Origin of the sequence: Mesorhizobium carmichaelinearum, assembly GCF_900199455.1 — a bacterium.
GTDB classification, from domain to species: domain Bacteria; phylum Pseudomonadota; class Alphaproteobacteria; order Rhizobiales; family Rhizobiaceae; genus Mesorhizobium; species Mesorhizobium carmichaelinearum.
In genome coordinates this window covers 56,584-114,254 of sequence record NZ_FZQR01000003.1, presented here as the reverse complement: position 1 = coordinate 114,254, position 57,671 = coordinate 56,584, and the positions used below count along the sequence as shown (strand labels likewise).

The 57,671-nt window shown below is 61.1% G+C and carries 43 protein-coding genes (2 of these 43 only partly in view); 29 read left to right on the top strand and 14 right to left on the bottom strand.

What is annotated here, in order from left to right:
- From CKW40_RS07240 to CKW40_RS44330, 4 genes are all read left to right on the top strand, one after another.
- Positions 1-40, top strand: the end of a protein-coding gene (locus CKW40_RS07240) for a hypothetical protein (RefSeq protein ID WP_095199281.1). 629 nt of this gene lie to the left of the window's left edge; 40 of the gene's 669 nt are visible here — the last part of the coding sequence; its start codon lies off the left edge, out of view; the stop codon is at positions 38-40.
- A 37-nt stretch (positions 41-77) separates the two neighbouring features.
- Complete coding sequence (locus CKW40_RS07235; protein WP_095199280.1) at positions 78-539, top strand: DUF4189 domain-containing protein; 462 nt, start codon at positions 78-80, stop codon at positions 537-539.
- The gene (locus tag CKW40_RS07230; protein ID WP_095199279.1) at positions 524-1,072 is read left to right on the top strand and encodes an invasion associated locus B family protein; all 549 of its coding nucleotides are present in this window, start codon (positions 524-526) and stop codon (positions 1,070-1,072) included. The genes CKW40_RS07235 and CKW40_RS07230 overlap by 16 nt, the downstream gene beginning before the upstream one ends.
- A 102-nt stretch (positions 1,073-1,174) precedes the next feature.
- Positions 1,175-1,273 carry a putative RiPP precursor gene (locus CKW40_RS44330; RefSeq protein ID WP_198421140.1) on the top strand — a complete coding sequence of 33 codons (99 nt, stop codon included), beginning with the start codon at positions 1,175-1,177 and terminating at the stop codon, positions 1,271-1,273.
- A 22-nt stretch (positions 1,274-1,295) separates the two neighbouring features.
- Here CKW40_RS44330 and CKW40_RS07225 read toward each other — a convergent pair whose 3' ends face one another.
- The 7 genes from CKW40_RS07225 to CKW40_RS07195 form a co-directional block, all read right to left on the bottom strand.
- Positions 1,296-2,627 carry an HlyD family type I secretion periplasmic adaptor subunit gene (locus tag CKW40_RS07225; protein ID WP_095199278.1) on the bottom strand — a complete coding sequence of 444 codons (1,332 nt, stop codon included), beginning with the start codon at positions 2,625-2,627 and terminating at the stop codon, positions 1,296-1,298.
- 13 nt (positions 2,628-2,640) lie between these two features.
- Complete coding sequence (locus CKW40_RS07220; RefSeq protein WP_244571143.1) at positions 2,641-4,470, bottom strand: type I secretion system permease/ATPase; 1,830 nt, start codon at positions 4,468-4,470, stop codon at positions 2,641-2,643.
- A gap of 78 nt (positions 4,471-4,548) precedes the next feature.
- Positions 4,549-8,544 (bottom strand): DUF5801 repeats-in-toxin domain-containing protein, encoded by a 3,996-nt coding sequence (locus CKW40_RS07215; RefSeq protein ID WP_095199277.1) that lies wholly within the window; start codon positions 8,542-8,544, stop codon positions 4,549-4,551.
- A 306-nt stretch (positions 8,545-8,850) separates the two neighbouring features.
- Positions 8,851-9,492 (bottom strand): response regulator transcription factor, encoded by a 642-nt coding sequence (locus CKW40_RS07210; protein ID WP_095199276.1) that lies wholly within the window; start codon positions 9,490-9,492, stop codon positions 8,851-8,853.
- 400 nt (positions 9,493-9,892) lie between these two features.
- A complete protein-coding gene (locus tag CKW40_RS07205; protein ID WP_095199275.1) occupies positions 9,893-10,105 on the bottom strand; it encodes a DUF768 domain-containing protein in 213 nt (70 codons plus the stop codon).
- A 95-nt stretch (positions 10,106-10,200) separates the two neighbouring features.
- Positions 10,201-11,718, bottom strand: a complete 1,518-nt coding sequence (locus tag CKW40_RS07200) for a calcium-binding protein (protein ID WP_095199274.1) — start codon at positions 11,716-11,718, stop codon at positions 10,201-10,203.
- A gap of 418 nt (positions 11,719-12,136) precedes the next feature.
- Positions 12,137-14,905, bottom strand: a complete 2,769-nt coding sequence (locus tag CKW40_RS07195; RefSeq protein WP_244571120.1) for an AMP-binding protein — start codon at positions 14,903-14,905, stop codon at positions 12,137-12,139.
- 293 nt (positions 14,906-15,198) lie between these two features.
- Between CKW40_RS07195 and CKW40_RS07190 the strand changes: the two genes are divergently transcribed.
- From CKW40_RS07190 to CKW40_RS07165, 6 genes are all read left to right on the top strand, one after another.
- Complete coding sequence (locus tag CKW40_RS07190; RefSeq protein ID WP_095199272.1) at positions 15,199-16,422, top strand: glycosyltransferase; 1,224 nt, start codon at positions 15,199-15,201, stop codon at positions 16,420-16,422.
- Positions 16,419-17,678, top strand: a complete 1,260-nt coding sequence (locus CKW40_RS07185) for an O-antigen ligase family protein (protein ID WP_095199271.1) — start codon at positions 16,419-16,421, stop codon at positions 17,676-17,678. The genes CKW40_RS07190 and CKW40_RS07185 overlap by 4 nt, the downstream gene beginning before the upstream one ends.
- Position 17,679: 1 nt before the next feature.
- Complete coding sequence (gene asnB / locus CKW40_RS07180; RefSeq protein ID WP_095199270.1) at positions 17,680-19,677, top strand: asparagine synthase (glutamine-hydrolyzing); 1,998 nt, start codon at positions 17,680-17,682, stop codon at positions 19,675-19,677.
- A gap of 1 nt (position 19,678) precedes the next feature.
- The gene (locus CKW40_RS07175; protein ID WP_095199269.1) at positions 19,679-21,880 is read left to right on the top strand and encodes a GumC family protein; all 2,202 of its coding nucleotides are present in this window, start codon (positions 19,679-19,681) and stop codon (positions 21,878-21,880) included.
- A gap of 75 nt (positions 21,881-21,955) precedes the next feature.
- Positions 21,956-24,124 (top strand): oligosaccharide flippase family protein, encoded by a 2,169-nt coding sequence (locus CKW40_RS07170; RefSeq protein ID WP_095199268.1) that lies wholly within the window; start codon positions 21,956-21,958, stop codon positions 24,122-24,124.
- A gap of 277 nt (positions 24,125-24,401) precedes the next feature.
- On the top strand, positions 24,402-25,604 hold the full coding sequence (locus tag CKW40_RS07165) for an acyltransferase family protein (protein WP_179297868.1): 1,203 nt from the start codon (positions 24,402-24,404) through the stop codon (positions 25,602-25,604).
- A 63-nt stretch (positions 25,605-25,667) separates the two neighbouring features.
- On the opposite strand, the gene CKW40_RS07160 is transcribed toward CKW40_RS07165, so the two are convergent.
- Together CKW40_RS07160 and CKW40_RS07155 are read right to left on the bottom strand one after the other, a co-directional pair.
- Positions 25,668-26,729 (bottom strand): NAD-dependent epimerase/dehydratase family protein, encoded by a 1,062-nt coding sequence (locus tag CKW40_RS07160; RefSeq protein ID WP_095199704.1) that lies wholly within the window; start codon positions 26,727-26,729, stop codon positions 25,668-25,670.
- Positions 26,730-26,976: 247 nt separating this feature from the next.
- The gene (locus CKW40_RS07155) at positions 26,977-27,654 is read right to left on the bottom strand and encodes a helix-turn-helix transcriptional regulator (RefSeq protein WP_095199266.1); all 678 of its coding nucleotides are present in this window, start codon (positions 27,652-27,654) and stop codon (positions 26,977-26,979) included.
- 288 nt (positions 27,655-27,942) lie between these two features.
- On the opposite strand from CKW40_RS07155, the gene CKW40_RS07150 reads away from it, so the two are divergent.
- Positions 27,943-29,685: a sensor histidine kinase gene (locus CKW40_RS07150; RefSeq protein WP_095199265.1), complete on the top strand. Its 1,743-nt coding sequence runs from the start codon at positions 27,943-27,945 to the stop codon at positions 29,683-29,685.
- 128 nt (positions 29,686-29,813) lie between these two features.
- On the opposite strand, the gene CKW40_RS07145 is transcribed toward CKW40_RS07150, so the two are convergent.
- Positions 29,814-30,491 (bottom strand): LuxR C-terminal-related transcriptional regulator, encoded by a 678-nt coding sequence (locus CKW40_RS07145; protein ID WP_095199264.1) that lies wholly within the window; start codon positions 30,489-30,491, stop codon positions 29,814-29,816.
- 606 nt (positions 30,492-31,097) lie between these two features.
- On the opposite strand from CKW40_RS07145, the gene CKW40_RS07140 reads away from it, so the two are divergent.
- The 9 genes from CKW40_RS07140 to CKW40_RS07100 all read left to right on the top strand — a co-directional run bounded on the left by CKW40_RS07140 (position 31,098) and on the right by CKW40_RS07100 (position 41,708).
- Positions 31,098-31,820, top strand: coding sequence for a nucleotidyltransferase family protein (locus CKW40_RS07140; RefSeq protein WP_095199263.1), 723 nt, complete (start codon positions 31,098-31,100; stop codon positions 31,818-31,820).
- A gap of 31 nt (positions 31,821-31,851) precedes the next feature.
- Positions 31,852-32,988, top strand: a complete 1,137-nt coding sequence (locus tag CKW40_RS07135) for a DegT/DnrJ/EryC1/StrS family aminotransferase (RefSeq protein ID WP_095199262.1) — start codon at positions 31,852-31,854, stop codon at positions 32,986-32,988.
- Positions 32,985-33,659, top strand: a complete 675-nt coding sequence (locus tag CKW40_RS07130; RefSeq protein WP_095199261.1) for a sugar transferase — start codon at positions 32,985-32,987, stop codon at positions 33,657-33,659. The genes CKW40_RS07135 and CKW40_RS07130 overlap by 4 nt, the downstream gene beginning before the upstream one ends.
- Before the next feature lie 45 nt (positions 33,660-33,704).
- Positions 33,705-34,709 (top strand): NAD-dependent epimerase/dehydratase family protein, encoded by a 1,005-nt coding sequence (locus CKW40_RS07125; protein ID WP_095199260.1) that lies wholly within the window; start codon positions 33,705-33,707, stop codon positions 34,707-34,709.
- Positions 34,706-35,983 carry a hypothetical protein gene (locus tag CKW40_RS07120; RefSeq protein WP_095199259.1) on the top strand — a complete coding sequence of 426 codons (1,278 nt, stop codon included), beginning with the start codon at positions 34,706-34,708 and terminating at the stop codon, positions 35,981-35,983. Before CKW40_RS07125 ends, CKW40_RS07120 begins: the two co-directional genes overlap by 4 nt.
- The gene (locus CKW40_RS07115) at positions 35,970-37,229 is read left to right on the top strand and encodes a polysaccharide biosynthesis/export family protein (RefSeq protein WP_095199258.1); all 1,260 of its coding nucleotides are present in this window, start codon (positions 35,970-35,972) and stop codon (positions 37,227-37,229) included. The genes CKW40_RS07120 and CKW40_RS07115 overlap by 14 nt, the downstream gene beginning before the upstream one ends.
- Before the next feature lie 86 nt (positions 37,230-37,315).
- Entirely contained in the window at positions 37,316-38,233 is a 918-nt protein-coding gene (locus CKW40_RS07110) for a class I SAM-dependent methyltransferase (protein ID WP_244571117.1), read from the top strand.
- A gap of 350 nt (positions 38,234-38,583) precedes the next feature.
- Positions 38,584-40,338, top strand: a complete 1,755-nt coding sequence (locus tag CKW40_RS07105) for a type I secretion system permease/ATPase (protein ID WP_095199257.1) — start codon at positions 38,584-38,586, stop codon at positions 40,336-40,338.
- A gap of 26 nt (positions 40,339-40,364) precedes the next feature.
- Positions 40,365-41,708: an HlyD family type I secretion periplasmic adaptor subunit gene (locus CKW40_RS07100; RefSeq protein ID WP_095199256.1), complete on the top strand. Its 1,344-nt coding sequence runs from the start codon at positions 40,365-40,367 to the stop codon at positions 41,706-41,708.
- A gap of 42 nt (positions 41,709-41,750) precedes the next feature.
- Here the strand turns inward: CKW40_RS07100 and CKW40_RS07095 are convergent, their stop codons facing one another.
- Both CKW40_RS07095 and CKW40_RS07090 read right to left on the bottom strand, forming a co-directional pair.
- The gene (locus CKW40_RS07095) at positions 41,751-43,133 is read right to left on the bottom strand and encodes a coiled-coil domain-containing protein (protein WP_244571115.1); all 1,383 of its coding nucleotides are present in this window, start codon (positions 43,131-43,133) and stop codon (positions 41,751-41,753) included.
- A gap of 802 nt (positions 43,134-43,935) precedes the next feature.
- On the bottom strand, positions 43,936-44,685 hold the full coding sequence (locus CKW40_RS07090; RefSeq protein ID WP_095199702.1) for an AAA family ATPase: 750 nt from the start codon (positions 44,683-44,685) through the stop codon (positions 43,936-43,938).
- Positions 44,686-45,002: 317 nt separating this feature from the next.
- Here CKW40_RS07090 and CKW40_RS07085 point away from each other — a divergent pair, with 317 nt between their 5' ends.
- From CKW40_RS07085 to CKW40_RS07065, 5 genes are read left to right on the top strand one after another with little or no spacing between them, the layout of a single operon-like run.
- Complete coding sequence (locus CKW40_RS07085) at positions 45,003-47,753, top strand: non-ribosomal peptide synthetase (RefSeq protein WP_095199254.1); 2,751 nt, start codon at positions 45,003-45,005, stop codon at positions 47,751-47,753.
- Positions 47,750-48,733: an NAD(+) synthase gene (gene nadE / locus CKW40_RS07080; RefSeq protein ID WP_095199253.1), complete on the top strand. Its 984-nt coding sequence runs from the start codon at positions 47,750-47,752 to the stop codon at positions 48,731-48,733. The genes CKW40_RS07085 and nadE overlap by 4 nt, the downstream gene beginning before the upstream one ends.
- 6 nt (positions 48,734-48,739) lie before the next feature.
- Positions 48,740-50,767 carry an asparagine synthase (glutamine-hydrolyzing) gene (asnB, locus tag CKW40_RS07075; RefSeq protein ID WP_095199252.1) on the top strand — a complete coding sequence of 676 codons (2,028 nt, stop codon included), beginning with the start codon at positions 48,740-48,742 and terminating at the stop codon, positions 50,765-50,767.
- A complete protein-coding gene (locus tag CKW40_RS07070; RefSeq protein ID WP_179297866.1) occupies positions 50,757-52,313 on the top strand; it encodes a class I adenylate-forming enzyme family protein in 1,557 nt (518 codons plus the stop codon). Before asnB (CKW40_RS07075) ends, CKW40_RS07070 begins: the two co-directional genes overlap by 11 nt.
- Positions 52,314-52,356: 43 nt before the next feature.
- Complete coding sequence (locus CKW40_RS07065) at positions 52,357-52,617, top strand: acyl carrier protein (RefSeq protein WP_095199251.1); 261 nt, start codon at positions 52,357-52,359, stop codon at positions 52,615-52,617.
- A 58-nt stretch (positions 52,618-52,675) separates the two neighbouring features.
- On the opposite strand, the gene CKW40_RS07060 is transcribed toward CKW40_RS07065, so the two are convergent.
- Positions 52,676-53,368 carry a N5-glutamine methyltransferase family protein gene (locus tag CKW40_RS07060; RefSeq protein ID WP_095199250.1) on the bottom strand — a complete coding sequence of 231 codons (693 nt, stop codon included), beginning with the start codon at positions 53,366-53,368 and terminating at the stop codon, positions 52,676-52,678.
- Between the two features lie 375 nt (positions 53,369-53,743).
- Here CKW40_RS07060 and CKW40_RS07055 point away from each other — a divergent pair, with 375 nt between their 5' ends.
- On the top strand, positions 53,744-54,781 hold the full coding sequence (locus tag CKW40_RS07055; RefSeq protein ID WP_095199249.1) for an MBL fold metallo-hydrolase: 1,038 nt from the start codon (positions 53,744-53,746) through the stop codon (positions 54,779-54,781).
- Positions 54,782-54,803: 22 nt separating this feature from the next.
- Here the strand turns inward: CKW40_RS07055 and CKW40_RS07050 are convergent, their stop codons facing one another.
- Complete coding sequence (locus CKW40_RS07050; protein WP_244571113.1) at positions 54,804-55,817, bottom strand: LysR family transcriptional regulator; 1,014 nt, start codon at positions 55,815-55,817, stop codon at positions 54,804-54,806.
- A gap of 92 nt (positions 55,818-55,909) precedes the next feature.
- Between CKW40_RS07050 and CKW40_RS07045 the strand changes: the two genes are divergently transcribed.
- The 3 genes in view from CKW40_RS07045 to CKW40_RS07035 are tightly spaced (at most 16 nt apart) and all read left to right on the top strand, a layout consistent with a single transcriptional unit that may run on beyond the window.
- Positions 55,910-56,656, top strand: coding sequence for an RraA family protein (locus CKW40_RS07045; RefSeq protein ID WP_095199248.1), 747 nt, complete (start codon positions 55,910-55,912; stop codon positions 56,654-56,656).
- A 16-nt stretch (positions 56,657-56,672) separates the two neighbouring features.
- A complete protein-coding gene (locus CKW40_RS07040; RefSeq protein ID WP_342202925.1) occupies positions 56,673-57,659 on the top strand; it encodes a D-2-hydroxyacid dehydrogenase family protein in 987 nt (328 codons plus the stop codon).
- Between the two features lies 1 nt (position 57,660).
- Positions 57,661-57,671 carry the beginning of an SDR family NAD(P)-dependent oxidoreductase gene (locus tag CKW40_RS07035; RefSeq protein ID WP_095199246.1) on the top strand. It continues 778 nt past the right edge of the window, so 11 of the gene's 789 nt are visible here — the first part of the coding sequence; the start codon lies at positions 57,661-57,663; its stop codon lies beyond the right edge, outside the window.

Here is a 57,671-nt window from a genome sequence, read left to right as displayed (position 1 = left end):
AAGCTGCGTGGTGATCTCCGTCGCTTCGGCGGCAAAGTGAGGCGAAGCGAGTGGGATCAAGGAAAGGGGTGCCGACCATGAGATTGCGGGCTTTGGCAGTTTTGGGCTTGACCTTGTTGTGGAGCGGACAAGTCGTCTCGGCCGACCTGGTAGCACCGTCGGAGCCGCAGCAGGAGGAAAAAGGCATCTGGGCGGCCATCGCCTATTCGCAAGCCGATAGCAAATACGGCTTCTTCTGGGGCGCGGACAAGCGGCAGGAGGCGAAGGACATCGCGCAGAAATACTGCGAGAACGCCGGCGGAAAGACCTGCAACGTCGTCACCGTCTTCCGCAACCATCGCCATTGGAATGATGACGACGAAACCGGCTTTCCCTACAAGCACTGCGGCGCGCTCGCCATGGCCGACAAGGTCGAGAACCGTTTCACGCCCTGGGGCGTGAACTCGGCCGAGACCCGCCGGGAAGCCGAAGACCTTGCTTTGCAGGCCTGCGAGGCGGCAGGGGCCAAATGCAAGATCCGTGAATGGGTCTGCACATGAAGCGTGGCCTCAAGGCCGTCTGCGCATGCGGGGCAATCGCATTTTCATTGATGTCGCCCGCATCGGCACAGCAACAGGTGGCGGCTGTTCCAGATGGGCCGTCATCGCTGCGCGAAGTCTATCAGGACTGGAGCGTGGCTTGCTCTGTCCAGGAGAATGCGAGGGTCTGCTCGCTTTCGCAGGACCAGGTCCAGAAGAACGGCCAAAGGCTCCTCGCCGTGGAGATACAGAGACGCGCGGACGGGTCGACGATGGCTACCTTGCTTCTGCCCTTCGGCATCTTGCTTGATTCCGGCGTGACGCTGCAGATCGACGATCAGCCGCCCTTGTCCCCGCAGCGCTTCAGGACCTGCCTGCCAACGGGTTGCATCGCGGTGTTTTCCATTGACCGTTCGGTGCTTGGAAAGCTGAGGGGAGGCGAGGTGCTGAAGCTCAATGTCACGACCGACGCCGAGACGCCACTGACGTTCCCGGTGTCGCTGCACGGACTGACCGCGGCGCTCGACCGCATGGTGGCGTTGAGCGCACGGTGAAGGGAAGGGCGGCTGCCTTCGAAACCAGCCGCCGCTGGTCCCATGGAACGTTGGCGTGCCGAGGTCGTTTAGTCCCGGTGCCACCGCCAGCGGATCGTGATGATGAAGAAGACCTACGTCAAACCCACGCTTGTGAAACGCGGAAAACTGACCGAGCGCACGGCACAGATCGTGGCATCCGGGGTCATATTGGGCGAGTAGTCGTATCTCCTGGCGCCTCCGACTATTTCTCCCGCATCGCCCGGCGGAAGTTCTGCGTGATCGGCTCGGCGAGGTAGGACAGCACGGTGCGGGCACCTGTCCGGATCATCGCCTCGCTCGACATGCCGGGCAAGAGCTTGCGGCCCTCCAGCTTGGCGAGTTCGTTTCTGTCGATCAACACGGTCGCGGCGAAATAGGGTGCGCCGCTGCGCTCCTCCACCATGCGGTCGGCCGACACGATCTCCACGACGCCGTCGAGCGGCGGCAGATTGTAGCGGGCGAAGGCCGGGAAACTGACGCGCACGGGCTGTCCGGGGGCGATCGTCTCGACATCCTCCGGCTTGACCATGGCCTCGACCACGAGTTGTTGTTCGAGCGGCACGACTGTCATCAACGTCTCACCGGGTTTCACGACACCGCCCGCCGTGTGGACCTTCAGGTCCATGACGATGCCGTCAACCGGTGCGGCGACATTGGTCCGGGCGAGCACGTCCTTTGCGGCACGCTCCTGCTGTCCAAGGTCGAACAATTCCGCCTCGACCTTGCTCAGATCCTCGACGGCTTCGTTCAGCCGCACTGTGTCGAGGTTCAGGATTTGCATGTCGATCTCGGCCATGGCGCTTCTGGCACGGGCGATCGCCGCGGTGTTGGTAGCGCGCTCCCCTTCGATCTCCTGCTGTTGTCGTCTGAGCAACAGGTTCCGCTCGCGGGTGGTCAGCCCCTTCTTGAGCAGACTATCGAGGTCCTTGGTTTCAGCCTCGATCGCCTTGATCTGCGTGTCCTTGGTGACGATAAGCTGCTCCAGTCCCGTTATCTCTTCCTGGGTCTGCTGACGGCGCTGGCTGAGGATTTCCCGTTCGTCTTTCAGATTGTGGTGCTTGGCCGCAAACACGTCACGCTGTGCGGCAACGGCGTCCTTCGCGGCGGTGGCGGGATTTGCGAGCAACGCCGGATCAAACGCGATCTCGGCCTTGCCGTCACGCTCGGCCCTGAGGCGCGCGGCCAGCGCCTCACGCGTGGCTATCCGGTTCTGGATCAGGTCGAGCTGCGCCTTTGCCTGCGTGTCGTCGAGCCGGACGAGGATCTTCCCTGCCTTGACGATATCACCGTTGGCGGCGTTCAGCTCCGCGATGATACCGCCCTCAAGGTGCTGGATGAGCTTGCGGTCGCCGGCGACCTTGACGACGCCCGGTGCCACCGCGGCGCTGTCCAGCGGTGCCAGGGCGGCCCAGCCCCCGGCCACGCCGAAGAACAGGAACAGGATCGCGAAACCGGTGCTCGTCACGCCCAGGAGGCGCAGGGGTACTGGTTCCAGCAGGGAGGGCGGCGGGACGGGTAACGGCACGATGTTCATATCTGTTCCCACCTCATGCCTGGTTCGCCACGACAGTCGTGCTCAATGCGCTTTGACGCGACGTGCGCTTTGAAGAGGGACGTGGCCCGTTGCCGGTGCCGATCACGGCGGTGGAGATTTCCGGCATCGGACTCGCTGGTATCTGGGTTACCGGGCGGATGCGCGCGGCGAGTTCGTTGAAGACATGGTCACGTGAGCCGAAGAGGTCTTGTTGACCCCGGTTGAGGACCAAGATCTTGTCGACCTTGTCCATGATGTTCGGGCGGTGGGCGATCAGGATAATGGTCGTGCCAGCCGCCTTGACCGCGCCGAGGGCCGCGATCAGGGCGTCCTCCCCCTCGCGGTCGAGATTGGAATTGGGCTCGTCCAGGATGATGAGTGCCGGATCGCCATAGAGTGCCCGCGCCAGCCCGATGCGCTGGCGCTGGCCACCCGACAGCACCGCGCCGGATTCGCCGATCTCGGTGGCATAACCCTTCGGCAGCCCCTTGATCAGTTCGTGGACTCCCGCCAGTTGCGCGGCCTTGACCACCTTGTTGAAGACCGCCGGGTTGACATTCGCGAAGCGGCAGATGTTTTCGGAGACGGTTCCGGCGAAGAGCTCGATGTCCTGCGGCAGGTAACCGACATAATGGCCACGGTCTTCCGCCGCCCATTGGGCAACGTCCATGCCGTCCAGCAACGCACGCCCTGCGGATGGGCGCCAGGCGCCGGCCAATATCCGTGCCAGGCTTGTCTTGCCGGCCCCGCTCGGGCCGATCAACGCCATGGCTTCACCCGGATTGAGCCGGAAGCTGATGCCCTTCAGGATGTGCTCGCCACCCTGTCGGGCCAGCATGAGGTTCTCGGCCTCGAACCTGCCTTTGGGACGGGGTAGTGGCAGAACCGGCGTGGCTTCCCGATGCTCTCCGGCGACCGCGGTGAGACGCCGGTAAGCGGCACGCGCTCCGACCGTCGCCTTCCATGTGCCGATCGCTTGCTCGACCGGGGACAGTGCGCGCCCCATCAGGATCGAGGCGGAAATCATGATGCCGGGCGACGCCTCGTTGCGAAGCACCAGATAAGCGCCAAGACCCAGTATGGCCATTTGCAGGGCCAGCCGGTGGCAACGCGCGATCGCCGCGATGACGCCGCCACGGTTGGCGGCGAGAACCTGCCCCTTGTTGGCCTCGTCCTGCTGGGCCTTCCATCCCTCCAGCAGTGGCTTCAGCATGCCCATCGCCTGCACGACCTCGGCGTTGCGGATCGCCGCCTCGGCCTGCACATAGGCTCGCGACTGTGCGTTCGCCGCCTCGGTCAACGGCTTGCGCGTGAGGTATTCGTTGAGCACCGCCAGGGCAAACAGGACGATCCCGCCGCACAGCGCCAACCAGCCCAGCCAAGGGTGCATGACGAATATGGCGGCAAAGAACAGCGGCGCCCAGGGCGCGTCAAGGATCGGGAAGATGCCTGGGCTGGTGAAGAAATTCCGCACTTGATCAAGGTCGCGCAAGGGGCGGGCGTTGGCATGGCCGGGCGCCGAGGCGGCATATTCCACCGATGCGGTCAGAAGAACCGGTGCCAATCGCGCGTTCATCCACGATCCGACGGTAGCCAGCAGACGCCCGCGCACCACCTCCAGCCCCGCCATCGCCGCCAGCGCCGCCGCCGCCATCAGCGACAGCATCACCAGTGTCTCCAGGCTGTGGCTGGACAACACGCGGTGGTAGACCTGCAGCATATAGAGCGCCCCGGTCAGCATCAGCACGTTGATGCCGCCGCTGAACCAGATAAGCGGCCGGATGGCGCGTCTGGCCTCCTTCATCACCACCCGCAAGGCAGGGGGCTGTTGTCTGTCTTTCATCATCGCGATGACATCTCCGTGCAACGGATCGCGGGAGGCAGTGCGGGGGCAGCCATGGCTGCCCCCGTTGGTCTCGTGTCAGGCGACATCGACAAGAATGTGCTGCGGCACCGTCTGGTCCAGGTCCGCGTCCGCCACCTTGAAGGCGAAGTCGAGATGGGCGTCGACTGTCCCACTGCTCTGCTGCACAAAGCCGATGTCGACGATCTTCAGGACATCGTTGTCGGTCGGGTCCCAGGCCGTCAGGTTGGTGGTGGCGCTGCTGCCGCCATTGACGCCGATGGCCCCGTTCAGGTTGATGGCGTTGCCCGTCAACTCATTGGCGCTCTGCATGATCTGAATGCCCTGTATCTGGTAGGTCTCGCCAGCGACCGTGTAGTCGTTCTGTTCGAGGATGAGCAGGGCATCGTTGTTATCGAGCGTGAACTCGGTGCTGTAAGGGGAGGGGACATTGGCGTTCCCTTTGATCAGGTCCGAGTTCTGTACGTTGACCGCTCTCGTTATCTCGGTCCCGTTGGCATCCTTCAGGTCGAGGATCAGGATCAGGTCTTCACTGTTGCCGATGCCGTCGAACTTGATGACGACACCGCTGGCCTTCGCGGTCGGGTCAAGCCGCTCCGTGCCACCGTCGGGGGCCTGCGGGTTCACATCCGGCAGGATGTTCTCCGTGAAGAACCGCAAGGTCAGGGCTTCACCCTTCTGGATGGTATCGCCGGCGACCCCGTTCGTCGCCTGGGTTGCGGAAACCCAGTCTTCGTGGAGGTTGGTGATCATGTCGTGGGCACCCTGCGTGAACGCGGTGTCCGGGGTGTTTCCGCCAGTAACCGCTCCGTCGCCGGTCGAGTTGAAGCCGAACCCGATGGAGTTGGTTGTCGAGTTCGCGGTGAACTGCACGAAGAACGGATCCGGATCGGCGTTCGGCGTCAGCTGCTCCGCGACGATCAGCGGGTGTCCGGTATTGCCGGTGGGCGCCTTGGCCAGCAACTCGTTGGTGTGCAGCACGTCGAAGCTGAAGCCTTCGAGCGGGTCGGTCAGCTGGATGGTATAAGTGTCGGCAACCTTGTCGAAGACGAGGGTGCCGGCCGCGGTGCCCGTCTGGACGTTAGGCGCCGGATCCTTGTCGTAGGTGAAGCTGAAGTTGAACGTCGCGGAGAGCGCACTCTCCGACGCAAGCGTCACGACCGGGTTGAGGATATTACCACCACCGCCGCCGGAGATCGTTCCGGTCAGGTCGATCTGGATACCTGCGAGGTTAGCGTTGGCATCGACAAAGTCAGAGTGCGTGGCGTTGTAGAACGAAGCCGGGTGGCTGTCCGCGCCGATGTCGTAGCCGAAGGCTCCGGTGGCCGACGCGTTAAGCGTGTTGGCCAGGGTCTCATGGGTTCCGGGAGCGCCGCTCTGGTCACCGTCGAACGGCACCGTGATCGTCGGACCATCGTCCTTGAAGACGAGGTTCGTGCCAATGTCGAGGGTGGCCGATTGGTGATCACCGTCCTTGTCGGTTATGGTCGCGGTGAGCTGGACCAAATTGTCAGCGTTCAGGGTCTTGCTGTCGTCGGGGTCGCTGGCATTGGCGTGGACCACCGCCCGGAGCTGATCGAGGGTGGCGCTGCCTGTGGCATCGACGGAGACGGTGAAGACGAGGTCGTTGCTGCCACTGGTGCGGCCTTCCAGGACGAGGCCATTGAGCGAGAGGACGACCGCCTCACCGGTCAGCGTATCGACGATGCCGGTTGCGCCGGCATTGAAGCCCAGCGCGTAGGTCAGCGTGCCGGCGCCGTCGGCGCCGAAGGCCGAACTGAAGTTGGCGGCGAAGCTTTGCGTGGCGTCAGGCCCTAGCGTGGTCTCGTCGACGGTCAGTGTCGGCTCGGTGCCGGTGGTCGAGATGCTCGGCCCGTCATCCTTGAAGATGAGGTTCTGGCCGATGTTGAGAGTGGCCGCCTGGTGGTCGCCGTCCTTGTCGGTGATGGTGGCGGTGAGCTTGACCAGATTGTCGGCGGTCAGGGTCTTGCTCTCGTCGGGGTCGGCGGTCGGATGCACCACCGCCCGGATCTGATCGAGGGTGACGCTGCCGGCGGCGCTGACGGAGACGGTGAAGACGAGGAGGTTGGTGGTGGCGGTGCGGCCTTCGACGACACCGCTGCCATTGACCGACAGGTTGACCGCCTCATTGGTGGCGGTGTCGACCAGACCGGAAGGGCCGGCCACGACGCTCAGCGCATAGGTGAGCGTGCCGGCGCCATCGGCGCCGAAGGCCGGACTGAAGTTGGCGGCGAAGCTCTGCGTGTCGTTGGTGGCAAGCGCGCTCTCGTCGACGGTCAGCGTAGGCTCCGTGCCCGTCGTCGAGATGCTCGGCCCGTCATCCTTGAAGATGAGGTTCTGGCCGATGTTGAGGGTGGCCGCCTGGTGGTCGCCGTCCTTGTCGGTGACGGTGGCGGTGAGCTGGACCAGATTGTCGGCGGTCAGGGTCTTGCTCTCGTCGGGGTCGGCGGTCGGATGCACCACCGCCCGGATCTGATCGAGGGTGACGCTGCCGGCGGCGCTGACGGAGACGGTGAAGACGAGGAGGTTGGTGGTGGCGGTGCGGCCTTCGACGACACCGCTGCCATTGACCGACAGGTTGACCGCTTCATTGGTGGCGGTGTCGACCAGACCGGAAGGGCCTGCCACGACGCTCAGCGCATAGGTGAGCGTGCCGGCGCCATCGGCGCCGAAGGCCGGACTGAAGTTGGCGGCGAAGCTCTGCGTGTCGTTGGTGGCCAGCGCGCTCTCGTCGACGGTCAGCGTCGGCTCGGTGCCAGTGGTCGAGATGCTCGGACCATCATCGTCGAAGTTGATGAAGGAGCCGACCTCTTCGCTGTAGGCGTTGGTGCTCGTCGAGGAGAAATGGAACTCGCTGATGTCGCAGCCTTCGTTTGCATCGACCCCCTTGACCTGCAACCGATCCATCGGGCTGCTGGTGGTGACATCGACGATGGTGACGTTGTCGAGCCCGGTTATGGTGACGGCGTTCCCGGTTCCGCTAAGGCCGGTGACTGTGATGTTGCCGCTCCCCGTGGCATAGGTGCCATCGACGGTGATGATGGATGCAAACCCCGATGTACCCGTCAACTTGATGCCGGTGATGTCCACGGGGCTGGTCGCGGTGCCGTCAAAGAAGTCCGAGCTTTGCTCGTTGCCGGTATTGTTGAAGGCGCTGATGCTGACGTCCACACGCGCAGTCGGAGTGGAAGGCGTGATCTGGTTGATCGTGAACCCGGCCTGGGTGATGGTCTCGATATGGGCGCCATACTGGATTTGCGCGGCGGTGCCGGCGTTCAGATTGCCGCCGGTCACAAAATCGACCTGCAGCGTTTCGTTCGGATTGATGCTCTGGTTGTTGACGCCGAAGCCCTGCGTGCTCACGTTGGCGGTGCCACCGTTCAAACCGATCACCAGGAGCTGCTTGGAAGCGTCATTGGCCGAATTGATCAGGTAGAAATCATGATTGCCGGGCGCGGCGGCCGAGCCCAGGAAATTGTTCACGGTGGTGCCGGTGACCGATGCGAACACCTTGTCGGTCAGATCGATGCGGTCGTCCGGATTGCTCGTGACCGGATGGAGCAACGGCACATACTCGACCGTGTACAGATCCGCATTGGTGGCGCTGGTGTTGATCAGCCCAAGCGAGAAGGCGAGCGGCCCGGTCTCGGCGGGCTCGGCGAGCGGGTCGGAGGTGCCGATGACGCCGATCACGACGTTCGCATGCGTTGCATCCTGGAACAGCCAGACATAATTGCCGTCGACCGTTTGAATTCCGCTGTTCACGCCGACGGTGGTGGAAAACGGGGTCCCGGACACGCTCTGCGTGAGAACGACCGAGGTGATGGTTTCCCCAGCGCTCGCCGAGGCCACCACGAAGTTGCTTTGGAACGCGACCTCCGGTGAGGGGAGCCCGCCCGCGGCGTCGAGACCCAGGAGGTATGTCAGCGTGGTGTTGGTGCTGTGCGGCGGGACGGACGGGTTGACATCGTCGTCCTGAAGGCCGGCGGTTTCGTCGATGATGATGTCTTGAGTTGTGATGTCGAGTGCCATGGCGGTTCTCCCCGGTTCAAAACGCATCAAGAAAAAGGGGTTTCCCCCGATGCGGATGCCCCACCAAGCGCATCCGCTGGCGCAGAAAATTGCGGCCTTTAATCCCTCAATGTGCCGCCGGCGCGGAGGGCGCGTCCATTCCCGGTTGGATAGTGTTATGGTGAATGGCCGTACCTGATCGAACGATATATATCCTTCGATAGATCAGCTCGGCGCGGGCGGTTGCGGTGGTATCACGGCCGATGCCATCAGGCGGCGTTCCGGCCCGTTGCCGACATCATGTCGATGCAAGCGTGAAAGCGATGGTCAGAGCAGGCCGGTTCGGCCCAGACGGTCGGCATCCTTGCCATGCGCTACCCAGGCCAGTTCCGCCCGGCCGCCGAGGTGCAGCTTCTCGTAGACGTGATGCAGGTGCATCTTCACCGTGCCCTCGGATACATGCAGCCGCTGCGCGATGGTCTTGTTGCGCAAGCCGCGCGAGACGAGGTCGGCGATCTCGGTCTCCCGCCCGGTCAGCCTGGACACCGGCTGAGGCTGCGGCCGGGGCATCAGCAGTTGCTGGACGATCTTGTTGTCGATCCACTTCTTGCCTGCCGCAACCGCATTCACGCATTCGATGAGATAGCGGTGACTGATGCCGTCGAGCAGCAGACCGTCGCCGTCGAGCGCCTGTATTTCCTTGATGTCGAGCCTGCCGTGTGGCTGCACGATGAAGATGACGCCGAGAGCGCTGTTGCAGGCCTTCAATCGGGAGGAAAGACCGGCGGTCTGTGGGTCCGTGATGTCCAGGCCGACGATGACGATATCGGGTCGATGGCGCTCCACATGAGGGACAACGTCGACAGGGCGGCGGCACTGGGCGACAACATCGTGTCCAGCCTTATGCAGAACCGATTCCAGACCGGCGAGATACACCGCCCGCGGGTCCGCCACAACCAAGGTCGACATGCGAACACCGTCCGTAAAAACGGAACGAACTTGTCTAAAAACCCGTAAAATCAGGTAACCAGAGCTTAAGCAGTTTGTCAAGTAACAGCTAATATATATTTGGCTATGATAGCAAGCCTGAGCTGTCCAGCCGATTGGCGCGGACACCTCGCACGGCAGCAGGTTCGGCTGACGCCAATGGTGGCAGACCTCATTTGGCCGCGAAAGCAATCCATCGTCGCAGGTTCACCTGCCCATGTCGCTACTGGTGTCGGTGACCTAGCTCAGCCCATCACGTAGGAAGGGTGCCTGAAGCATCAAGGAGGCTTGGTGACCTCCCATCAGTTGAGGGCCGCAACAGGTAGAAAATACATCCGGGCAGACGTCAGGCCTCGCGTTGTCGACGCGGCCGGATGCGCAATCATTCAGTGTCGCGATGATCGAGCAATTCAAGCATGGTGGACAGCATGCTTCCAACTTCTTCCGAGATTTCCTCCGGGCGAATTCCCGCCTTGATGGCGTCCGCCGTCACCCGGTCAGCGAGTTTCGCTGCAAGGAACGGATCGGACTTCGAAATGGGTGGAACATTAACCTCCACCCATTTCTGCAGGAATTCGATGCCCCGAGCGCTCATGACGGACTAATGCGCGCTGGAGCGATTTCGTTCCGCCGAAGTATGTTCAAGAAAACGTCAGACCCTTGTGATCAGGGCCTGACGTTCCCCAAGGCTCACATTACGAGGAACGAAGACGCCGTCAACGACAGATGCGGAGCAAGGGTGGCAAACTGGATCTGATGCGCGCCGCCCGAGCCATCGGCGTCGAAAGAGAGGGCGCCGGTCGAACTGTTGTAGATAATGTGGTCGCTGCTGTCATGCGCACCCCTGCCGACGTGGAATGCCGAGGTGGGAAGGGTGCTGCCTTGAAGGCCGGTAAACACAGTGTGGTCGAGCAGGATCTTGTCCTGGGCCACATTGAAGTCGGTGATCTTGTCGACATTGCTGGTGTTGAGAGCGGATTTGAAGACAAAGACATCCGCGCCCCCATTTCCCGTGAGAACGTCTTTCCCGCCACCGCCGTTGATGTAGTTGTTGCCGGCATTGCCATCTACGGTTTGGGAGAACTCGTTTCCTTTGAGATTGATGGGGGAGGTGTCGGACTTGCTCGTGGTGGCGAGATGTTCGATCTCCGAGCCGGCCGACAATACATAACTCACCGATGCCAGCACGGTATCGTTGCCGCCGCCCTTCAGTTCCACCACCTTGTCGCCGGCGTTGTTGACATAATAGGTGTCGTTGTAGCCACCACCGATCAACGTGTCGACGCCGGTCGTGCCCTTAAGCACATCCGCGCCGCCCGTGCCGTAGAAAGTGTGATCGCTGGTCGAAGGCACGGTGCTGACCGGGGGCACGGTGCTGACCGGGGGCACGGTGCTGGGCGGGGGCACGGTGCTGGTCGGCGGCACAGTGGTGCCAGTCGTATCGCCGGTCGAAGGTGTGCTTGTGGTGCTCTGGTTGTGCTGAAGGAAGAGGGCCTGCAGTGCCGACGAGCTGCCAAGCGCCGTATCGCCCTGTTGAGAACCCCAGGCATAGGCATAGTCGAAGGCGGGCGATGGCGCCACCTTGGCCCAGTGGTCCAACATGGTCTGTTCCTGGGTGACGGTGGGAAGGACATATTGGCCGCCCGTATCGGTTGTGAAGCTGCCGCCCCCAAACGTCTGGTAAACCGGAACGATCTGGCTGACCGGGATGCCCGAGGCGACAGCCGCGGCCACGCTCCTGTCGATCATGTTGTAGTCGACAGTGCTTATCCCGGTGCGTACCGGGTAGGGATCCACGCCGTAATAGTCGATATGCGTGTTGGCAGGATTAAAAGTGTTTGAAAAATCGGGATTTGCGGAAGACCCCATGTTCATCATGGTGATGAAGGTCTTGGCGCCGGGCAGGTTTGTGTGGATCCAGTCGGATTCCGCCTTCAGATTCGCGGCGGTGGCATAGGTTCCCCATTTGCCGGTCGGGTCCGGCTCATCGACGAGGAAGAAGCCAAACACCTTCGGATTGCCGATGAAGGGCGTGACTTTCTGGATGAAGGACGAGGTTGCGCCATTGGCTTCATTGAGCCAGACCAGACCTTTCGTGCCAGCCGGCAGGGCGTTGAGTTGGTCCACGGATGAAACGTCGACAAGATTGAATCCGGCGGTTGCGACCTCGGAGGCCGACCCACCCGAGGCGTAGTGGAGGGTTGTCATGCAAATATCCTTCGTCCGATTCGGTAGCGCCCCATGCCTGCCTATTGGAAAGGATATATTAGAGCCAAATCAAATACCTGCGCCCGTTGATAGAATCGTTGATCATGGCCAGGAGAGCCTACGTGATTGGAAGGCTGTCTTGGTCCCAGGACTTGCCGACTATCTAGTTCAGGATGACGTTTGGTTGGATCTTCATCCTGATCTATCTAACTCTTTGTCGAAGCATGATCTTTTCCGAAAACCGGTTGCCAGTTTTCGGAGTCGTGCTCTAAGATATTTTCAGCGCGACAACGCAGGACCAGACTGTCCCTGCCACGGCGGCGGCCCCACCGGATTTTGTTGTGGATCTATCGGGAAGGTGGACGAGCATCCTGTCTGATTTCAGCCTCGGAGAGTGCGCTTGGCGGTCGTCCATCCACTATGCGCCGCTCACCAGAAAGGCTCTTTCTATCAGCGGCCGGTTGTGGCTGAGATACGGTTCAACCAGCATGTCGAGGTGCCCGCCGACGATCGGGACTATGCTCAGACCGGCCAGGGAAGCACTCCAGCCGAGATCTGTCGGAACGCCCTTGCGCTTGCATCGAAACAGGGTGGCGGTAATCGGCAGCACGGTCTTTGGTTGCGCGAGCCATTGGGCAAATGCGCGCATCCGCAGGATTTCCTCGAGCTCAAGGCGCAAAATGAATCGTGTCCTGGCGAAGGTCTTCCATTTCAGCCAGTCGATGCCTCTCGCGAGCAGGGCCTCGGCACCAAATGTGGCAAATATCTTGGCGAGAGCCCGCAAAAGCATGCGATCCACCGTCACTCTATGGGTGTGGATGCGCTGGGCGGTGCGTGCGAGAGTTTCACGGTAATTGTGGTGCCCAGGGCCGATATTGGTGTCGAGGATTCCCAGGAACGTGATCGATCGACCGGCGGCAGCGAGTTTAGCGGCAACCTCGAACGCAACGCCGCCGCCAAGCGAATAACCGATCAGATTCACATTGCCATTTGGTTGGGCCTGGTTGATCTGGTCGACGACCGCATCCACCATCCGCGGTATGGTGCAATGTCCCTTCAGCAGATCGTTCAGATCCCCGTAGCGCACGGCAACCACCCTGACGACATTGCTCATCTCGGCACCGAAGGCCGCCAGGCTTGGACCGTAGCCGATCGATCCGGGCACGATGAACAAAACGGGCCTCGGGTCGGAGGCCTCGACGAGCGCGCTGGTCGTGTCCTGCCCTGGAGACGCTGCCCTGACGACATCGGCAAAGCTCATCCCGACCGTGAACGCGTCCAGGTTGAGTTCCCGCCCCAGAGCCGTCTCAAGTTCCATGACGAATTGCAGCAGCTTCAATGAATCGCCACCGGCATCGTCCCAGCTGCTGCCAGCGGCCCTTTTGCCCGGCAGAATCCTCTCCCATACGGCCGCCGCGGTGCCTTCGATATCAAGCGGGTTCGCCGCCTGCCGGACGGTAGGCGCATTCTGGGCGTCTTGCGCCTTCAGTGCGCGGTCCAGTTCCCGCAACTTGACGCTGTCGACCTTGCCGCCCTTGAGCTGCGGTATCTCGGCAATGCTGTGCAGTCGCGTTGGATGGACCGCCGGCGGCAGAGCCGTCCTGATCATCTCGCGCAATTCAGCAATGAGTTCGCTTCCGCCAGATCTCGCGGGGACGACAAAAGCCACCAGTTCGTTCGCGTCCGTGACCACCGCAACGGCATCATTCACCTGAGGCGCCCGGCGCAAGACGAGTTCCAACTCGGCTGGTTCGACCCGTCTCCCGTTTATTTTGATCTGGCGTCCCTTTCGCCCGACGATCCACATCATTCCGGTATCGTCGACCTTGATCAGATCGCCCGTTGCGAAGGTTCGAAGCCGAGGATTGCCGGAGTTCGCCTGAAGAGGGGCGTTTTCCCCATCCGTCCAATAGCCGAGCGTGGTGTAGTTGCCTCTGATCAGCAGCTCTCCTTCATCGCCCGGGGCGACCTCGCAAGCGTTCTCATCCACGACGGTGTATTCGATGCCGGGTAGGACGAAGCCAACCGGGACCGTTGCACCTCGTTCCGGGTAGCCTTTCGGCAGGAACCATTGCGTGCCCGTCGTTTCCGTTGACGAATAGCTGATCTGGACAAGACAGGACTCGGGAACGCTGTCGCGGAGCCGATCGATGTCGGACCACAGGATCTTTTCTCCGCCGACCCGCACGATCCTCAGGGAAGAGAATGCATTGAGCGCAGCGCCATTCATCAACACACGCAGCAGCGCCGGCACGAGATAGACGACCGTTACCCGCCATTTCTCGAAATTTTCGCGGACGGCGCGAATGCCGACGCTTTCGATGTCGGAGAGGTACAGTGTGGCGCCGCACAGCATCGGGGTCATCATCTCGCGGCATCCCGCGATCGTCGCCGGCCCGGTCAGCGGCATGAACACGTCGTCGGGACCGAAGTGACAGGCATCCACATATTGCTGAACACGTTGGAGGATCGCCCGCTGGCTGTTCACGACGCCCTTCGGCGCCCCGGTGCTGCCTGACGTGTAAAGAACGATTGCCGGGGCATCGATCGACACTTCGGACGGCAACACCGGCAAGCTGCCATCCGGCGTCGCGGCCATGCAACTCGCCGCATCGATCCATTCAAGTGAGCAGGCATCCGGCCAGCCGGCCGGCTTGCCCGGCCCTGGCTTGACGATCACGGCCAGCCGCGCGCTGGTGGCAATTGCAGCGAGGCGCTGAAACGGATCCCGGGGATTCAACGGCACGGCGGGTCTGCCAGCCCGCATGGCGGCCAGCATGGCCACCGGATACCAGAGGGTATTTCCGATAAGAAGCCCGACCGCCTTGCCCGGTGGCGCCGAACCAGCAATCGCACCCGCCAGGGTTTGGACTGCGTTCAGGAGTTCCGAAAAGCTGAGGGATTTGGAGCCGTCGCTGATCGCGATCTTGTCCGGGTATTTTTCGACAATCCGCTCCAGGTGAAAGAACGCCGATTTTTCGGAGAAGTCGTCGCCCATCCGTGGGAAGAGGCGGCTGGTTGGTCCGTCCATGTCTAGAGGACGGGTGGAGGCCTGTTTCCATGTGAAGCCATCTGGAAGGCTGGTGTTGCGATTTGCCACAACATCTTGATCCGTCGGTCCGCCAACGAACGGTAAGGTGCGTGCAAAATAGCTTTCTAAACGCGGGCGCCCCGACGTTTCCAACACAGCCCCCTTGCTTTGCTGACTGGTTTTGCAGTGTCGTACGCGACCATGTTGGCCCTTGCATCGTCAGAACGAATGAGTTCCGGGTCAACTCATCGATCCGACAGCAGTCGTCGTTGCATCGCCGCATCGTCCAAGCCGTTGCTTCATTCAAACAGACGAGGACAGCGCGAAGGCCTGCTCCTAGCGTGGACTTGGGTGTTGTGTGTGCAGGGGCGATGAAACCGGGCCATGGAAACAGATAGGGCCAGCGGTTTTGCGCGATTGGGATACTGCCGGCATCCAGGAGGGACGGGATGAGTCCGCATCTGGTTTGCGTTGGAGGCGAGGATCACCGGCTTAGAATCCCGTTCCTTCTGGCGCTGCGTGAGAGGGGCTTTCGGGTCACTGCCGTCTCGAGCGATGCCGGAGGCGCCTTTTCACCCCATGGCATTGCACATCGCCGGCTTGCTTTCGACCGCTTTGCCAGTGGCGGTGGAGAATGGAGCGCTGTCAGCGCAGTCCGCAACTTGATGTCCGAACTGCGTCCGGACATCGTCCAAAGTTTCGACACCAAGCCCAACCTCCTGACCCCTTTGGCCGTGCGCGGGCAGGTTCCGGTCATTCGCACCATCAATGGGCTTGGCTGGACATTCTCGTCACGGGAACCGCGGGCGCTGGCCCTGCGTCCGGTCTTTTGCGGCCTCCAGTGGCTGGCGTCACTTTGGACAGCCGTGACCGTCTTCCAGAATCGCGACGATCAGGCCTTCTTCGAGCGCTATCGGCTGGTGGGTCGCGGCAACGGGCGGCTGATCCGCAGCTCCGGCATCGACCCGAATGCGTTCTCGACAGCAAGGTATCGTGGCCCTTCCGCCACCACGATGCGCGAGGAACTTGGGCTGCAGTCGGCCGAGGTCATAATGTTTGTCGGTCGGCTGACCCGCCAGAAAGGGATCCCGACCCTCATCAAGGCGGTCCCCCGCGTCCTCTCCGAGAGGCCCAACGCGCGTTTCGTGCTTGTCGGTCCGCAAGACTCCGAAGGTCCGTTTGCGGTCAGCAGGTCCGATATCGAGCGATATGCTCCTCACGTCCTCGCCTTGGGGCCAAGGCGGGACGTTCCGGCTCTCCTTGGCATGGCGGATCTGTTCGCGTTTCCAACGCAGTATCGCGAGGGAATTCCGCGCGTCCTGCTGGAAGCGGGATTGTCCGGATTGCCAATCGTCGCTTCGAGAATGCCCGGCTGCAATGACGTGGTTGAAGATGGCTGGAATGGCTACCTCGTCGCGCCGCGCGATGCGGATGGCCTGGCATCCAGAATAATCGATGTTCTGTCCGACCGCGCCCGTGGCAAGATCATGGGCAGCCGTTCCGTCGGCCTGGTGCGGGAGCGCTTTTCGCTGTCGTGGGTCGTCGACCAGTATTGCGACCTATACAAGACCGTGCTCGACGGCAAATACCGCGGCAGCCTTGCTCGATCAGCGCCCGCGATCTTGCGGGAAGAGGGTGCGCGGAACCCCCGGCTGGGTGAGGCGCGGCAATGATCCGTGATGCGCTCCTGGCCTTCGGCGTCGCGATGTCCTATGCGGTGCAACTCAGCATCCCGGGGCTGCCGTTCGGCTATAGCGAACTGTTCCTCTCGCTCTGGATATTGCTGTCGATCACGCGGATCCTAGCTGGCGGCCGACTTGAGGCTACGCCGGCCCTGGCCAAGCTTGCACGTTTCTGGCTGATCCTGACGCTTACCCTGGGCGTGGGGTCTATCATCGGCTTTCTAACGACCACACTGTTCCTCGATCCGTTGTTGCATGACACGATGGCGTACGTGCTGTTGGCCTGCGTTACCTGTCTGGCTGCAGCGGAGCCCAACGCGGCCCTCCGTTTACGCCGTATCGCCTGGTGGATGATCGCTGTCGCGAGTGCAGGCTTTGTCGTTCAGCTAGGGCTTGGTTTCGGCTGGATCCATCAGTCTGGCGTCGATCCCTGGTACTGGGACCGTTTCTGCGGTTGGTCCGACAATCCGAACCAGCTTGCGCTCTACTGCGCGCTGCTTGGTCCCTTGGCCCTGCATCTTGCCACGACCACAAGCAATCCTTGGGGAAGATGTCTCGGGTTGTGCAGCCTGATCCTTACCTTCTATGTCGGAAGGCTGACAAAGAGCGATACCTATCTCTATACGACTGTCCTGGCTTGCCTGATCCTTCTCGGACTGCGGGTCCGGGCCTGGCTGACAAGCGACGGCGGCAAGGTCAGCCTTCCACGGCAACTTGCCCTGCTGTTCGCCGTTGGATTCCTTCCGTTGGCCATATCAATGGCGCCTTACGCCCTCAGCGAGGCCGCCAGCGCCGAAGACTTCGCCAAGAGCCTCACCAAGGACAAGGGCGGGGAAGCGACCGCGGAAACCGCGGCACTTCGCCTCTACCTCTGGGAGGAGGCATTGAACAAGGGAGCAGGATCTGGATCTCTGGGTCTCGGTCCAGGCCCGCACCTTGATACTCCCCCCGTCGTCAATCAGCAGTTTCTGCCGCGGCCTTTCGAAGCCCATAGTACAATCCTCGATCTCTACACTCAGGGCGGCCTGATTTCAGTCCTGGCGCTGCTGTGGATCCTTGGCTCGGCCGCCTTGTCAGCGTGGCGTGCGAGACTGGACGTCCTCGTGGCGCTCGTAGCCTCGATTGCTGTCTTCAGTGCTCCGCACCTGATCATCCGCCATCCGATCGTGTGGTTCTGTCTGACCCTGTGCCTTGTTGCTGGAACGCCGCAGGCGATCCCCGCGACCGTTCGCCAGAGGAGATATTAGAATGTGCGGGATCGCCGGAATTCTCTTGGCGCCCGATGCGGCCGATACGAATGCGCTCAGGGCGATCGGGCCGATGGCGATGGCCCTTCGTCATCGCGGGCCTGATGGCGAGGCGTTCTGGATGAGCCGTGAAGCCGGGATCGCCTTCGGCCACCGGCGTCTGGCCATCGTCGACCTGTCGGAGGCGGGTCGCCAGCCGATGCACTCCGCAAGCGGCCGGTATGTGATCACCTTCAATGGCGAGATATACAATTTTCGCGATCTGCGTCGCGAACTCGAAGGGGCGGGCCACCATTTCCGCGGCACCAGCGACACGGAAGTCATGCTGTGCGCGATCGAGAGCTGGGGCCTCGACGCGGCACTCCAGCGCTTCGCCGGCATGTTCGCTTTCGGCCTGTGGGATCTAAAGAACCGGATCCTCCATCTCGCCCGCGACCGAATGGGCAAGAAGCCGCTCTATGTCGCCTCGACGCGTGAAGCGCTCGTCTTCGCCTCGGAGTTGAAGGCGATCACGTGCTTCCCGGGCTTCAACCCGGAACTCGACGTCGATGCGGCGGCAACGATGCTTTCGAAAGGGTGGGTGCCGGATGACCTTTGCATCTGGCAGGGCGTGTTCAAGCTGCCGCCCGGTTCAGTCCTGTCGGTGACAGCGGCGGATTTCGCCAGTGCCCGCGGCGCAGGCTCGCTTGCGCATCGCATTCGCCGCTGGTGGTCGCTGGCCGATGTCGCCAGCAAGGCGCAGCGGGATCCGATTGCCGGCAGCGACGAGGACCTCACGACCGAGCTCGACAGGCTGCTTCGCCTTGCCGTCAACGAACGCATGATCGCCGATGTCCCGCTTGGCGCCTTTCTGTCGGGCGGGATCGACAGCTCGACGGTCGTCGCCCTGATGCAGGCACAGTCCCAGAAGCCCGTTCGCACCTTCACCATAGCGTTCGGTGAGAGCGGGTTCGATGAGGCTCCTCATGCGGCCGCGGTTGCGCGGCATCTGGGCACCGATCACACCGAACTTCACCTTTCACCGGCCGCGGCGCTGGAAGCCATTCCGGAACTGCCGCGGATCTGGGACGAGCCGTTCGCCGATGAGTCGCAGATACCGACGCTGCTGGTGTCGCGCCTCGCCAGGCAACACGTAACGGTGGCGCTATCGGGCGATGGCGGCGACGAGTGCTTCGCCGGCTATTCCCGGCACTTCCTGGCAAACCGCCTCAGAAGGCAGCATGAGTTGCCGTCGTCATTTCGTCGGATGTTGGCGGCGGGGGCCGGATTGCTGGCTCAGGCCTCCCAGAAAGACATCTTCGACAGCCTGCCGCTTTCGGCGAATATGCGGCACGGATTGCGCGGTGACCGGTTGAACCGGCTCGCCCGCCTGTTCGCGGCGGCAAATGAGGACCAACTGCTTCAGCGGCTGACGGAATCTTCGACCAACAACCTTCTTCATCACAAGCCACCGGCATCGAATGCCAGCGCGGCAAAGCTCGACGACTTGCTATCGCGTCTCCTGTTTGACGACATGACCGGCTATCTCCCCGGCGACATCTTGGTGAAGCTCGATCGCGCCACCATGGCCAACAGCCTTGAGGGACGATGCCCGATCCTAGACCATCGCGTCGTCGAATTCGCCTGGCGCCTGCCGAGCAGTGCCAAGGTCCGAAATGGGAAGGGCAAATGGATCCTTCGCCAGCTCCTTGATCGTTATGTACCGCGCTCACTGGTCGATCGGCCCAAGCAAGGTTTCGACGTTCCGGTCGGGGCCTGGCTGAAGGGACCCCTGCGCGACTGGGCAACGGATATCATCGCCACGATACGCCTGTCCGGAGACGGGCTCATCGACTGTGCGAGGGTCGACGCATGTTGGCGCGATCATCTGCGTGGAAACCAGGATCATTTCCGTGACCTGTGGCCGCTGCTGATGTTCCAGGCGTGGCGCAACGAAGCCATGCGGCCATCAGCGCCGGCAACGCGCCCTTCTTATGATATTGAACTGACAGGGGATTGAAATGGAAGGTTCTATAGCCAGCCGCGCCAGGCTTCCGCGCGCTACGCACATGGCTGTCGCCACGCTCGACGCCAATCCGCGGATGAGGCGACCGCCACGCGAGCCCATGCAACCGCCGTCTCCCTTCCATCAACTCGTCGTCACCTTGGCAACGAGAAAATGGCTCTTGCTTGCCGTCGCCCTTCTGGGCGGCATTCTGGCCGGCCTCGCGGGCTTTACTCGCCCGGTGCTGTTCGAGGCGACGACGCAGGTCATCATCGACGCCCCGAGCGGCGGCACTTCCGGCGCCACGGCATCCGCCCAAGACTCGCTGGAATCGAGCATCGATGACCATCTGACGATGCTCTCGTCGCAAGGCCACCTGCGTCGAGTTCTGGCGACGCTTCGCCAACCGCAGGCAGCCGACGTTGCCGCAAAAAGCGGCATCAGTGCCGTCCCACCCACCGCAGGCTCGTTCTTGAGCGATCTGCTGAGCCGGGTCTGGGCGCAGGACAAGCCGGCGGCAGGAAGTCCGGAAGCGGACGCGGCCGCGCTGAAGACACTGCGGAGCGGAATGAGGGTCGGACAAGAGCTGCGCTCGCGCGTCATCACCATCGGCTTTACCGATCCCAGTCCGGCGCGTGCCGCGCTGGTCGCGAACACATTCGCCCAAGTCTATATCGAAGACCTCGTACAGAAACGCCGTGCGTCGGATCAGTTCGAGCTGGAATCGCTGGTCGCCAGCCTGCCGCAAGTGCAAAAGGATCTGGTCGAAGCGACCGATCGGCTGGAGACATACCGGCTGACACACGGTGCCGTTGATCAAAGCGCGGCCAACAACGCAGCCGGTGAGACAGCGGAGCTCGGCCGACAGATTTTCTTGTCGAAAGCCAATCTTTCCGCCTCGGAAGCACGCCTTCACCATATTGAGGACCTGCGAAAGGCGGGTGCCCCTGTGTCGGCCATCGCCGAAGCGATCGGATCGCCTGTGTTGACGGACCTGGTGGCACGCCAGCAGGGCGCCGCTGCGGACGGCGATCTGGGCAACGCGATCACCCGTGAAATGGAACAGGGTATCGCGCGCATTGCGGCCGAGGCAAACGTCTACCGCGCCCAGGTGGCGGCTCTCGAGGAGCGCAAGGGGATGCTCGACGCGGCCGTGGCCGACACGGCGAGCCAGCTTTCCGGGTTGCGGGCCCTTGAGCCGCAGGTGGCCATCGTGACACAACACTACAACGAGCTCCTTGGCCGGCAGCAGGACTTGATACGGCGCATCGCCGCTCCCTCGCCAGGTGTAGCGATCCTGTCGACGGCATGGCCGCCGTCAAATTCCAAGACCCTGTCGCCGTTTTTCCTGATTCCACCCGGCATGATCGTGTTTGGTCTGATGGGGGCGGTCTTGGTTCTGGTCCGCAACATGTTCAATCAAACCTTGCGCAGCGAGGCTGAAGCCGAAGCCGAGCTTGGGATCCCGTGCATCGGACTGCTTCCCAAGGTTCCGGGACTTCATGCCAGACAGCTGCGGCATCTGGTTCTGGGCCAGCAGAACTCGCCGTTCAGTCGCGCCGCGACATCCCTTCTCGTCACTGCGGCCCCAACTCAGGGCAGGGGGCAGCCGCCGCATATCATCCTCGTAACGTCCAGCATCCAGGACGATGGCAAGACGGAGTTGGCATGGAGCCTGGCGCTGGCGGCAACGCGACTGGGAGGAAGGGTGCTTTTCCTCGACCTCGACCGCAAGGACGCACGGCTCACGAACGAGTTTCGTGGCGAATTCGGCACCATCAAGGCTCACAATTCCTTTGGAGACTATGTAAGTGAACGCTGCATTCTGAAGGACGCAATCACGAGAATGCCGGAAATCGGTATCGATCTGATGGCCGCTCCAGCACCTTCGGATGATCTGCTGACGCTTCTGTCCACTGTCGACAAATCGCAGTTTACCGATGAACTGCTCTCGGTCTACGACGTCGTCATCTTGAACGGGCCGCTGGGACTTGGAGGCCCCGAAACCAGACTTCTAAAGCGCTGGGCCGATGCGGTGCTTTTTGCCGTTCGCTGGTCCAGGACGCGGCGCGGCATTGCCCGTGGTGTTCTGGAGTCGCTGCGGGCCGGCGGACCCGTCACCGCCCCTATAGGGAGTGTGCTTACCCAGGTGAATCTCAAGAGGCATGCCGGCTATCAGCTCGGGGATAGCGCCGATCTCCTGCTGGCGAGGGTTTGATGAGGACCGTCTCAGCGCTCTCCAAAGAATGCCGCACGGGACCAGGTGCGTTCCCGCAATCGGGCTTGACCCATAATGATCATTGAATTTTTCGGACCGCCCGGATCCGGCAAAACAACGTTTGCGCATGCACTCGCCAAGCAGTTGCGCGGGAAAGGCTATAACGCCAAGGTCGCTCTCAGCTATAGGCCCAGCACCAGGGCCGGGAGCTTCGATCTTGGAATCCTGCTGTTCGTCTCAAGAATCGTGTCGGCAATATTTTCGACCGCAAGAATATTGCTTTCCTCGACAGGGCGACTGGACGAAATTTCCAATTCGTTCTCGATGGTGAGGTTGATACCGCCAAAGAAACGAATCTGGCGTGCGCGAATCTGGCGATATATCTTGCACCTTTCGCGTTGCTGGAATGCCGCGGAGCAATCACCGGAAATTGTCATATTCGATCAAGGGTACGTTCAAGCGATTGGATCGCTGGCGATGTTCAATGGGAGCACCGACCTCGGAGCGCTCGAAAAGGCGCTCAGCCTCGCGCCGCCGGCCGATCTCACCGTCAGGCTGGTGGTGCCAGCGGCGGTTGTGGAAAGTCGGCTCCGACAGCGTGTGGAGCGCGAGCCGCCGGCAGAACGAATTTTCGAGGCCGACTTGAACGTGAATATGCGCTCTATTCGTGTTTTTGAATCGATAAATGATCTTCTGACGACTTGGGGTCGGGAAATCATTTCCGTCGACAACGTTGACCGTAAATCGACCTTCAAAAGTATTTGTCAGGTTGAGAAGCAAATAATTTCCGCATTGTTACGTACGGACAGGCCGACCGCCGAAAAACAAAGGGAGTTCCCGAATCTTCCCACCGGTGTTCCTGCTTCGGCAACGCCACCAGCGCAGAACAAGGACATGGGCTCGCGACTCGCTTGGGCGAGCATCTTCGCTCTGTTGATTTATATCGGAGGCGCTGGGCTGACCAGTCTTGCGCAGTTGGCAATTGCACGCCTCATCGGGCCACGCAACTACGGCATCTATTCCTACGTTCTGGCATGGACCTCCGTGCTCGCCTATCTGGCAACGCTTGGCTTCAACGTATCATTGTTGCGTTTTGTCCCTGCCTATAGAGCCAATGGCAGGCTTGATCTGGTGCGGGGGGTGATAAGATTTGCCCTGCAAAGATCGCTGATTGCGGCGACGTTGTTCGGGATGATCGGCGCTGCCTCCGTGCTGCTTTTTTCAGACCACAAGCAAAGTGGGCTTGAGACAAGCATCATGCTCGGTATGGTGGCCGTGCCCTTGATTACCGCTTATGCTCTCGGAGCTACGCTGGTGCGTGCTTTCGGCGGTGTTGTCTCTGCCCTGTTGCCGGAGCGCATCGTACGGGACGGGCTCCTCCTGGTGCTGGTGGCGCTGCTGGCCAAGTCCGGATTGCGAACCGTGGACGCGCCATCCGTGACGCTGGCGGTGGTGATAAGTTCCGCAATCACGGTTGGGCTGGTGTTCATCACCGCCAGGAAACTTGAACCGCCTGGCCTGCGGCAGGCTAAGCCCACTTATGCATCGAGGGAATGGTGGTTTGCTGTCCCCCCGCTCATGCTCATCACCGGGCTCGATGTTTTCGTCAGTCGAGCAGGCGTGCTGGTTTTGGGTTGGACAAACCATATCCGTGAAGCCGGTATTTTCGCCTTGGCGTTGAATATTGCGATGCTTGTGGGGCTCTCCCGCATCGCCGTCGCTACCATGTTTTCGCCAACAGCTGCCGATCTGTATGCCAGAGGCGATCGCAAGGGACTACAGCAGCTATTCGCGCGGGCTACCTTGCTTTCTGCTATTGGCGCCATCGTTGTTGCCATCCCGATGATGGTGATCGCTGAGCCGTTCTTGAGCTTCTTCGGTGAGGGTTACGCCGCGGGCGCGCCGATCGCACGGGTTCTCATCTTGGGATACGTGTTTGTCGCGCTGTGTGGGCCTCAGCAGAATCTCCTGACCATGACTGGAAATGAATGGGCCGCCGCAACGACCATGATTGCCGGTGCCGTGGCCAATATCGTAGCCTGTGCAGCGGGCGTCGCGATTTACGGCCCGATTGGCGCTGCCGTCGGTGTCGCACTTGCCCTGAGCATTTGGAGCGTTGCCATGGCTGTCTATATCGGCAAGCGACTGAAAATCATGCCAGGCTTGGTTTTTGCTCTGCTGTCGATCAGGCCGAGCGCGTTCGATGCCCATCAATGGAATTGGTTCTTGAGGGCGAGCAAATGACGGCACTCCTTGCATCGGTGCCGGTGCTCATGATGGCCCGCAGTTAAACGACGGCCCGGATGCATTTTGATCGGCTTTGCGGCGAGAGGCCCAGGCATCGCCGAGATGGCTGAAGGCGTAGGTCGGAAGCGTCGACGCTCACCTGCCTCCTACTCCTGCGCCCCGCCGGCAGGGCCTCCATATATCTCCATACATATTAAGGGCTGTGTCCGTCATTTGAAGGATGCATGAGCTCCGGACGTGCCTCACGGTGTTGTGGCAAGCTGCGGGAGCATCCATGGAACAAGTACCATTGGCGACGGCCCCGACGCCTTCGATGCGCCAGCGGTCCGAAAGGTCGACGCCTGTCGAACCCAGCCAACGCGAAACCCTCACTCAGGTCCAGGTCCTGCGCGCCCTCGCGGCCACCTCGGTCGCGCTTCGCCACGCCCAGCACGATGCGGCGAGCTTGGAACTAGAAGCCGGCCGCACCTTTCAGGCGTGGAATCCGATACCCTGGAGCGCTGGCGTCGATGTCTTCTTCGTGATTTCCGGCCTGATCATGGTGCACACGTCGCGACAGTTGTTCGCCAAGACGGGTGGGGCGCGTCTCTTCCTTTCCCGCCGGCTCGCCCGGATTGTCCCGCTATATTGGGCGGTCACCACGCTCTACCTTGCCGTGGCGTTGCTCGTTCCCTCATTTCTCAACCAGGACTACATCAATTTCCGGTTTGTCATCGAATCCTACTTCTTCATCCCGGCCACTCGCCCCGACGGCGTCGTTCAGCCTGTCTACGAGCTGGGTTGGACGCTCAACTATGAGATGCTTTTCTACGTGTTGTTTACGGCGGTGATCTTGCTGCCCATGCGTTGGGCCGTCACCGTCCTGCTCACGACCTTGGTGGGGATGGTGTTTGCAGGCCGTCTCGCGGCTCCTTTGCGAGAGCCATTCGCGTTCTGGACCAATCCGATCATCCTTGAGTTCGCTTTCGGCGTGACAATCGGGATCATGTGCGCCTCGGGTCTGCGGCCCTCCGGTTTGATCAGGGCCTGCGTCGCTGCAACCGGACTGGCCGCCCTGATGCTGGCGGCGGCCTTTCCCGATATCTCGATCGGCCTTTCCCGCCCCGTTGTTTACGGCATACCGGCATCTCTCATTGTCTGGAGTGCTGCTTTGGCGCCAGGCGAACTGAGGCATGGAAGCCTGGCCGCGCGATGGGGCGCTGGCGTCGGCGACGCGTCCTATGCTCTCTACCTGCTGCATCCATTCGTGATCCGCGCCACGCGCATCTTCTTCTGGCGAACAGGCTTGATTTTGGTGCTCGGCCCGTGGGCTTTTATCGCGTCGGCGCTGGTGATCACCTTTGGTGCGGCACTCATCACCTACCGCCTGTTCGAGAAGCCGCTGACTCGCCGTGCCCGACGGCTTCTGGGAGCCGGGTCCAGCACTCGACAGCAGCTTCGCCCATTTCCGGTGCCGGCGTATCCCAAGACGGACTGATCGGGCGTTGGGTAAATGAGCCGGCGTTGTGCTCGCCGCCCGGCCCCACCCGCTGTTTCCGCCCTATGCCTGAATGAACGCTTGTCGTTCCCGGCCGACGGGCCTTGCATGGAAATCCCGATACCATTCCACGAAAGGTTGCATGCCGTCCTCGAGTGCCGTCGCCGGTGCGAAGCCGACAGCACGGCGGAGGTCGCTGACGTCGGCGCGGGTTTCCAGGACGTCACCTGGGGGCAAAGGCACGTTGACGCGAAGGGCGCGGCGGCCAAGGGCCGTCTCGATGATCGCGATCAGACGGTTGATCTCTTCGGGCCGGTCGTTGCCGATGTTGTAAATCCGATATGGCGCCGAACCGGTGGCGGGATCAGCAGCGCGGCTGTCCCAGTCCGGATCTGGCCGCGGCGGCGCGGCCAGCACGCGAACCACCCCCTCCACGATGTCGTCGATATAGGTGAAATCTCGCCATACGCGGCCGGCATTGGCAATTTCGATCGTCCGCCCCTCGGCGATGGCATGGGTGAATGTATAGACCGCCATGTCGGGCCTGCCCCAAGGCCCATAGACGGTGAAGAAACGCAATCCGGTTACGGGCAAGCCAAACAGATGGCTGTAGGAATGCGCCATGCATTCGTTTGCGCTTTTGGTCGCAGCGTAGAAGCTGACCGGATGACTGGCGCCATGGTGCTCGGAAAACGGGATGCTTCGATTGGCGCCGTAAACGGAACTTGACGAGGCATAGACGAGATGGCTGACGCCGGCGTGCCGGCAGCCCTCCAGGACATTGAGAAACGCGACAATATTCGACTGCACATAGGCATGCGGGTCAACGAGCGAATAACGCACGCCGGCTTGAGCGGCGAGGTGCACGAAGTGCGATGGCTGAAAGTCGGAAAACAGGGCTTTTACCAGCGCCTGGTCCGCCAGGTCCATCCGCATGGGCGTGAATCTGGGCTCGGCGCAGAGCTGTGCAAATCGCGCCTCCTTGAGCCTCAGGTCATAGTAGGGCGTGAAATTGTCGACACCGATAACCTCGACACCGTGTCGCAAGAGCCGCGACGCAACATGAAATCCGATGAACCCGGCGGCGCCGGTGACGACGACCGGGCCCGCGCGTGCTAGTTTCAATACAGCCCCATCCGACCGCGCTCGAGTGGCATCCGCCAGCTTGTGGACCGTCGAATTCGCTTCGACCATGGCAAGTCACCCCCGCAGCGAAATCCCGCGCTGACCGCGTTCGATAACGCGTCGAAAGCGTGGAGATGGCGCCGCCAATTTTACGATCTGCGCAAGCGCGGCCGCGCAGAGTGCCGCCGCGTTGCATTGGCCTGATCGGCTGAATCCGGGCGGCTGCCGACGCCCGGCGGTTGCCATTTCATGGCAGGACCGAAATGCGCCCCAGAAGAGCCACCAACTCCGCCTGACGCCTTGTCTCGGTCTTGGCGAACAGCGAGGCAAGCTGGGAACGGATCGTCGTGCGGCTGAGATGCCAACTGCGAGCGATCTCCAGGGGCGCATCGCCATGCGCCAGGCGCAACGCCAGCTGCGTTTCCGCACTGGTCAAACCGAACATCCTTTGCAAGGTCTGAGGGTTTGCCGACGATGTGTTCTCCCGGTCCAGCAATGCCACGATGCTGGTACCGTCCGGTGTGACGACGCCCGTCTCATTCAGGACCACCGGCCTGTCGCCCCTGCTACGGATCACTACCCATGAGAGTGAGCCCGGCTGGAAGTGGACCGGAACATTCGCAACCAGCCGCCTTAGCCCGGCGGAAAGCTCGATGGCCGTGTCGGCCGCTTCGCCCTGCCGCTCAAGCGTGTCTTGAGCGGCAGCGTTCCATTCGATTACTTTCCTGTCGCGGTCCAGCACGAGATAGCCGCAGCCGATGCGGTCAAGCATCCCGGTTATGGATTCCAAACTGCGTCGCTGCGGTCCGCCAATTCTGGCGTCCGGCCGATCCGGCAGATGTATCGGACGTGCGTGACGAGTATCTTTCAGAGTAATGTATTGGCTGATCGCAACCGCCTCGTTGCGCCTCTCAATCAGTGTCATCGCTTCTACCCCAACCCTAGTTGCTACTGACCCAAGTAAATTTTGCACGATTTACTTGCTTTGAATTCCGCCAACCGACGGGAATGCACTCCTTTGGCTTGAATTTCGACACGTCTGAAGACATCCGCGGCAAGTCTGTTCCGCAGCGTTCGTTGAACATGCCTTTTGATGAGCCCAACCGAGCCTGATTCTATTCGCCGGCAAAGGCATAGCAATCCGGCAGTGGTACTAGGCTGCCCCGTCGCGGCCTAGTCTCGACGAACTAGATAGAAGGTTGTAGTCTGGCGCATGGGTTTGTATCTGCGCTGGCTCAAATCGAACGTGTCAAGCACGCCGTTGGCTCATGTAGCTTCGCTATTGGTGCTTGCAGCAGCGATAGTACTCGAAGCGATAAATACGATATATGTCGGCGAGGGGGTGACGTTTATTGCGTTTATCCCCATAATTATTGTTATCGTTTATCTCGAAGGGCGTCTGGTTGCCATCGCCGCAACGTTGCTCATGGCGGCCGCCGGCTTGTGGATGCGACGCGTTCTGAACGCCCATCTCTCTGCTGAAGATTGGACGAGCGCCATCTTCCTTCTGGTCTCCGGTGGCCTGATCGCATTTGTGTTCCACCGCCTGCGACAGGATCTGCGCGGGGCGCTTGAGGTCGCAGAATCGAGGCTTGCTGCCATCGATGCCGCCGAGAGTCGTTATCGTTGGGCTTTCGAGCGCGCCGCCTTGGGTTTTGCAAATGCCAATCGACGTGGCGAACTGCTGCAATCGAACAGACGCTTTTGTGAGATGACCGGCTACGAAGGAGAGGAACTTACCCAGCTCAAGCTGGAGGGGCTTGTTCTTCGCGACGATCGAGATGCCGTGCGGGGGTTGTTGAAGGATTTGGATAACGGCGCCTCGTCGTCCGCTGCGGATATTCGCCTGCTGCGGAAGGACGGCAAGGCATTCTGGGCTCGTCTGTCCCTGTCGTCATCGCGGCCTGACGAGGCATCGACCGAGAGCGTGTTCGTGGTGATCGACGATATTTCCGAGCGACGAGCCGCACGCGAGGCTCTCCGGGCTCAGAAGGAATGGCTTGATCTCGCTCTGTCTGCTGGACGCCTGGGTACGTGGCGAATAGATCTCAAGGAAGGGACGGTCGAAGGCTCCGGCAAGTTCTGGGACATTCTCGGTCTGCCGCCGACGCCCGTCCGCCGCTTGGAAGAACTCTCGGCCGTCATCCATCCAGCCGACTGGCCGAAATTGGCTGCCTCGGCAAAACCCTCGTCGGCGGTGAACTACGACATCGAGATTCGTGTCAGGCGGATGGATGGGCACGTACGCTGGGTTGCTCTGCGCGGACGACAGGAAGAACGCGGCGACCGCGCAATCCGCATCGGGATCGCTGCCGATCTGACCGAGCGTCGACAAACCACGCTTCTTCGCGCCGCCGTAAAGAAGCGCGAGCGCATCATGCTCGAAGACCGCCATCGGTTCAGCAATTTGTTCCCGGTGATCACGGCCCTGGTAAAAATGATCAATGTTCCCGAGAACGACGTTGCCAAATACAAGGAGATGCTGGTCGATCGGATTCGAACGCTGGAAGCGACGCATCTGCTCTTGTCTCGTCATACCAGCCTGTCCGGGAGGCTCCACGATCTCGTGGCCCAGGAGTTGCAACCCTTCAAGGAGACGCGGGACATAACGATCAGTGGCCCCGCCCTCACAGTGCCAAGTGGCGCCGCCGAGAGCTTTGCGATGATCCTTCACGAGCTGACGACAAACTCCGTGAAACACGGTGCGCTGGGTGACTCACAAGGCAAGGTCGCAGTTAAGTGGCAATTCGCATCCGACGGCGCAGGGGACGACCTCGTGTTCGATTGGGTGGAATCGGGACGGCGGAAGAATTCAAAGGTCGTGCGCCACGGTTTCGGGTCCATGATAATCGGCGTGGATGGCACGCCACTTGTCGGTCATTCCCCGAAACTGGAAATATCGGAGCACGGACTGCGATACTCGTTGCGGTTATCACGTAAGGAAATTGAACTGTAGCGCATGTCGCCGCAATGCGACCTGGGATTTGGGAAACCGTCATCCATAACAGGATCCAAAGCGCGCCGGTCTCGCAGGTCTATCCTCTGCATGCCGGTCCAAACCGCTACCCGCTTGGGTGGCATAAATCAGCTCGCATTTCTCGACTGCCAGGTTTGCAGCAAAACGGCTGCTTCAGTCCGGTTTCGTACCCCGAGCTCGCGCAGAATGGCAGCGGCGTGGATTTTGGTTGTCGCTTCGGCAATATCCAGATTGCGGGCGATCTCCTTGTTCGAATACCCTTCCGCCATCAGCTTGAGGACGTCCTTCTGCCTCGATGTCAGCCTGCCGAGATCGCTCGAGCCCACGCGTCGACGGATTGAATTTTTCGCCGAGGGCAGGGCGGCATAGGATCTCTGGTCCCCAGACGTTCGAGACAAGAGAGCCGGTACGTAGATCCGACCCGAGAGGATCTCATTTACCGCCAGCACGACTTCTTCGTCTTTCTGCGATTTGACGATGTAACCATGGAGCCCGATCGAAAGAGCGGTCAGGATCTCCGAGCGGGAATCGTCCCCGGAAACGATCGCAAAGCGTGTGTGAGGATAGGCGGAGAGAACCTCGCTGAGCACTTGCTGATCAAACAGCCCAGGCATGTTCAGATCGAGGATCGCAAGATCGATGGATGCCTGCTCCTCCAGAAGATTGACCACAGCATCGAAACACGCAGCCTCGAATATTTCGGCGCCTGGAATTCCAGCGGTAAGTGCCAGCCGAAGGCCGCGCCGATATAAGCCGTGATCGTCGGCGATGACGATCCGATACATTGAACTACCCCAACGCGTTACCCGGTTCCCGACGAGAAAACCCGCTGGAACCTCCCATTCCTCTGTGATGGTGGGAACCGTGGTGATCCCTGAAGTCGTGGCCAACCACTGGTCATTCCATCATCGTGATGTCCGCAGCATCCCCATTCGCGCACATCACGTATGGCTAATATAATACTAATTTGCGAGAAGCTGTCGTTATTTTTTTTAACGCTGGCTTCTCGTGCCTGCCTGCCGAGCGATGTCGAGTGCCCGTTTCCAATGTCCGGAACCAGTTTGCGGCACAGCGTTTTGATGCGGCACCTGCCTTCGCTGGACGCGCGCAGGTCGGTTCCGGCACTTGGCGGATCACTGCTTTTTTGATCGCAAGACTCAGTCGGCTTCATTGGTCTCATGGTCAGGTCCAAAGCGCTTGGGTCTGTCCTTGATCCTGCGGCTATTTAATACCGGAAACGCTTGGGATCGTTGCCATTCGAATGCACGACGACACCCATTCAGAGTGATCATACCATTCATGATGAGGTGTTCGGATTGGCTCGTGGGCGACCCTGCAAGCACTCCATTCGCAACGATGATGTTCGGGCTGAATAAACTCGGGAGGATCGGATGAAAGCGGTGATTCAATGTGGTGGGATGGGTACGCGCCTTCGGCCCTTCACGTCGGTCCTGCCGAAACCCTTGATGCCGATAGGGGCCCGGCCCGTTCTTGAGCTGCTTCTGAAGTGGCTGCGGCGTAACGGCATCGAAGAGGTCTATATCACGACCGGGTATCTCGGGCACTTGATCCGCAGCGTCTGCGGCGACGGATCGCAATGGAATCTGAAGATCAGATACACCCAGGAAATGGAGCCACTGGGCACCATCGGGCCTCTCTCTCTGATCAGGGATGAACTGAACGAAACATTTGTCGTGCTGAACGGCGATGTTCTTACCGATCTGAGCCTCAGCCGGTTCGTGGCCGCGCACCGCATGCATAAGGATCCGGTTACGATCGCCACGGCCTGCCGCCAGATCAAGATGGACTTCGGCGTCATCGACGAGATCGACAATGCCGTTCAGCTCTTTCGGGAAAAGCCGACCCTTTCCCATCTCGTCAGCATGGGGATTTACTGCATGAACCCGGATGTCCTGCGGTTCATTCCTTCCGGCATCCCCTTTGGGTTCGACGACCTCATGCTGCAGATGATGCAGGGCGGCACGACCGTGCACGTGTACAAGCATGACGGTCTCTGGCTCGACATCGGTCGCGTTGATGACTTCCAGAATGCGCAGGCGATTGCCTGGGAAGAGCAGTCGACCTCGATCGAGGTCGCAGCCGCGGCCGCATGAAAACCCGCAAATAACGAGTCAGGAGGTCAAGATGCTCTTGGTGAGCGCCCCGATCCTAGGCGTGCCCGAGAAGGTAGCCCTGTCCAAGGTGATTGACAGCGGCTGGCTTACCATGGGGGACAGGGTACGAGAGTTCGAGCAGACCTTTGCCACCATGCATGGCGCGCAGGATTGCGTTGCGGTCGGTTCCTGCACCGCAGCGCTCCATCTTATCCTGCACGCACTGGGAATCGGCCCTGGTGACGAAGTGCTGGTTCCTTCTCTGACCTTCGTGGCGACCGCGAATGCGGTGCTCTATGTCGGGGCTACTCCGATCTTTGTCGATATCGAATCGGTCGACGTGCCGTTGATGTCGCTTGCGGAAGCAGAAGCGCGGTGCACGCCACGCACCAAGGCGGTCATTCTCGTTCACTTCGCGGGCTATCTCGCCAATCGGGAACAATGGCAGCGGTTTGCCCGGGTTAGAGGACTGCATATCATCGAGGATGCCGCGCATGCGCCCGGCCTCAGGGAAGTGGGGACGTTCGGCACCGCGGCGGCTTTCAGCTTCTATGGCAACAAGAACATGACAACGGCGGAAGGGGGCGCGGTGATCGCCCGCGACCCCGATCTGCTCGACAGGGTTCGCCAGGCCCGCGGGCACGGGATGACCAGCGGGACACATCAGCGGCTGAACAGTCGCACCCCGCAATATGATGTGACGATGCTCGGGTTCAACTACCGCATGGACGAGATGCGGGCGGCGATTGGGCTGGTTCAGCTGCAGAACCTGCAAGAGTGGAACGAAATCAGGCGTATCCTTGCCGTTCTCTACCGGCGCCTCATCGCAGAACATTGCCCGGCCGTGACCATTCCATTCAGCGAACCCCGGACGTCGGCCCACCACATCATGCCGGTCCTCCTGCCGCGCTATGCGAGGCGGCAGGACGTTATCGACGAACTGCGGACGCAGGGGATACAGACCACGATTCATTATCCGCCGGTGCATCAGATGACGTTCTATCGCGAACGCTATCCCGGCATCACCTTGCCGCGGACAGAGGACTTTGCGCAGCGAGAGCTGACAATTCCACTGCATCCCCAGATCACTTCACCTGTCGCCGAAGCGGTTGTGTCTGCACTCGCAACCGCGCTCAACGGCGGCGCCCAAACAGGAACTGCCGCATGAATGCATTAGATATTTCCCTGCATCGACGCGTCGTCTCAAGGCCCGTACACGGCCTCGTGAGACGTTCGATCGATCTCGTGGTCGCGGGCGTCGCGGCCGTTCTATTCGCACCATTGATGCTGCTGATCGCCGGAGCTCTTCTGCTCGAAGGCGGAGGCTCGATCTTGTTCGCACAGACCCGTATGGGCGCTGGTGGCCGACCCTTCCGCATGTACAAATTTCGCAAGTTCGGTGTGAACTGCGGCTCTCAAGGCCTCGCGCTGACCGTCGTGGGCGACAGCCGCATGACGACGGTGGGCCGGTTCCTCGCCGCAACGAAGTTCGACGAACTGCCGCAGCTGTGGAACGTCCTCAAAGGCGAGATGGCGATCGTCGGGCCGCGACCCGAGAGCCTGGCTTTCGCCGATTGTTTCCGGGGTGGCCTCGAGGCCGTCCTGCAATACAAGCCCGGCCTGCTGGGTCCAACCCAGGTTCTCTTCCGGCACGAGGCGCATTTCTTTCCCCGATCCGCGGATCCGATCCTGTTTTACCGGGAGGTCATGTTCCCCGCCAAGGCCAGACTCGACCTCTCCTACTATCCGCAGCGCACCATCGTCTCCGACATCGGGTGGATGGCGCGCGGCGTCCTGGCGGTTGTCGGCTGGGTTCCATCGCAGCCGATCGACGTATGAACCCAAAAAGGAAAGCGCTCCAGTCAGCCAAGGGAATGCGCAGTCATGAGCTACAATGGCAAGAAAGTTCTGGTGACGGGCGCGGATGGATTTATCGGTTCGCATCTCACCGAAGCGCTCGTCCGCAACGGCGCGGATGTCACGGCTCTGGCGCTCTACAATTCTTTCGACAGCCATGGATGGCTGGACGATTTGCCAGACAAGATCCGGAGCCAGCTGAAGCTTGTTCGCGGTGACGTCCGCGACAGCGCGTTCCTGAACCGGATCGTGCGCGGCCAGGCCGTTGTGTTTCATCTGGCTGCGCTCATCGCGATCCCATATTCCTACGCGGCTGCCCAGTCCTATGTGGAAACCAACATCCTGGGCACGGTGAACGTTCTCGAAGCGGCGCGTCAATGGGAGACGGAGCGCGTGGTGCATACCTCCACAAGCGAGGTCTATGGAACCGCCCAGACCATGCCCATCCGCGAAACGCATCCACTGCAGGGACAGTCCCCCTATTCGGCATCCAAGATCGGCGCCGACATGATGGCCGAGTCCTACGCCAGGTCGTTCGATGTCCCGGTGGTCATCATGCGGCCCTTCAACACCTATGGTCCGCGCCAGAGTGAGCGCGCCATTGTGCCGACCATCATCCGGCAGGCCCTCGACCCGAATTGCCCGTCGATCATGGTCGGCGATACAAGCCCGATCCGTGACCTGACCTTTGTCGAAGACACCGCGGCAGCGTTCCTGACCGCGGGCCTTGCCGGGCTTGAATTCGGCCATGCCTACAATGCCGGCAGCCAGCGCGCCGTGACCGTCTCCGACGTCTTGGATCTCGTCCTCGAATTGAGCGGTTCCAAGAAACCGGTCCATCGCGACGAAAGCCGTTTGCGGCCGCAAAATTCGGAGGTTCGCGCCTTGCTCGCCGATTCCTCGCTCTTTGAAGGCGAGACCGGATGGCGGGCGCAGACCAGCCTGCGCGATGGGCTGGAGCAAACGATCGCATGGTGGCGCGCGCGCCTTAGTGAAGGCCGGGTGAGGCGCGAAATGGGTTATATGACATGAACCTGTCCCGCCGGCATATGTTGGCGCTGCTGCTGATTGCCGGTGCCATGTTGCCCAGTATCTACATGGCCGGCGGTCGCGAAAGCAGCGCATCGCAACCGTCGCCGGCACAGGCGGCAAAAAACCTGCCGGGCTATCTGCGCGAAACGACGGATCCATGGTCCGGCATGATTCTCGTACGGATCACCGAACCTGGAATTCTCGGCCTGGCGGGTGTATGCGGGAAGAAATACTGCACCCACCGTTACTCGAGCGCACAGGCCTGGAATGCCGACCAGAGCCTTCTCCTGATCGTCAATGGTTGCGGTGGCATGTGCTTTCTCGACGGGCGCAGCTACGTTCCATTGTTCCACCGCGACCGCTCGACTGAATGCGAATGGCATCCCAAAGATCCCGAGCTGATGATCTGCGTTGCTGGCCGGCAGATTTCGACCTGGGCGCCACGCACCGATCACGAAGACATCGTGTTCACCTCGGCAGCCTACAGCAAGCTTCAGTTCGGGCCCTACAAAGGCAATCCGAGCAGCGACGGCAACCGCATTGCGGTGCGCGCAACGCGCAATGACGGCAAAGCGGTGGTCTTTGGCTACGACCTCAAGGAGCGCCAGAAATTCCCGGACATCGATCTTGCCCAACTTCCAGGAACCACCGGTTCCTGCTCGATCTCTCCGCTCGGGATCAACATTGTGTGCTCACAGGTATTGCCGGACGGCAATGAACCGAGATTCGTCTTTTCCATTGAGGGCGTCTTGCGCCAGAAGTGGATGGAGCACCACCGGCCCGGTCACGGCGACATGACGGTCGATGCCGACGGCAGCGAAATCTCTGTCGGGATCAGCAAATCGGATCCCGACAAATATCAGGTGATCAAGCGCCGATTGGCCGATGGCACGGTCACCTCGCTGATGAAATATGGCGAGGCCATGCATGCGTCGCTCAGATCCCTGGACAGGCCGGGCTGGGTGTTTCTGAGCTATGGCGGCACGCCAGACGAAATATCGCAGCACCCGGATTGGGCGCCTTACGCGCAGCAGGTCATTGCGCTGCGCATGGACGGCAGCGGAGAGGTCCGCCGTATCGTGGACACGCAAAACGTGCACTTCGACTACTGGAGCGAGACGCATGCCTCGCCGTCGCCAGACGGCTCACAAGTGGTCTGGTCGAGCAATTGGGGCGTGCCCGGTGGCCCGGTATACGATTTCGTTACCCGTGTTGAATGGCCTTCGGAGCCGGTGCCGAACCAGAAGGAGATTGTCGCAAATGGCCTTCACTAAACGAACTGTTCTTGCTGCGGTTGCCGTGATGTCCCTGACATCGATGGCCATCGCAGGCGACGCCGAGCCCTATCAACTGTCACCTGGCGATACCGTCGAGATAGGGATAGCGCCGATCCCCGATCGAACCCAGCGCGCCGTGGTCCAGATGGACGGCAATATCGCCCTTCCCGAAGTCGGGATGGTCATGGTCGCGGGCCTGACGGCGTCTCAACTGCAGACGCGCATGCAAGCGCTTTTGCCGACCAAGATCTTTCATGTGCGTCTGCCCGATGGACGCGAGCAGATGGTTGTCGTCAAGCCGGACGACGTGACCGCCATCATCGCGGAATATCGTCCGATCTATGTGATGGGCGACGTGCTTACCCCGGGACAACAGGCCTATCGTCCGCTCATGACCGTACGGCAGGCGCTTGCCGTCTCCGGCGGCTTCAGCCTCTTGCGGTCAAGGGCAGGCCAGACCGGGCCTGATCCGGTCGATCTCAGGCGGGACTACGAGACACTTTGGGGGGATTACACCAAAGACTATTTTCACGCCGCCCGTGTCCGCGCCGAACTTCAGGGCCAGGCGGATTTCGACAAGCAGACGCCGCAGGGGTCACCCCTATCGCCCAGCGTTGGCGCCGCGATCGCCGAGGCTGAAGCGGACGGGCTGAAGATTGCGCTGAGCGATTTCCAGCAGGAGCAGGCTTTTCTCGAGAAGGGCGAGAAGGACGCGGGCGATCAAATCGAGGTTTTGCAGAAGCGCGAAGAGGTCGAGGCCGAGAGCGTGAAGGCGGATCAGGAAGACCTGGCGAAAGTAACCAAGGCGTTTGACGCAGGCAATCTGACCAACAACCGGCTCGCCGATGTAAGGCGCGCCTTGCTTCTGTCGTCGAGCGGTGCGCTGCAAACCACGGTCGAGCTCATGAGAGCGCGGCGCCAGCAGGAGGACTATGTCAGGCAGCACGAACGCAATGACAATCAAAGGAGGATTGTCTTGCTGACGGATCTGAAAGACACCAACGCGCGGCTGGCCGATGTCACCGCCAGGCTCCACGCCGCCAGCGAGAAGCTGCAACCGACCGGCGCATCCACCCAGCCATTGCCGATTGCCGGCGAAACAATCCGGGCTCAGGTCACGATCGTCCGCAAGGTCGGCGATGAATGGCGCAAGCTGTCGGCTGACGAAGACACGATCGTGATGCCGGGGGACACCGTCGAAGCCAGGTTCAGCAGCGATCTGCAAAGCGTGGCGATCCAATAGGCCGCCTCGGTCGCGGTCCGACAAAATGGGGTTGGGGAGCTCACTGTTCGATCGGGCAGTCGAACACAATGTAACGGGAGATACTGGTGAGGCTCAATTCCAAGCAAGGGGTGAAGCCGGCGCCGCCGACGAACGCGGTTCAAATGGCTCAGTCGGCAAATTACGCTTTCGATATGCCTTCAGCAGCGCGGATTCCGCGGGCCAGGCCTCAGACCGGTAAGTCCAGAGTTTGGCAGGAGCTGACGTCCAGCCAGCAGGTCCACCCGCAAGGCGACCGAGTGTCGAACGACTACAGGGCCAGCCATTGCGCGCCGGGCTACGGCGCGCATTACAACAAAACACACGAGTCCGGCTATTATGGCGCGCTTTGGGAGAAAATCGAAAAGCCGCTGATCCTAGACGTTCTTCGCCCAATGGGCGGAGCCGGCCGAAAGTGCCTCGATTTCGCATGCGGAACAGGTCGCATCGCCAACGTGGCAGCCGGGCTCTTCGGCGAGGTGGTGGGCGCCGACATTTCCAGACCCATGCTCGACTGCGCGCAAGTTCCGCCCAATGTGAGACTGCGTCACATCGACATGACGAGGGAGCCGCTCGGCGAGACCTTCGACGTCGTAACGGCATTTCGCTTCTTCCTGAACGCAGAGGATCAACTGAAGTCGGACGCGCTGAAGGCGATAAATGAGCATCTGAAAGACGGCGGGCGACTTGTGTGCAATGTTCACATGAATGCGACTTCACCCGTCGGCCTGGTTTGCCGGCTGCTCAATCGGTTGTCTGGACGCACAATGCGACACACGCTGAGCACAACGACGTTCAAGGAACTCCTGACCGCGTCGGGCTTCCGTGTCGAGGAGATGATACCTTACGGCTATCTGCCGCGGCCGGGAAACCTCTTGCCAGGGGTCTGTGGAGCGTTGATCGAGCCCTTCGAGAAGGTGTCCAGAACTCTTCGCATTCCAGGACAACTGGCGCAGCATTTCCTGGTTGTTGCGAAGAAGCGCTAACGGAATCGTTCACTCAAATGGCTCCGCAAAAAGGGCCGGGGAGCCATTTGCCTGAGCAGCGACTCACCCCCGAAAGGGACGGCGCGGTGTCGCTCGCATTGCCTGGAGCACGACCTCCACGGCCTTCCAGTACACCTTAAAACGGCAGTTTTCCCCCGATTTAATGCGTCAAATCCGGGATTCTCGGGCTGGCGCCACGATTTCGCTACATTTGGACGGAAGGCCAGATACGTTAGTGGGGCGTAATATTAGAAGGCAAAGAGGGATACGCTCCTGAAGACCCAAAATTTGTCCATGGCCGGCGGAGCCGATCGGCCGACCCGACGACTTCTTGTCGAAGGTCGCAAGCCATGAGTTCCGGTGGGATACGCTCGCCCGATCTGCGTGGCGCCTTGCTTGACGCCGTGCCCGCGCTGGTAGGCGTTGGTGTGTTCTCGGCGGTCATAAACATTCTCGCTTTGACCGGCTCCGTCTATATGCTGCAGATCTACGACCGCGTTCTGCCTTCACAGAGCGTTCCGACGCTTGTCGGATTTACGATCGGAATGCTGGGCCTTTACGCGGTCTACGGATTGCTGGATTTCGTGCGGCTTCGCCTCCTGGTTCGAATCGGCAATCGTCTCCATAAGAAGCTGCAGCAAAGGGTCTTCGGCCTCTCACTGTCCTTACCGCTCATCGGCGGCCAGGATGCGAACCGGATACATCCGCTTCGTGATCTGGACCAGTTGCGCGGTTTCCTTTCAGGATTGGGGCCGACCGTCATCTTCGACGCGCCGTGGATACCGTTTTATCTGCTGATCATCTACTTCCTGCATCCGGCGCTCGGTCTGCTGGCGACAAGCGGTGCGATCATTGTCGTGCTACTCACGGTGATCGCGGAAGTGCTTGGTCGCGCATCTGCGGCGCGGGCGTCCGAGACAATGGTGTCGCAACGCAATCTTGCAGATTCCGGCCGCCGCAACGCGGAGGTTGTGCGCGCGATGGGCCTTTCCGGGCGGCTTGCCCGCCGCTGGGGTGAGATCAATCAAGCATATCTCGCGCACCAGGAGCGGCTTTCCGACATTGTCGGTGCCACCGGCGCACTGTCGAGGGCGCTGCGGATGGCTTTGCAGTCATGCGTTCTGGGGCTGGGCGCCTATCTCGTGATCGGAGGCGAAGCGTCCCCAGGTGTGATCATAGCATCCTCCATATTGCTGGGCCGGTCGCTGGCTCCGGTTGATGCCGCGCTCGCAAACTGGCGAGGGTTTGTGGCGTTCAGGCAAAGCTATTCCCAACTGGCAGCGGCGCTGGCCGCCTTTGGTAGCCAAGGCGAGCTCATGGAATTGCCGCGCCCGCAGGCGATGCTTGCGGTCGAGGACGTGACGATAGCTCCGCCAGGCCAGCAAAAGCCGACCGTGGCCAATGTCAGCTTCAACCTGTCTGGAGGCGCGGGCATGGCCATTGTCGGGCCAAGCGGTTCCGGCAAAACGACGCTTGTGCGCGCGCTGGTGGGAGTGTGGCAGCCGCTTCGCGGAACGGTCAGGCTGGACGAAGCCTCGCTCGACCAATGGGGCCAGGAACAGCTTGGCGCTCATATCGGTTACCTGCCGCAGGACGTCGAACTGTTTGATGGAACAGTGGCCGATAACATTTCGCGATTTGGCGGCAAGGGCGATGCCAAGGGCGTTCTGGCAGCCGCCAGGGCCGCGGGCGTCGACAAGATGATCATGCGATTGCCGAATGGGTTTCAAACACGCGTAGGCGAGGGAGGGGCAGCCCTGTCGGCCGGACAGCGGCAACTCGTTGGGCTTGCCAGGGCACTTTATGGCGACCCGTTTCTTGTTGTTCTCGACGAGCCGAATTCAAACCTGGACGTCGATGGCGATACCGCCCTGGCTGGGGCGATCCTGGGCGTGCGCCGGCGTGGGGGCATCGTCATCGTTGTTGCGCATCGTCCTTCCGCCCTCACCAATATCGACAAGGTGCTCGTCATGGCGAATGGGACCCTTCACTCCTTTGGCTCCCGCGAAGAGGTCCTGGCCAACGTTATCCGGCCTTTCCCTTCGCCTGCTGAACGGCCGGCGGCGGTTGTCCCGATGCATAAAGGGGTGAGCGGTCATGCGTGAGGTGCTGTTTCGTGTCTGACGCGACGATGGTTTCATTTGCTCCGATCGACGACGGGAGCCGAGGTGTCGAGGCGAATTCGGCCGATGCACGGGATGGTATCAGGGCCAACCTGATCCTGGGCGCGGCGGTCACCGTCATGTTGATTGCCGGCGGCGGACTTTGGCTCGGTTTGACCAAGATCGCCGGCGCGGTGATCGCGCCTGCCACCGTTGTGGTCGAAAGCAACATCAAGAAAGTGCAGCATCTGACCGGCGGTACGATCGGCGGCATCTTCGCGCAAGATGGGGATCATGTGCGGGCCGGCGATGTGGTGGCCAGGCTGGACGACACGCTGACGCGGGCCAACCTGCAAATAATCAGTCAGGATCTTGATCGCGCAACCGTTCGTCTTGCGCGGCTGGAGGCCGAGCGACAGGGGCTGCCGGAAATGCAGCTTCCGTCCAGCCTTCAAACACGGATGGGCGACCCGGAACTGGCTGCACTGGTGAACGGGGAGCGCACGCTGTTCGAAAGCCGCGCAACGGCGTTGACGGGGCAGAAGGCACAGTTGCAAAGCCGTTCAAAGCAACTCGAACGCCAGATCGATGGCCTCAAGGCGCAGCAGGCCGCGGAAGACCAGTCCGTGGTCCTGCTGGACGGAGATCTTACCGATGTCCAGGCGCTTTATACAAAGAAGTTGGTGTCCAAGGAGAGACTGAGCAACATCAGATTGGATGCCACCCGGGCGCACGGAGAATCAGGACGCCTCGCTGCGGCGGTCGCTGAGGCACAGGCCCGGATCAGCGAGACCGAATTGCAGATTCTTCAGCTCGATGAACAAAGGCGCAGTGAAGTAACGAGCGAACTTCGTGAAACGGAAGCCAAGCAGACCGAACTCAGCGAGCGCAAGGTCGTCGCGCAAGACGAATTGACCAAAACCAACATCCGCGCTCCGCAATCGGGAACGGTGCAGGAATCCTCCATCCACACGATCGGCGGCGTGATCGCTCCTGGGGAAGTGATCATGATGATTGTCCCCGACGCCGACAACCTCGTCGTCGACGCGCTGATCCCCCCGTCGCGCATAGACGACGTTCGTCCAGGTCAGCACGTGTCGATCCGGTTTCCGGCTTTCGATGCCGGTACCACGCCGGCTTGCGAGGGATCCGTCAAGCGCATCTCGGCGGATCTGATCAAGGATCAGCAGAAACAGCTTTCGTATTTCTCGGCCCGTATCAATGTCGAGAACAAGGCGGCCTGCCTGACCGATGCCAAGGTGCTCAAACCAGGTATGCCGGCAGAGGTCCACATAAGCACCGACGAACGCAGCGTCTGGTCTTATCTGCTGAAGCCTCTCACGGATCAGATGTCCAGGGCCTTCCGCCAATGACATGGCGACCTGTTGGAAGCGAGCCGCAAATGCGATTAGCTCCTACGACGCGGTGAGCGCCCGTCGGCGAATGCGGCGAGCGGTACGCACCGTTCGCTCCACCGTCACCGGAATCTTGGCCACATCGTTCTTATGCGGCACGGCGTTCGTGGTGCTATGGAGCCTCTCATAGGGCAGCAAATCTCTGATCCGGGCGTTGACCGATGCAATTTCGGCCCGCAGATCCTCGCATTCCTGCCGTCTGATATCGAGTTGTATTTGATCGGATGCCTGCTGCAGCGACAGCTGTGAAAAATTGGCGGTTATCTTCGAAAGGTTCAGCTTGTCGGTTTCGGCTTCCTTGGCGAGTGCAGCCAACCTTTCATCCGCCACCTGCTTTTCCGCCACGGCGTCGCTCCATTGAAGCCTGAGCCTGTCGATCTCGGCCGAGGCCTCGCTATTTGCGCTTGATGTAAGTTCAAGTCGCGAGTTGAGGCTCTGAATTTCGGAACGCAATCCCCGAATCTCGGCCCGGCAGCGTTCGAGCTCGGCATCCTTGTCCGCCTCCATGATCCTGGCGGTTTCCGTCACCTCCGACAGTTTTGCCTGGGTGACCTCGAGCGCGTGGTGGAGCCGTGTCGCTTCCTTTTCGCTCTTACCGAGCGCACCCAGTATTTCAGAATTTTTCGCAGCTTCGGTGGCATGGATCGAGGAGAATGCGTCCAGCCTGTGCCGCGCCTCATCCTCCCGCTTCAGCGCCTTTTCCAGGTCGATCGACAGGCTGACATTCTTTTCACGCAGCAGTTTGTTCTCGCGAGCGCGTCTGTCGGCCTCGACGGTTGCGGCAGCAAGCGTGTTTGTGAGGTCTCCGAATTCCGCTTCGTTCTTTGCGTTGGTGTTCGCGGCCTCCACGAGTTCCAGCCTTGCCGCGGCCAATGCGCCACGAAGTGCCTCGCCGTCCTGAACCAGGCTTGCCTCGCGCTGCTGCAAAGCCTCCACCATGCTTTCACGCTCATGCTGCCTTCGGTTCAGATCATTGAGCTTGTCCGACAGACTCCTTTGCTCCGCGGTCAGGTTTAGATTGGCCAACTCCAGTTCGTTGGCGCGGAGAATGTCGGCGTGAAGGATGTGAAAGAATTCAAAGGTCAGTTGATGCGTGCTTGCGATCTCGGACAGTTTCGCGTTGATCTCCTCGAAATGCAGCTTTGCATCGCGAAACAGCCCGTCAAAGGAACTCAAGGCAGCCATGCGGCTTTGCGTATGAGAGGTCAGCCGTCGCAGGGGTTCGGGAGTGCCGGCATCGTCGGTGCCAGCATTATCCTCGGTGCGCGCGGTGTCGTCCTGTTCGCTGTTGTCGTCCGGCATGGGCTGCTCACCCGCGGCATCGTCCGTTGCCAGCACTGGCAGGACATCCAAACCAAGGCACTCGTCGACGGCGTCGGCCAAGTCAGCTTCGAGATCCTCGAATGACTTCTCCACATTGTTGTCGGCAAGTCTGATCAGATCCCTGAACTTCATGCCCTACATCCCCCTTCCGCATTCCTGGACCCAGCAAGGCGCGGACTGAATTCCTTTATTATCCACAGATCAGTTCAGCGTCTTCGTGCAATCAAACGATGCCAAGCACCGGCAATTCGGCGTCTTGACGGCGACGAGTCATCGCGAATTTTGAGATTTGGTGGTCGTCGATCACCGCCGCCAGCCTTACTGACCTATGCCAGGATGGCTTTTTCGTCGGGTGGCCCTTCTTGTGTTCATCTTGACGTCTTCTGTTGCGTGGACCTGGCGCCGCTCGCTTGCCGGCATGCGAGGCAGTCCGGAGCGCTCTCTCGAGAAAGCCACGCTGATAGATCAAGCGGCCCGACAGCCTCTTGTAGGGGGGCATCAGGCGGCCGGGCCTAACCGGCTGTTGGGTGTGTTTTGGTTTGCCGGCTGACCCAACATGCGCCTCGGCCGGTGGAAGCGCATCATTCGAACGAACTGTTCGCCGGGCAGGCTTCAGCCAACGACACAAGCTCCACCACTTCGGAAGCACGACAGTGCGGGTACCGATTAAGTCCGTAGACTCCTTCAAATGAACGATCAGCCCATAATCAAGGAGGAATATTGTGGCTTTTGCGGCGGTAGGGCCGGAATTCTGCAGATTATGGGGGCAAGGCGGGCGTGGCGCGGGGGGCGATTTCGAAGGAGCAGGAAAAGACCCCGGTGCGGGCGCTTTCGGAAGCGCCACGCTATGCCAACCAGGTGCTCAAGCTCGAAGAGCAGATCGAGCGCATCGCGGGGCGGTCTCATGCTCTTCCAAGACTCGCGTGATGACCTTGCCAAAATCGTGAGGTTCAGCACCGTTGACTTGTATCAGGGGCCATCCATCTTGGCGCAAGCACTCACCGATCTCCCTCGATATATCGGCCTGTCTCAAGCCCCTGTCCACGCCGAGTTCAAACAGCAGGACCTCGAGGAGCGGTTGCTGTGCATGCCGATCCATAAGACGGCGGCGCAACGTTTCCTGCGGCGCATCGAGCTGGATAAGGAGGTCCGGTCGCGGCAGGAACGCCAGGCAGTCACGAACCACGTCGATGCTTGGAGTTCGTGCCAGCAAAACCAGCGCGCACAAAGCCTGGATCAGGCCTTCTTCGAAAATGAAGTAACCTTCCGATTCCTGCGCTTGACGCCAGGACTCGCACAGCAGGGCGATATCGATCTTCATGCGCCATGACCATGTGCGGCTTCTCAAGGGAATTGATGCCAGAAGCCGTGCGGCGACACCGTCCTTCGGCAAGGTCGACAGCAAGACAGGACCGGAGGTGGCGATCTTTCTGCCAATGCGCGCAATGCCATGACGTACCTCCGGGCCGTCATCCTGTTCCGACCCGTATTCAATCAGACGATAGCCGTTCACTGTCTTAACGTTGATGCCGTGTTTCGCCATCTCCCGGCATAGGCCGCGAAGAAGAGTGGTCTTGCCTGCGCCAGGCGGCCCAAACAACTCGATGATCATGGCGGTATACCCAAGCGTCTCCGAGCAAGCAGTCATTCACCTGCAGATCAAAGCTTAGCCAGATTGCAAACCACACCAACGTTCATTTGAATGACTTTCATACCTGCCGCCGGAGGCTCGCGGGATCGGCCTTGGGCAAGCGTCTCGCGGTCGAGGACCTCTGGGCGAACCTGCCGTTGCTGGAGAGAAATTGGAGAACTTTCCGGGAGGCCGGGGCGGGAAATGTCGTCTGATCAAGATCGACGCATCATCCGAATGATTGATGAAAAGATTTCAGTGGCGAGCAATGTACCACATTCAGTTCGGTGGGGCCCTGAATGTCTTCAGCGTATTTGCACTCTGAAGCGGTGAGCGAAAATCTAAAGGTGGATTGTCGACCAGCGACGGCCCGCAAATGGTCGGATATTCCCGAATATGCTCTCGACGAGGGCGGGCCTGTCTGGCGCCATTATCAACAGATGGGCGCCGATTTTGCGGACATTCCCCTCATCGATCACCTTGGAAACGTCGCAAGGCAATATCCCGACAAGCTCGCGGTCAGCGACGGCGCCAATCGCCTGACTTATTCTGAGCTTTTCCGGGCTGTCGAGACGCTGTCTCACCGGATCGCTGCTGTCGTCCCCGAAGGACAAGCGGTCGGAATCCTTCAGGCCAACTCGGCCTGGTATCCTGTGGCGATGCTGGGGAGCATGATGGCCGGGCGGCCTTCCGTTCCGCTCAACATGAGAGATCCGGGCTCCCGGATCATTGAGATCGTGACTGCCGCGCGGCTCGGCGCTGTCATAGGCGCTGGCGAGGTTCGCTCCGTCGATCTGGCACAGGACATCGTATGGATCGATATAGCCGCCAGCGTCGCGCCGAACAGTCGACCCGCATCGCCACCACCCACGTCCGTTTCCGTCGATGCACCCGCGATGGTGCTTTACACCTCAGGCAGCACCGGACGTCCCAAGGGGATCGTCAACAGCCAACGCGCCCTGCTGTGGCGGGTCCGGCAATATGTCGATGCGTGCCATATCAACGCGGATGACGTTTTCCTGCCGCTGACCGGACCCGCCACGATTGCCGGGTGCCGGGAGATTTTCGCCGCGCTGCTGACGGGCGCCACATTGCATCTTCTCGAGGTGGAGGCGGTCGGTCTGCGCGCTGTGCGCGCGCGGTTGCAAGCCGAAGGCGTGACGGTTGCCTATCTTGTTCCGGCGCTGCTTCGGGCGCTCTTGAGTGAAGGTCCCGCTGACGCCTTCCAGTCCCTCAGAGTGGCCCGGCTCGGTGGTGAGAAAGTGTCGTGGACGGACATCGCATTGCTGCGCAAAGTCGTTTCCGACCAGTGCCTGATCCAGATCGGCTACTCGTCAACCGAGACCACCGGTTCGCAATGGTTCTTGCCGCCGGACTGGCCTGAGCAAGACGCCACGGTCCCCGTGGGCAGACTGCTTTCCGGGATAGCATTCGCCATTGTCGACGAAGCGGGGCACAACGTTGGGACAGGCGAGAGCGGAGAGCTTCTGATCCGAAGCCCCTATGTTCTGCTTGGTCATTGGGAGAACGGTGTCGTCGTTCCTGCGCGGCCGGACCCGGACGATCCCGGCGTTCGGCTTTTTGCGACGGGCGACCTCGTTCGGCTGGACGATGACGGCCTGTTGCGAATCGTCGGCCGCAAAGGGCGCCAGATCAAGATCAATGGTCGACGCGTCGAGCCCGCCGAGCTCGAACGGGTCCTGCGTTGCGCACCTTCGGTGGCGGATGCCGTGGCAATCGTGACGCCAGCGGAGGAACTCATCGCTTTCGCGGTTCCCCAGCGCTTCGCCGGGGCTGGTTTCGCGGAGGAGCTTCGCCAGCTCGTCAGAACAACGTTGCCGGCGCCACTGCGTCCCTCGCGGTTGCACACCATCGCCGCAATCCCGCGTCTGTTGGGGGGGAAGGTCGACCTGGCAACGCTCGCCCAGATAGATCGTTCGCAGAGAAAGACGGCGCGAGCCGCCCAACCGCGCACTGCCCGACCGCCGCCCGCGGGAGGCGAACTGAATGCCCGACAAATCGTGCAGCACGCGTGGATGCAGGTTCTCAACACGGGCGTTGCCGCGGGAAACTGGGATGAGGCGGGAGGAGATTCGCTGCAGCTGCTGCATTGCGTCATGGCGATCGAGAGCGCTATCGGGCAAGAGCTGGGCCTCGAGGCCTTCACCGTCGGCATGAGCTTCGACGAGATGGTTGAAGCGGTCGCCTCCGCACAGGCGGGTGAGCGGCGCGCGAAGAAGCATCATCCCCCGGTTCTTTTCCTGTTTCCAGGGTCCGTCGGCTATGGTCCGAGCCTGGCCGCGTTCGCAGCCGCCATGGGCAAAGTCGCCCGGGTGAACCCCATAAGGTATCCAGGCCTCGCCGCGATATTGGACGGACATGACAGTCTCACCGCCATGGCTGACGCCGCACTCGAGCAGATCAGCCGCGCCCAACCTGCCGGCCCCGTGCGGCTTCTTGGCCATTCGCTTGGCGGCGCGGTTGCGTTCGAGGTTGCGGCACGGCTTCTGGCCGCCGGTCGACCGGTAAGGTTTTTGGGTATCCTCGACACGAGCCTGCTGGACGAGCCCAGCAATCATTGGGAGACACTGACCCGCACGTTCCATCGCATTCGCACGAATCGCATATCCGCCCGCCGGATGGCTTGCCGCGCCCTTGCGAAAATCACCGTTGCAATCGGCCGCGAGGCGTATCTCACCAGGCTTCTCGACCGCTTTGCCAAGGGAGAGTTCAACCCGACAAGCTTCAGAACCAAACTGGAACTGCAGGAGGTCTTGCGGGCGCGGTCTTTCTTCCGGTGGCTGGATGGACCGAAACCGGCTCTGCCGATCGCCGGCACCTTGTTTCGCTGTCGTCGTGAGGGAATGCCTCGAACTTTGGGCTGGGATAGTGTTTTGGCACATCTGGACGTGGTTCCGATCATGGGCAACCACATCGACCTTGTCATAGAGCCCAATCTTGCCACCAACCGTCCGCTCATCGAGACGGCCGTCGTGCAGACCTACTCCCCGGCCGAGTCTCGCAAAAGGGAGGATCTGTCATCGACGTGATCTCACACTTCAGCAAGGATGTGCTGATGCTCGATGCTCGTGCGGAGGTCGATCGCATCGTTGACACCTTGCGCAAGCAGGTTCTTGGCACGCTCCATCGTCGCGGCGTGGTCGTCGGCCTTTCCGGCGGCATCGACAGCTCCGTCGTCGCGACCTTGTGCACACGCGCGTTCGGCAAGGACAAGGTCTTGGGACTGTTCATGCCGGAGCGCGATTCCTCCGGCGACTCGCTCAGACTTGGCCGCCGCGTCTCGGCACACCTTGGTATTGAGAGCGTCCTGGAAAACATAGGCCCGGCACTGGAGGCCACTGGCGCCTATGGAAGGCAGCTCGAAGCGATCCGGACCGTCGTTCCCGACTATGGGGAAGCCTGGAAATGCAAGCTGGTGATCGAGCCGGTTCTCGAGAGCAACGGCCTCAACATCACCCGGCTCACCGTCCAGGATCCGGAGGGCAAGGTCGACACGGTGCGTCTGCCGCCAGCCGCCTATCTGCAGATCGTCGCTGCGACCAACTACAAGCAGCGCCTGCGCAAGATGACGGAATATTACCACGCCGACCGCCTCAAATACGCGGTTGCCGGGACACCGAACCTTCTTGAGTACGACCAGGGGTTTTTCGTCAAGCAAGGTGACGGAACCGCCGACGTGATGCCGATCGTCCACCTCTACAAAACCCAGGTTTATCAGCTCGCGGAATATCTCGGCGTGGACGAGGAGATCCGCCAGCGGGCACCGACCACCGACACGTTCTCCATGGCGCAAAGCCAGGAGGAGTTCTACTTCGCGCTGCCCTATCACCTGATGGATCTATGCCTCTACGGCCTGAACCACGGGATCGCCAGCGATGAGGTCGCGGCGGTTGCCGGCCTCACCGAGCCCCAGCTGCAGAAAGTCTTCAAGGACATCGACGCGAAACGGCGGGCTGCCCACTATCTTCACGCGCGGCCTTTGCTGTCCGTGGAAATTGGCGAGGATTGACCGGGGATGTGCGGCATCGCTGGAATTGTGGCGCTGAACGCCGCGGCGGCTTCTCCTTCGCGTGAGGCGCTGATGCGGATGGTGGGGGCGCTCTCACATCGCGGCCCGGACGAGCGCGGCCTTTACCGCGACAAACGCGCTGGGCTGGCGCATGCCCGCCTGTCCGTCATCGATCTTTCCAGCGGCCAGCAGCCGCTTGCGGACACAGGCGATACGACCTGGATCGTGTTCAACGGCGAGATATTCAACTATGTCGAGCTGCGGGAACAGCTGATTGCGCTCGGCCACCGTTTCCGAACCCGCAGCGACACGGAGGTCGCGCTCCATGCCTATCGCGCATGGGGCGAAGCGGCCTTCGAGCGGATGAATGGCCAGTGGGCAATCGCCATCTGGGACTCGATAGCGGGACGTCTCGTCTTGTCGCGCGACCGGTTCGGCATTTGCCCCCTGCATTTGTGCGAGCATGCGGGCCGCCTTTATTTCGCCAGTGAAGTGAAGGCGATTTTCGCGGCCGATCCAACCATCCCTCGCGCCTTCGATCCCGCCGGCCTCGATCAGACCTTCACGCTCTGGACGGTCGTTCCGCCGCAAGGGGTATTTCAGGGAATCCATGAGCTCGTGCCAGGGCATGTCCGCACCTACCAGGACGGCACCGTCCGCGAGCAGGTCTTCTGGCAGCCGTCCTATCCCGAAAATTTGGGATCATCGCAGGGCGAGTTCACCGGGTCGTGCGATGACGCGGTGGAACGCGTGCGTGGCGCCCTCGAGGCCGCGACGGCGCTCCGAATGGTGCGCGCCGACGTGCCTGTCGGGTGTTACCTCTCCGGAGGGCTGGACAGTTCGCTTGTGGCGACGCTGGGAAGGCGCTTCGCCGGCCGACGCTTCCAGACCTTCTCTCTGCGTTTTGCCGACACCGAATATGACGAGACCCGATTCCAGCGCCTGGTTGCCGAAGCAACCGGCAGTGAGCACCATGAGGTGGTGGTTTCGCGCAGCGATATCGCCGCCATCTTTCCGGAGGTGATCTACCACACCGAGCGCCCGATACTGAGGACCGCACCCGCACCGCTGTTCCTGCTCTCCAGGTTGGTGCGCGAGCGCGGCATCAAGGTCGTGCTGACCGGGGAGGGTGCCGACGAAATGTTCGCCGGCTACGACCTGTTCCGCGAAGGCAAGGTCCGCCGGTTCTGGGGACGCCAGCCGGCATCGACACGGCGCTCGCGGCTGCTGGAGCGGCTTTATCCCTATCTCACCCGCTCGCCGGTGCAACAGCAAGCGATGGCGCGCCAGTTCTTCGGGCGCGGTATCGAGGCCTATGACGCGCCCGGCTTCGCTCATGACACGCGCTGGCGCAGCACCAGCGCCATCAAGCGCCTGTTTTGCGCGGACCTGCGCGCCGAAATCCAGCGCCACGACGCCGTGTCGGAGTTGCTCGCCCGCTTGCCCGCGGCGTTTTCGCGTTGGAGCCCGCTTGCGCAGGATCAGTATCTCGAGGTCCAAACGTTGATGTCGGGCTATCTGCTTTCCTCGCAAGGCGACAGGATGCTGATGGCTCATTCCGTCGAGGGGCGCTTCCCGTTCCTGGACGACGAACTTGTGAGGCTCGCGAATTCACTTCCGCCTTCCTACAAGCTGCGTGTTCTCGATGAGAAGCACGTGCTGAAACGCGTGGCGGAGCCGATCGTGCCCTCTGAGGTCGTGACACGCAAGAAGCAGCCATTCCGGGCGCCCAACGCGCTTTGCTTCACCGGCGACGCCGCGCCGGAATACATTCGCGAAGCGCTTTCGGAGACGGCGATACGCAAGGCGAATGTTTTCGATCCGGCTTCGGTCACACGCCTGCTCGGCAAATGCCAGACCAGGACCGGTGACGGCGATCTTTCCAATGCCGACAACATGGCGCTCGTCGGTGTGCTGTCGACCCAACTCCTTCACCAGCAGTTTGTCGCGAGCTGTCCCTGTGCGACCCACGTGCATGGGCTCAGCGTCGACGTCGACCGCGAACATCGGGAAGAGTGCTTGCATGTTGCATGATGCCGTCCCCCTGCTGCACGACTATCTCGCCCACTCGGCCGGCCGGCTCGGCGACAAGGTGGCCCTGGTGTGCGGCAAGCAGCGTGTCACCTATGGCGAGCTCGAGGCGCGCGCCAATGCGGTCGCCCGGGATTTGACCGCATCAGGGGTCGTGCGCGGCGATCGCGTGATGATCTTCGCCGACAACACCGTCGAGACGGTGGTGAGCTTCTGGGCGGTGCTCAAGGCGAATGCGGTGGTGTGCATCGTCAACCCGCTGACCAAGAGCGACAAGCTTGATTACCTGCTCAACGACTGCCGACCTGCGGCGCTGATCACGGACGCGCATCTGCACTCGATCTTCCGCGAACCGGCGTGTGGCTGCCCTTCACTTCTGCGGACGATCGTTTCCGGATCGATCGACGACGCCGAGCTCTCCCGATTGCCGCATGCCGTGCGCTGGGACATTGCGGTCGCCAGCGGCGGCGATGTACCGCCGGCGCGGCGTTGCATCGATGTCGATCTTGCCGCCATCATCTACACCTCCGGCTCGACAGGCGAACCCAAGGGCGTGATGCTGACGCACAGGAACATGATGACCGCGTGCACGTCGATCGCTTCCTACCTCGAGCTTGCCGAGGACGAGGTGATCCTCAATGTCCTGCCCCTCGCCTTCGACTACGGCCTGTACCAGATGATCATGGCGTTTCGCACCGGCGCGCGGCTGGTGCTCGAACGCTCATTCGCCTTCCCGGCGCAGGTCCTCGGGCTGATCAGGCAAGAGCGGGTTACGGGTTTTCCCGGCGTGCCCACCATCTTTGCGGCACTTTCCGAACTCAAGTCCCTCAGGGATCAGGATTTCTCGAGCATTCGCTACGTCACAAACACCGCGGCGGCGCTGCCGCTCAAGCATATCCTCATGCTTCGGGAGCTGTTTTCGAGTGCACGCATCTATTCGATGTACGGCCTCACCGAATGCAAGCGTTGCACCTATTTGCCGCCGGAGGATCTCAAGCGAAAGCCGCTGAGCGTCGGGATCGCGATCCCGAACACGGAAATGTGGATCGTCGACGAACATGACAGGCGGGTCGACCCCGGCGTCGTCGGCCAGCTCGTCATTCGCGGCGCAACGGTGATGAAGGGCTATTGGGGCAAGCCCGAGGCGACGGCCAGGAAGCTCAAACCCGGCCCGCTGCCCGGCGAGCAGGTCCTGTACACCGGCGACTACTGCCGGATGGACACGGAGGGCTACCTCTACTTCGTTGGCCGTGGTGACGAGATCATAAAATCGCGCGGCGAGAAGGTGGCGCCGAAGGAAGTGGAGAACGTCCTTATGGATATTCCCGGCGTCCGGGAAGCGGCGGTCATCGGTGTTCCCGACGAACTCCTTGGGCAGGCGGTGAAGGCGTTTGTCGTGATGGAAAATGGAAGAACCATCGGCGAAAAGCAGCTGCAGATGGAGTGCCAGAAACGACTGGAAAACTTCATGGTTCCGAAGTCCATCGTCGTCGTGGCCAGCCTGCCGATGACGGACACGGGCAAACTCAAGAAAACGGCTCTGTCATGAGGCGGGTCGCTAAATTGGTGGTGTCGCTACGGAGGACGAATTCATGTTGACGATCAAGGACCGAACCTACAGCGAGCAGATCCGCAGTTTCCTGGTTTCGAATTTCTACGTGAGCGACGTAAAGGCATTGGTGAACGACACGTCCTTGCTCGATCAAGGCATCGTCGACTCGACGGGGGTGCTCGAGATTATCGGCTTTATCGAGGAGACCTTTGGCATCACCGTCGAAGACAGCGAACTCTTGCCTGAAAATCTCGATTCCATTCAAGGGATCGAGCAATACATCATCCGCAAAATGAACTGATTGCCGGCGTAAAGCCTGCCCAGATCGGTTCCTGGAATTGCGCTGGTTTTCGGCACGCTCATGCCTGCGCCTTGGCTTGTCCCAGAACCACCCGGCCCTCGCCCGCTTCGTTCGAGACAGCGCGGATGTTCTCATATGCCTTGCTGCGCTCCATCAAGCTCATCACCTGCCGGTCCTGGCCAAGGCCGACCTCGAAGAGCAGGACGCCGCCAGGCCGCAAATATCGCGGCGCGTCCTTGACCACCCGCATATGGATGCTGAGGCCGTAAGGGCCGGCCGCGAACGCTTCCCGCGGCTCGAGCTCGACCAGATGCGCGCGGTCGCCCTCGAGCCGCTTTTCCGAAATGTAGGGCGGATTGCAGACGATCACGTCGATCGTCCCGTCAAGCCCCAGGCCGGCGAGAGCGCCGAACAAGTCGCCCTGATGCACCGAAACGCGGTCAGCCATGCCGTGATGGGCGGCGTTACGGCGTGCCACGTCGACGCATCCATCGGTGAGGTCGCTCGCCCAGACGCGCGCGGTGGGGACGTGATGGGCGATGGCGCACGCCAGATTGCCAGTGCCGCAGCACATGTCGACGACGCGTGGCGCCGGCAGGTTCATTTGATGCAAGACACCAAGGGCCGTCGTGCCCAGCAACTCCGTCTCCGGCCGGGGCACGAGCGCACCGGGCGCGACGAGCAGCTCAATTCCCATGAAGATGGCGCGGCCCGTGCCATAGGCGTCGGCGACACTGAACTCTTTGCTCATGGCGAACCCACTCGCTTGATCTTTCCAGTATAGGTGTTCGGCATTCGTGCGCCAGCCAAACCTGCTCCGAAGCCATGAATTTCTCGAGCCTGTCCAATGCGCCGTCGGCGGACGAATTCAATCAGAAAATGTTCGCATCGCCATTCGCCCGGGTGCGCAAAGCGAAACCATCCTAACTACGGCAGCGACAAACGGCCGTTATTCAGTGGAATTATGATGCTGCCCTAAACTCTGAATTGGACGGGGCTGGCCATCGCGTAAACGGTAGGCACAAGAACCCCGGTGGCGGCGCCCAAACTTCAGCGGACGGAGAGGTGGGGGCCGAAGGACATACGTCCATCTACAGGCTCGACAGAAAGCAGACAGAGATCCGAAATGGTCAACCCTCGCATAACGCTTGATCGCTTGTTCAACGGCACGAAAGGCCCGGTCCAGTCCGGGCTGAGCAAAAGTGACGCCATCGATCCCGCCCGCCGCTTCTTTTTGGCTGCCGGCTGTTTTTGCCTGGCCTGCAGTTTTGTGACGCCTGTGTTCGCGGATGCGCCCATGCTGAAAAGCCAGGCACCCGGATTCTATCGCTTGGCGGTGGGCGATTTTGAGATAACGGCGCTATCCGATGGCAGCAATATGCTGCCTGCCACGAAGCTGCTGCAGGGCGACCCGGCTCGGATCGAAGAAGCCCTGAAGCGCAACTATCTCGGCGACCTCATCGAGACCTCCCACAATTGCTTTCTCCTCGATACCGGAGCCAAGCTGGTCTTGATCGATGCTGGCGCAGGCTCACTGCTGGGGCCAAGCACGGGCCATCTGTTGAGCAATCTGCGCGCGTCGGGCTATCGGCCGGAGCAGATCGATGAGCTTTACCTCACACATCTGCACGCCGATCATGTTGGCGGTCTCATGGTCGAGGGCCAAAGAGCTTTTCCCAATGCGATCGTGCGTGTCGACAAGCGCGACACCGATTACTGGCTAAGCGACGCAAACATGCGCGCGGCTCCGGCTGAAGCGAGGCGGTTCTTTGAGGCCGCCGTAGCGTCGATCACGCCATACATGCAAGCTGGCAAGCTCGCCATTTTCGATGGCAACACCGACCTCGTGCCTGGCGTGCGCGCCCAAACAGCTTATGGCCATACGCCCGGACACACCATGTACGTGGTCGAAAGCAGGGGCGAGAAGATCGTCCTGTGGGGCGATGTCGTGCATGTCGCCGCGGTGCAGTTCAAAGACCCCTCTGTCACCATCCAGTACGATGGCGACGCATCAGAGGCCGAACACGTGCATGAACTCGCATTCGCGGATGCGGCACAGAAAGGCTACATCGTGGGCGGTGCGCACATATCGTTTCCTGGATTGGGCCGTGTGCGACGCGACGCCGATAACGCCTACACCTATGTGCCCCTGGACTACAGCTAGGGATAGGCTTCCATGAGCCAGACTATGGTTGCGTCGCAGGCGCTGCGTCTTCAATCGGCGGGCCGTCGAAGGGCGATCCGCAGACATCTCCTACCAGCGAACGAAACCATTGGTGGGCGGGGTGCGCCTGCAGTCGTTCGTGCCAGATCAGCTTGTAGAGCAATTTCTCTGTCTCGAACGGCAGGCCGCGCACCACCAACTCATCCTCATCTGCGATGGCGCGCCAGGGTCCGTTGAAGAAGCCAAGCGGAACGCAGGTGAGAAGGTCGCTCCGCGCGACAATCCTCAGCGCATCGGCGAAATGATTGACCACGGCGACGATCGTCCTTGTCCGCCCCGTCAGGCTGAGCCAGCCATCCACAAGCCCCAGTTCCAGCCCGGATGGGGTTGCCAGCACGTGCGCCGCGGCGGTGAACTGATCGAGGCTCAGGGATTGCGCCAGTTCGTGCCCGCTGCGCATGACGCATACATAGCGATCCGTCCGCAGGCTTTGCACATGCACTTCTCTCGGCAGCGAGGCAAACATGCCTACCGCGCAGTCGAGTGTGCCGCGGCCGATCCCGTCCAGCGAGCCCTCATGCGTGTGAACGGCAAAGGAAACACGGGCACGTGGGGATGCGGCCTGTAACTTAAGCGTGATCGCGCTGACACCTTCCATCGCGAGACTGTCCGTGACCGCAACGCGAAAACTGGTCGTATCCGATCCCGGGTCGAAGTCGTCGGGAGCGAACGAAGCGCGGATTGCCGTCAGCGAGCGATGAAGTTCGGGCCACATCGCCACCATGCGAGACGTCGGTTGAACGCCGGTCGCCGTCTTGAGGAAAAGCTGGTCTTTCGTCAGCTTGCGGGCGCGGCGCAACGCATTGCTGACGGCTGGCTGACTCATCGCCAGGCTTGCGGCCGCACGCGTTACATTCCTTTCCAGCATGATGGCCTCAAGGACTGCGATCAGGTTCAGATCGAGGCGCACGTTATTCACCCAGGAAATGACGCTTGTGTCTAATTCTAAATTGGACGCGCGCAACGCGGCAAGCAATCCTGTTTCGAACGAGCAGCCGAACACATGCGAGTGAATACGCCCGCCTCGCAACCGGTGATAAAAGCTCCGTACAAACCAGAGGATACGCCATGAATGACGTCGCTTTTGCGGACGTGTTGCCGAAACTGACCGGCAAGATCAGCCCTGACCGCATCCGGTTGATGCGAACCCCGCGTCCGCCGCAGGAGCTGATCGACGGGTTCAAACGGATCGGCGACGCCACCAGCGTTATTTCGGATATTATGGATGAGCTGGGCATCACCGGTGCGATTGGCACATCGACCCTGAAGCCGACCCTGCCTTCGACGTCGATTGTCGGTCCGGCGCTCACAGTGCGCAACATCCTGCAGCGCGAACATGTCTACGAAACGGCGCGAAACCACGTCAACCGGATGGCGGAGTTCGAAGCCCACAATTTGGCGTTGCCAGGCGATGTGGTGGTCATCGATGGTGTTGCCGGCGTTTCGAACATGGGCGGAATTTCGGCGCAGGCAGGAAAAAGACAGGGCGAGGCAGGAGCGATCGTCTCCGGAGGCATTCGCGACCTCGGACATTCGCGGCGGGTCGGATATCCGCTTTGGGCCACAGAAATCACGCCTGTCACCGGCAAGTGGCGGATCGAGACCGTGGAGATCAACGGCGATATCCAGATCGCCGGCGTCCGGGTTGCCCCTGGCGATATTGTTGTCGCGGATGAAACCGGCGTCTGCTTCATCCCGATTGCCCGGGCCGCCGAGATTCTTGCAAAGGCGCTGAAGAAGGCGGCTTTCGAAGAAGCGAAATGCGAAGCCATCGATGCCGGCACCTCCGTTGCGGATCTGCCAGGCAATGCATAGAGCGATTGATCCTCCCGTGAAGAAGCTCCGTGTCGCCATCATCAATGACTACCAGGATGTCGTGCGCACGCTCGACTGCTTTGCCAAGCTGGAAGGCCATGATGTTGCCATCTGGACCGACATCGTCGAGGACATCGACGTCCTGGCCAATCGTCTGGTCGATGCCGATGTGCTTGTGCTGATGCGCGAGCGCACCCGGATCGATGAAAACCTGCTCAGCCGCTTGCCCAATTTGAAGCTCATCAGCCAGAACGGTCACATCCCCCATATCGATCTGGCGGCCTGCGACAGGCATGGCGTCGTCGTTTCGTCCGCTCTCACATCGCGTCCGTCCTATTCGACGGTGGAATTCACCTGGGGCCTGATCCTCGCGGCGATGCGCAACATTCCGTTCGAAAGCGCTTCGCTGCGGCAAGGCCATTGGCAGACGACGATCGGGTTGGGCTTGAGGGGCCGTGTCCTGGGCATTTATGGTTTCGGCCGGCTGGGCTCGATGGTCGCACGCATCGGCATGGCCTTCGGCATGGATGTGCTGGTGTGGGGCCGCGAGGGCTCGCTGGCTCGTGCGAGAGCCGAGGGACTCGAGATCGCGTCGGACAAGGACGCGCTGTTCCGCCTGTCGGATGTCCTCAGCCTGCACCTGCGGCTGAATGCCGAGACCACCGGCCTGGTTACATCTGGTGACCTCGCACGGATGAAACCAACCGCCCTGCTTGTGAACACCAGCCGCGCCGAATTGATCGAGCCGGGGGCCTTGGTGGCGGCACTGAAGAATGGTCGCCCCGGAAAGGCTGCCATCGACGTGTTCGAACGCGAGCCGCTGACTAATCCGGACGACGCGTTGCTCAGGCTGCCCAACGCCCTGTGCACCCCGCATCTCGGCTACGTCGAGCGCGACAATTACGAATTCGCCTACGGCAATGCATTCGACCAGATCGTCGCCTTCGCGGCGGGAACCCCGATCAACGTCCACAACGCCCATGGCCAAAAACAGGATCACTGAGATGAACCTCGA

Bases quoted from the DNA above. Each gene is read 5' to 3' on its own strand.
- CKW40_RS07115 (WP_095199258.1), top strand. From the start codon at position 35,970: ATGGCCTTCACTAAACGAACTGTTCTTGCTGCGGTTGCCGTGATGTCC.
- CKW40_RS07070 (WP_179297866.1), top strand. From the start codon at position 50,757: ATGTTGCATGATGCCGTCCCCCTGCTGCACGACTATCTCGCCCACTCG.
- CKW40_RS07175 (WP_095199269.1), top strand. From the start codon at position 19,679: ATGGAAGGTTCTATAGCCAGCCGCGCCAGGCTTCCGCGCGCTACGCAC.
- CKW40_RS07135 (WP_095199262.1), top strand. From the start codon at position 31,852: ATGCTCTTGGTGAGCGCCCCGATCCTAGGCGTGCCCGAGAAGGTAGCC.
- CKW40_RS07140 (WP_095199263.1), top strand. From the start codon at position 31,098: ATGAAAGCGGTGATTCAATGTGGTGGGATGGGTACGCGCCTTCGGCCC.
- CKW40_RS07105 (WP_095199257.1), top strand. From the start codon at position 38,584: ATGAGTTCCGGTGGGATACGCTCGCCCGATCTGCGTGGCGCCTTGCTT.
- CKW40_RS07125 (WP_095199260.1), top strand. From the start codon at position 33,705: ATGAGCTACAATGGCAAGAAAGTTCTGGTGACGGGCGCGGATGGATTT.
- CKW40_RS07060 (WP_095199250.1), bottom strand. From the start codon at position 53,368: ATGAGCAAAGAGTTCAGTGTCGCCGACGCCTATGGCACGGGCCGCGCC.
- CKW40_RS07235 (WP_095199280.1), top strand. From the start codon at position 78: ATGAGATTGCGGGCTTTGGCAGTTTTGGGCTTGACCTTGTTGTGGAGC.
- CKW40_RS07230 (WP_095199279.1), top strand. From the start codon at position 524: ATGGGTCTGCACATGAAGCGTGGCCTCAAGGCCGTCTGCGCATGCGGG.
- CKW40_RS07120 (WP_095199259.1), top strand. From the start codon at position 34,706: ATGAACCTGTCCCGCCGGCATATGTTGGCGCTGCTGCTGATTGCCGGT.
- CKW40_RS07165 (WP_179297868.1), top strand. From the start codon at position 24,402: ATGGAACAAGTACCATTGGCGACGGCCCCGACGCCTTCGATGCGCCAG.
- CKW40_RS07130 (WP_095199261.1), top strand. From the start codon at position 32,985: ATGAATGCATTAGATATTTCCCTGCATCGACGCGTCGTCTCAAGGCCC.
- CKW40_RS07225 (WP_095199278.1), bottom strand. From the start codon at position 2,627: ATGAACATCGTGCCGTTACCCGTCCCGCCGCCCTCCCTGCTGGAACCA.
- CKW40_RS07215 (WP_095199277.1), bottom strand. From the start codon at position 8,544: ATGGCACTCGACATCACAACTCAAGACATCATCATCGACGAAACCGCC.
- CKW40_RS07220 (WP_244571143.1), bottom strand. From the start codon at position 4,470: ATGAAAGACAGACAACAGCCCCCTGCCTTGCGGGTGGTGATGAAGGAG.
- CKW40_RS07155 (WP_095199266.1), bottom strand. From the start codon at position 27,654: ATGACACTGATTGAGAGGCGCAACGAGGCGGTTGCGATCAGCCAATAC.
- asnB (WP_095199252.1), top strand. From the start codon at position 48,740: ATGTGCGGCATCGCTGGAATTGTGGCGCTGAACGCCGCGGCGGCTTCT.
- CKW40_RS07190 (WP_095199272.1), top strand. From the start codon at position 15,199: ATGAGTCCGCATCTGGTTTGCGTTGGAGGCGAGGATCACCGGCTTAGA.
- CKW40_RS07145 (WP_095199264.1), bottom strand. From the start codon at position 30,491: ATGTATCGGATCGTCATCGCCGACGATCACGGCTTATATCGGCGCGGC.
- CKW40_RS07100 (WP_095199256.1), top strand. From the start codon at position 40,365: ATGGTTTCATTTGCTCCGATCGACGACGGGAGCCGAGGTGTCGAGGCG.
- CKW40_RS07085 (WP_095199254.1), top strand. From the start codon at position 45,003: ATGTCTTCAGCGTATTTGCACTCTGAAGCGGTGAGCGAAAATCTAAAG.
- CKW40_RS07185 (WP_095199271.1), top strand. From the start codon at position 16,419: ATGATCCGTGATGCGCTCCTGGCCTTCGGCGTCGCGATGTCCTATGCG.
- CKW40_RS07205 (WP_095199275.1), bottom strand. From the start codon at position 10,105: ATGAGCGCTCGGGGCATCGAATTCCTGCAGAAATGGGTGGAGGTTAAT.
- CKW40_RS07210 (WP_095199276.1), bottom strand. From the start codon at position 9,492: ATGTCGACCTTGGTTGTGGCGGACCCGCGGGCGGTGTATCTCGCCGGT.
- CKW40_RS07065 (WP_095199251.1), top strand. From the start codon at position 52,357: ATGTTGACGATCAAGGACCGAACCTACAGCGAGCAGATCCGCAGTTTC.
- CKW40_RS07090 (WP_095199702.1), bottom strand. From the start codon at position 44,685: ATGATCATCGAGTTGTTTGGGCCGCCTGGCGCAGGCAAGACCACTCTT.
- CKW40_RS07150 (WP_095199265.1), top strand. From the start codon at position 27,943: ATGGGTTTGTATCTGCGCTGGCTCAAATCGAACGTGTCAAGCACGCCG.
- CKW40_RS07055 (WP_095199249.1), top strand. From the start codon at position 53,744: ATGGTCAACCCTCGCATAACGCTTGATCGCTTGTTCAACGGCACGAAA.
- CKW40_RS07200 (WP_095199274.1), bottom strand. From the start codon at position 11,718: ATGACAACCCTCCACTACGCCTCGGGTGGGTCGGCCTCCGAGGTCGCA.
- CKW40_RS07045 (WP_095199248.1), top strand. From the start codon at position 55,910: ATGAATGACGTCGCTTTTGCGGACGTGTTGCCGAAACTGACCGGCAAG.
- asnB (WP_095199270.1), top strand. From the start codon at position 17,680: ATGTGCGGGATCGCCGGAATTCTCTTGGCGCCCGATGCGGCCGATACG.
- CKW40_RS07170 (WP_095199268.1), top strand. From the start codon at position 21,956: ATGATCATTGAATTTTTCGGACCGCCCGGATCCGGCAAAACAACGTTT.
- CKW40_RS44330 (WP_198421140.1), top strand. From the start codon at position 1,175: ATGAAGAAGACCTACGTCAAACCCACGCTTGTGAAACGCGGAAAACTG.